Source organism: Bacillus sp. XT-4 (assembly GCF_050864245.1).
Taxonomy (GTDB): domain Bacteria; phylum Bacillota; class Bacilli; order Bacillales; family Bacillaceae; genus Bacillus; species Bacillus altitudinis.
This window is the reverse complement of record NZ_JBPAFI010000006.1, coordinates 1-57,671: the sequence shown is the minus strand read 5'-3', so window position 1 is coordinate 57,671 and position 57,671 is coordinate 1. Positions and strand designations below refer to the sequence as shown.

Annotated in this window: 46 protein-coding genes, 2 pseudogenes and 1 riboswitch (1 of these 49 running past the window's edge); of the genes and pseudogenes, 37 read left to right on the top strand and 11 right to left on the bottom strand. The window is 43.0% G+C overall.

All coding sequences use genetic code 11. From position 1 onward, the window contains the following. The 5 genes from ACRRMM_RS15550 to ACRRMM_RS15530 all read left to right on the top strand — a co-directional run. On the top strand, positions 1-481 hold the end of the coding sequence (locus ACRRMM_RS15550; RefSeq protein WP_202734012.1) for a Gfo/Idh/MocA family protein. It extends 566 nt beyond the left edge of the window; 481 of the gene's 1,047 nt are visible here — the last part of the coding sequence; the start codon falls outside the window, past its left edge; the stop codon is at positions 479-481. 57 nt (positions 482-538) lie between these two features. Further along, positions 539-1,726 (top strand): MFS transporter, encoded by a 1,188-nt coding sequence (locus ACRRMM_RS15545; RefSeq protein WP_428828756.1) that lies wholly within the window; start codon positions 539-541, stop codon positions 1,724-1,726. A gap of 125 nt (positions 1,727-1,851) precedes the next feature. After that, positions 1,852-2,481, top strand: a complete 630-nt coding sequence (locus tag ACRRMM_RS15540) for a LysE family translocator (RefSeq protein ID WP_428828757.1) — start codon at positions 1,852-1,854, stop codon at positions 2,479-2,481. 119 nt (positions 2,482-2,600) lie between these two features. Further along, complete coding sequence (locus ACRRMM_RS15535) at positions 2,601-2,987, top strand: UPF0715 family protein (protein ID WP_428828758.1); 387 nt, start codon at positions 2,601-2,603, stop codon at positions 2,985-2,987. A gap of 505 nt (positions 2,988-3,492) precedes the next feature. Continuing rightward, positions 3,493-4,251: a YqcI/YcgG family protein gene (locus ACRRMM_RS15530; protein WP_017366569.1), complete on the top strand. Its 759-nt coding sequence runs from the start codon at positions 3,493-3,495 to the stop codon at positions 4,249-4,251. Here ACRRMM_RS15530 and ACRRMM_RS15525 read toward each other — a convergent pair. Continuing rightward, a complete protein-coding gene (locus tag ACRRMM_RS15525) occupies positions 4,246-5,595 on the bottom strand; it encodes an amino acid permease (protein WP_007498290.1) in 1,350 nt (449 codons plus the stop codon). The two genes, ACRRMM_RS15530 and ACRRMM_RS15525, sit on opposite strands and share 6 nt — an antisense overlap. 82 nt (positions 5,596-5,677) lie before the next feature. Here ACRRMM_RS15525 and ACRRMM_RS15520 point away from each other — a divergent pair, with 82 nt between their 5' ends. The 9 genes from ACRRMM_RS15520 (at position 5,678) to ACRRMM_RS15480 (ending at position 15,534) form a co-directional block, all read left to right on the top strand. After that, on the top strand, positions 5,678-6,274 hold the full coding sequence (locus tag ACRRMM_RS15520; RefSeq protein WP_138825020.1) for a DUF1989 domain-containing protein: 597 nt from the start codon (positions 5,678-5,680) through the stop codon (positions 6,272-6,274). Between the two features lie 195 nt (positions 6,275-6,469). Then, a complete protein-coding gene (gene nadE, locus ACRRMM_RS15515; protein ID WP_007498287.1) occupies positions 6,470-7,291 on the top strand; it encodes an ammonia-dependent NAD(+) synthetase in 822 nt (273 codons plus the stop codon). A 324-nt stretch (positions 7,292-7,615) separates the two neighbouring features. After that, positions 7,616-8,473 (top strand): citryl-CoA lyase, encoded by an 858-nt coding sequence (locus ACRRMM_RS15510; RefSeq protein WP_080995733.1) that lies wholly within the window; start codon positions 7,616-7,618, stop codon positions 8,471-8,473. After that, positions 8,470-9,903, top strand: a complete 1,434-nt coding sequence (locus ACRRMM_RS15505; protein WP_428828759.1) for an aldehyde dehydrogenase family protein — start codon at positions 8,470-8,472, stop codon at positions 9,901-9,903. Before ACRRMM_RS15510 ends, ACRRMM_RS15505 begins: the two co-directional genes overlap by 4 nt. Positions 9,904-9,912: 9 nt before the next feature. Then, positions 9,913-10,686: a type I 3-dehydroquinate dehydratase gene (aroD, locus tag ACRRMM_RS15500; RefSeq protein ID WP_428828760.1), complete on the top strand. Its 774-nt coding sequence runs from the start codon at positions 9,913-9,915 to the stop codon at positions 10,684-10,686. A gap of 38 nt (positions 10,687-10,724) precedes the next feature. After that, the gene (locus ACRRMM_RS15495) at positions 10,725-12,485 is read left to right on the top strand and encodes a thiamine pyrophosphate-binding protein (RefSeq protein WP_017366574.1); all 1,761 of its coding nucleotides are present in this window, start codon (positions 10,725-10,727) and stop codon (positions 12,483-12,485) included. 23 nt (positions 12,486-12,508) lie between these two features. Continuing rightward, the gene (locus ACRRMM_RS15490) at positions 12,509-12,889 is read left to right on the top strand and encodes a cupin domain-containing protein (RefSeq protein WP_008342095.1); all 381 of its coding nucleotides are present in this window, start codon (positions 12,509-12,511) and stop codon (positions 12,887-12,889) included. 86 nt (positions 12,890-12,975) lie between these two features. Then, entirely contained in the window at positions 12,976-14,178 is a 1,203-nt protein-coding gene (locus ACRRMM_RS15485) for a CaiB/BaiF CoA transferase family protein (RefSeq protein ID WP_039963209.1), read from the top strand. Positions 14,179-14,223: 45 nt separating this feature from the next. Then, positions 14,224-15,534 (top strand): MFS transporter, encoded by a 1,311-nt coding sequence (locus ACRRMM_RS15480; RefSeq protein WP_025206713.1) that lies wholly within the window; start codon positions 14,224-14,226, stop codon positions 15,532-15,534. A gap of 242 nt (positions 15,535-15,776) precedes the next feature. Here the strand turns inward: ACRRMM_RS15480 and ACRRMM_RS15475 are convergent, their stop codons facing one another. Further along, positions 15,777-17,138 carry a hypothetical protein gene (locus ACRRMM_RS15475; protein ID WP_255836189.1) on the bottom strand — a complete coding sequence of 454 codons (1,362 nt, stop codon included), beginning with the start codon at positions 17,136-17,138 and terminating at the stop codon, positions 15,777-15,779. Between the two features lie 143 nt (positions 17,139-17,281). On the opposite strand from ACRRMM_RS15475, the gene ACRRMM_RS15470 reads away from it, so the two are divergent. The 5 genes from ACRRMM_RS15470 to ACRRMM_RS15450 all read left to right on the top strand — a co-directional run bounded on the left by ACRRMM_RS15470 (position 17,282) and on the right by ACRRMM_RS15450 (position 22,638). Beyond that, positions 17,282-18,055: an IclR family transcriptional regulator gene (locus tag ACRRMM_RS15470; protein ID WP_113747516.1), complete on the top strand. Its 774-nt coding sequence runs from the start codon at positions 17,282-17,284 to the stop codon at positions 18,053-18,055. Between the two features lie 85 nt (positions 18,056-18,140). Continuing rightward, positions 18,141-18,698 carry a shikimate kinase gene (locus ACRRMM_RS15465; RefSeq protein ID WP_007498270.1) on the top strand — a complete coding sequence of 186 codons (558 nt, stop codon included), beginning with the start codon at positions 18,141-18,143 and terminating at the stop codon, positions 18,696-18,698. 410 nt (positions 18,699-19,108) lie between these two features. Then, complete coding sequence (locus ACRRMM_RS15460) at positions 19,109-20,056, top strand: dihydrodipicolinate synthase family protein (RefSeq protein ID WP_060832059.1); 948 nt, start codon at positions 19,109-19,111, stop codon at positions 20,054-20,056. A gap of 77 nt (positions 20,057-20,133) precedes the next feature. Continuing rightward, positions 20,134-21,141, top strand: a complete 1,008-nt coding sequence (locus ACRRMM_RS15455) for a LacI family DNA-binding transcriptional regulator (protein WP_017358562.1) — start codon at positions 20,134-20,136, stop codon at positions 21,139-21,141. Between the two features lie 120 nt (positions 21,142-21,261). Beyond that, positions 21,262-22,638, top strand: coding sequence for an MFS transporter (locus ACRRMM_RS15450; protein WP_024718969.1), 1,377 nt, complete (start codon positions 21,262-21,264; stop codon positions 22,636-22,638). 229 nt (positions 22,639-22,867) lie between these two features. Here ACRRMM_RS15450 and ACRRMM_RS15445 read toward each other — a convergent pair whose 3' ends face one another. After that, positions 22,868-23,641 carry a class I SAM-dependent methyltransferase gene (locus tag ACRRMM_RS15445; RefSeq protein ID WP_017366580.1) on the bottom strand — a complete coding sequence of 258 codons (774 nt, stop codon included), beginning with the start codon at positions 23,639-23,641 and terminating at the stop codon, positions 22,868-22,870. Positions 23,642-23,758: 117 nt separating this feature from the next. Here ACRRMM_RS15445 and ACRRMM_RS15440 point away from each other — a divergent pair, with 117 nt between their 5' ends. Next, positions 23,759-24,664 carry a LysR family transcriptional regulator gene (locus ACRRMM_RS15440; RefSeq protein WP_129548440.1) on the top strand — a complete coding sequence of 302 codons (906 nt, stop codon included), beginning with the start codon at positions 23,759-23,761 and terminating at the stop codon, positions 24,662-24,664. A 198-nt stretch (positions 24,665-24,862) separates the two neighbouring features. On the opposite strand, the gene ACRRMM_RS15435 is transcribed toward ACRRMM_RS15440, so the two are convergent. Beyond that, complete coding sequence (locus ACRRMM_RS15435) at positions 24,863-25,648, bottom strand: carbon-nitrogen family hydrolase (protein WP_428828761.1); 786 nt, start codon at positions 25,646-25,648, stop codon at positions 24,863-24,865. 210 nt (positions 25,649-25,858) lie between these two features. Between ACRRMM_RS15435 and ACRRMM_RS15430 the strand changes: the two genes are divergently transcribed. After that, entirely contained in the window at positions 25,859-26,821 is a 963-nt protein-coding gene (locus ACRRMM_RS15430; RefSeq protein ID WP_017366583.1) for an acetylxylan esterase, read from the top strand. A gap of 70 nt (positions 26,822-26,891) precedes the next feature. Here the strand turns inward: ACRRMM_RS15430 and ACRRMM_RS15425 are convergent, their stop codons facing one another. Next, on the bottom strand, positions 26,892-27,206 hold the full coding sequence (locus tag ACRRMM_RS15425) for a hypothetical protein (RefSeq protein ID WP_008342068.1): 315 nt from the start codon (positions 27,204-27,206) through the stop codon (positions 26,892-26,894). 60 nt (positions 27,207-27,266) lie between these two features. Here ACRRMM_RS15425 and ACRRMM_RS15420 point away from each other — a divergent pair, with 60 nt between their 5' ends. The 5 genes from ACRRMM_RS15420 (at position 27,267) to ACRRMM_RS15400 (ending at position 33,506) form a co-directional block, all read left to right on the top strand. Further along, the gene (locus ACRRMM_RS15420) at positions 27,267-28,070 is read left to right on the top strand and encodes a nucleotidyltransferase domain-containing protein (protein WP_083693041.1); all 804 of its coding nucleotides are present in this window, start codon (positions 27,267-27,269) and stop codon (positions 28,068-28,070) included. Positions 28,071-28,231: 161 nt separating this feature from the next. Then, a complete protein-coding gene (locus ACRRMM_RS15415; RefSeq protein ID WP_007498256.1) occupies positions 28,232-29,149 on the top strand; it encodes a proline dehydrogenase family protein in 918 nt (305 codons plus the stop codon). A gap of 23 nt (positions 29,150-29,172) precedes the next feature. Continuing rightward, positions 29,173-30,720 (top strand): L-glutamate gamma-semialdehyde dehydrogenase, encoded by a 1,548-nt coding sequence (gene pruA / locus ACRRMM_RS15410; RefSeq protein ID WP_007498254.1) that lies wholly within the window; start codon positions 29,173-29,175, stop codon positions 30,718-30,720. A 125-nt stretch (positions 30,721-30,845) separates the two neighbouring features. Then, positions 30,846-32,078, top strand: a complete 1,233-nt coding sequence (locus ACRRMM_RS15405) for a PucR family transcriptional regulator (RefSeq protein WP_017358555.1) — start codon at positions 30,846-30,848, stop codon at positions 32,076-32,078. A 129-nt stretch (positions 32,079-32,207) separates the two neighbouring features. Continuing rightward, positions 32,208-33,506 (top strand): arsenic transporter, encoded by a 1,299-nt coding sequence (locus ACRRMM_RS15400; protein WP_008342056.1) that lies wholly within the window; start codon positions 32,208-32,210, stop codon positions 33,504-33,506. A gap of 31 nt (positions 33,507-33,537) precedes the next feature. On the opposite strand, the gene ACRRMM_RS15395 is transcribed toward ACRRMM_RS15400, so the two are convergent. Together ACRRMM_RS15395 and ACRRMM_RS15390 are read right to left on the bottom strand one after the other, a co-directional pair. Continuing rightward, entirely contained in the window at positions 33,538-34,215 is a 678-nt protein-coding gene (locus ACRRMM_RS15395) for an amino acid ABC transporter permease (RefSeq protein WP_008347854.1), read from the bottom strand. Positions 34,216-34,227: 12 nt separating this feature from the next. Further along, positions 34,228-35,043, bottom strand: a complete 816-nt coding sequence (locus ACRRMM_RS15390; protein ID WP_395947871.1) for a transporter substrate-binding domain-containing protein — start codon at positions 35,041-35,043, stop codon at positions 34,228-34,230. Between the two features lie 238 nt (positions 35,044-35,281). Here ACRRMM_RS15390 and ACRRMM_RS15385 point away from each other — a divergent pair, with 238 nt between their 5' ends. Continuing rightward, positions 35,282-35,611, top strand: a complete 330-nt coding sequence (locus tag ACRRMM_RS15385) for a YckD family protein (protein WP_007498247.1) — start codon at positions 35,282-35,284, stop codon at positions 35,609-35,611. A gap of 46 nt (positions 35,612-35,657) precedes the next feature. Here ACRRMM_RS15385 and ACRRMM_RS15380 read toward each other — a convergent pair whose 3' ends face one another. After that, the gene (locus tag ACRRMM_RS15380) at positions 35,658-36,422 is read right to left on the bottom strand and encodes an MBL fold metallo-hydrolase (RefSeq protein WP_039963201.1); all 765 of its coding nucleotides are present in this window, start codon (positions 36,420-36,422) and stop codon (positions 35,658-35,660) included. A gap of 115 nt (positions 36,423-36,537) precedes the next feature. Here ACRRMM_RS15380 and ACRRMM_RS15375 point away from each other — a divergent pair, with 115 nt between their 5' ends. Together ACRRMM_RS15375 and ACRRMM_RS15370 are read left to right on the top strand one after the other, a co-directional pair. Next, on the top strand, positions 36,538-36,957 hold the full coding sequence (locus ACRRMM_RS15375) for an Lrp/AsnC family transcriptional regulator (protein ID WP_039963300.1): 420 nt from the start codon (positions 36,538-36,540) through the stop codon (positions 36,955-36,957). 24 nt (positions 36,958-36,981) lie between these two features. Next, positions 36,982-37,788 carry an aminoglycoside N(3)-acetyltransferase gene (locus tag ACRRMM_RS15370; protein WP_072367501.1) on the top strand — a complete coding sequence of 269 codons (807 nt, stop codon included), beginning with the start codon at positions 36,982-36,984 and terminating at the stop codon, positions 37,786-37,788. Position 37,789: 1 nt separating this feature from the next. Here the strand turns inward: ACRRMM_RS15370 and comJ are convergent, their stop codons facing one another. The 3 genes from comJ to ACRRMM_RS15355 all read right to left on the bottom strand — a co-directional run bounded on the left by comJ (position 37,790) and on the right by ACRRMM_RS15355 (position 40,566). After that, positions 37,790-38,176 carry a competence protein ComJ gene (comJ, locus tag ACRRMM_RS15365; RefSeq protein WP_428828762.1) on the bottom strand — a complete coding sequence of 129 codons (387 nt, stop codon included), beginning with the start codon at positions 38,174-38,176 and terminating at the stop codon, positions 37,790-37,792. A 137-nt stretch (positions 38,177-38,313) separates the two neighbouring features. Continuing rightward, positions 38,314-40,011: a methyl-accepting chemotaxis protein gene (locus tag ACRRMM_RS15360; protein ID WP_428828763.1), complete on the bottom strand. Its 1,698-nt coding sequence runs from the start codon at positions 40,009-40,011 to the stop codon at positions 38,314-38,316. A gap of 126 nt (positions 40,012-40,137) precedes the next feature. Beyond that, complete coding sequence (locus ACRRMM_RS15355) at positions 40,138-40,566, bottom strand: NucA/NucB deoxyribonuclease domain-containing protein (protein WP_007498233.1); 429 nt, start codon at positions 40,564-40,566, stop codon at positions 40,138-40,140. A gap of 366 nt (positions 40,567-40,932) precedes the next feature. Between ACRRMM_RS15355 and ACRRMM_RS15350 the strand changes: the two genes are divergently transcribed. The 8 genes and pseudogenes from ACRRMM_RS15350 to ACRRMM_RS15315 all read left to right on the top strand — a co-directional run. After that, a complete protein-coding gene (locus ACRRMM_RS15350) occupies positions 40,933-43,002 on the top strand; it encodes a hydantoinase/oxoprolinase family protein (protein WP_428828764.1) in 2,070 nt (689 codons plus the stop codon). Then, positions 42,992-44,977, top strand: coding sequence for a hydantoinase B/oxoprolinase family protein (locus ACRRMM_RS15345; protein ID WP_035703172.1), 1,986 nt, complete (start codon positions 42,992-42,994; stop codon positions 44,975-44,977). The genes ACRRMM_RS15350 and ACRRMM_RS15345 overlap by 11 nt, the downstream gene beginning before the upstream one ends. After that, on the top strand, positions 44,974-46,059 hold the full coding sequence (locus tag ACRRMM_RS15340; protein WP_428828765.1) for an ABC transporter substrate-binding protein: 1,086 nt from the start codon (positions 44,974-44,976) through the stop codon (positions 46,057-46,059). The genes ACRRMM_RS15345 and ACRRMM_RS15340 overlap by 4 nt, the downstream gene beginning before the upstream one ends. Positions 46,060-46,067: 8 nt before the next feature. Beyond that, positions 46,068-47,159, top strand: coding sequence for an ABC transporter ATP-binding protein (locus ACRRMM_RS15335; RefSeq protein WP_025206726.1), 1,092 nt, complete (start codon positions 46,068-46,070; stop codon positions 47,157-47,159). Beyond that, positions 47,159-48,028 (top strand): ABC transporter permease, encoded by an 870-nt coding sequence (locus ACRRMM_RS15330; protein ID WP_282834077.1) that lies wholly within the window; start codon positions 47,159-47,161, stop codon positions 48,026-48,028. The genes ACRRMM_RS15335 and ACRRMM_RS15330 overlap by 1 nt, the downstream gene beginning before the upstream one ends. Next, positions 48,021-48,824 (top strand): ABC transporter permease, encoded by an 804-nt coding sequence (locus tag ACRRMM_RS15325; RefSeq protein ID WP_282834079.1) that lies wholly within the window; start codon positions 48,021-48,023, stop codon positions 48,822-48,824. The genes ACRRMM_RS15330 and ACRRMM_RS15325 overlap by 8 nt, the downstream gene beginning before the upstream one ends. 367 nt (positions 48,825-49,191) lie before the next feature. Next, positions 49,192-49,284: riboswitch (cyclic di-GMP riboswitch) on the top strand. 141 nt (positions 49,285-49,425) lie between these two features. Continuing rightward, positions 49,426-53,829 (top strand): annotated as a pseudogene (locus tag ACRRMM_RS15320) (amino acid adenylation domain-containing protein); the annotation flags it as partial. A 153-nt stretch (positions 53,830-53,982) separates the two neighbouring features. Next, positions 53,983-57,671 (top strand): annotated as a pseudogene (locus tag ACRRMM_RS15315) (amino acid adenylation domain-containing protein); the annotation flags it as partial.

The window sequence follows — 57,671 nt, the reverse complement described above, 5'->3', positions numbered from 1 at the left end:
TGGCAGTGAAATGAAAAAAGAATCCCTTAATACGAAGATGCTGACACATGTAAAGGAAAAGGAAGAGAAAAAGGTACAGGTCGATGACCATACCGAAATTTTTGGGCAAATGGAGAATCAAGTGTTCTTTCATTTGGTGACGTCCAAAAGTACGCAGCCCGAGGAATGTGGATTTAGTGTAGAAGTAGTGGGGCATGACAAGGTTTTTAAATACCATACAAACATGAAAAACGAATATGAGATCAGTGATGGCTTGTGTGTAGAGCGTCATCAAATGCCGCAAACATTGCTGACAGATCCGCCGAATGAATTTTATGGATGGTCTGATACATTCCGTGATCAGCTGATGCATTGGGTGAATACAGATCCTTATCCATCTCATATGAAGGTGGCCGATTTTGCAGATGGTTATCGCGCGCAGGCTGCGCTGAATACGTGCTTCGAGAGGGAAGAGGCTGCCGTCTCTGCCCGCGCATATTAATGAAGAGGTGGAGCGGAGGATATCATGACTCCGCTCCTTTTTAGAGGAAGTGAAAAGATGAAAAAGGTGTTTTATTTTGGCTGTATCTTTTATTTTTTTATTGGGACCATTCATGTGTTTTTTGGCAGTTTAACGCCTTATTTGCTGTCTAGTTATGATAAGGGTCCTGGGGAATTATCTTCTTTAATCTTCTTTCAGTTTATTGGTTTTTTGACAGGCGTTCTTTTGTCGCCAATTCTTGTGAGGAAAAAAGGTTATGGGGCTGTCCTGACAATGGGGTTGCTGCTGATGATCGGAGCGCTTCTTCTTGGCCTTTTAGTGCCGGGCTGGACGATTCTTGTGGTGGCAGGTTTTTTCCTTGGGAGCGGTGCAGGCAGTCTTGAGACGACGGCCGGGGCGTATGTGATTTCAATGGCAAACAGTGCAAAGCGAATCAGCATCATGGAGGTCTTTTTTGGATTAGGTGCGCTATTGTTTCCTCTATTGATTCTGTTGACTGTGACAGAGGAAACGTGGCATTATGTGTTTTTATTTCAAGTCGGTGCACTGACTTTTTTCCTTATGCTGTGGCTTACTTTTATGAATAAACTCCCTCAAGGACAGATGGCAGCTCCTTCTCAAGACATGAAGAAACCATCTTTGCTGTTTGATCGAGGGAATCGAATGATTGTCGTGCTGATGATCTGTTTTGCGTTTTTCTACGCAGGAATTGAAACGAACTTTGCGAACTTTTTACCGTCGATCATGCTGGAAAAAGGGGGAGACAACTGGGGTCTTTTTGCGGTCTCTACTTTTTGGACAGCGATCGTCATTGGCAGAACTGTCATTGCGAGAAAAGCCGATCAGCTGCATCCGCTGCGTTTTTTAAAACTAAGTGCAGCACTTATGATTGTGCTGCTCGCCGTATTTGCTCTAGCCACCCACATCGCTGCGCAGCTGATTCTTATCTTTTTCATTGGTCTGTGCGCAGCTGGCATGTTCCCCATTGCCTTGACGGCTTCTGCATTAATGATTGAAAATGCCATCGACGAGGCAACTAGTTATTTTATTGCCGCCGCTAGTTTAGGTGGAGCCTGTTTGTCCTTTTTGATTGGGTTTAGCCTTGAGTGGGCAGGTGCGGCAAGCGCCGTCTTTGTTTTCGCCTTTTTAGCTGTTCTCCTTTTTGCGGCTGCCATTCAAATGAATCGATCTCGGAAAAAAGAGACCGTACCCTCACAGCCACCGGCGATGAAAGCCGATCGATAAGCAGCTGATCTGGTGGCTCCTCCTTTTGTATAGCTTATCTTCAGAAAAGGTGACGAAGGACTTGTACTAAAACAACGAGAGTGTGAATAACATGTACAAGTCAGCATCAAAAGGAGGACGTCTATGTGGCGGTGTTTTTTGGTTATATCTTTTTAGGGTTGTCACTTTCAGCGCCTGTTGGGCCAGTCAATGCAGCCCAAATCGACAGAGGGATTAAAAGTGGATTTTGGCACGCTTGGATTTTTGGTGTGGGGGCTATGGCTGCGGATATTGTCTATATGATCCTCATCTATTTTGGTGTCGCCCAGCTTTTGACTGCACCTCTTGTGAAAACCTTTTTGTGGCTGTTCGGCTTTTTCGTTCTGACCTATACCGGTATTGAAAGCCTTCGTAAAATCAATTTGCATCAAAGCCCAAAGAAGGACGGAGGAAACACGTCGATCGGGCATTCGTTCATGACGGGATTTTTCATTTCCCTTTCCAATCCGCTTAGTATATTATTTTGGCTTGGGATCTATGGCAGTATTTTAGCCAATACGATTGAAAAGTACGGGGCATCTCAAATGCTGATGTACAGCATTGCTATTTTCATCGGCATGCTCTTATGGGATTTCTGTATGGCGCTGCTCGCCAGTACGTTTAGACGATATTTAAATGAACGGATTTTGCACGGCTTATCCGTTCTGGCAGGTCTCTCTTTACTCGGCTTCGGTGCTTACTTTGGATATCAAGGGATCATGGCGCTCATTGGATAGAATGGTTGATAAGAAAAAGGGCTAAAATCTAAATCATTTTAGCCCTTTTTCATATTTGACAATAATAGGACACTCTTCAATAATGATGGAAGATACATAAAATTGAAGGAGTTTTTGCCATGCGTATGTTCCTGCCAGCATTCAACTATGTGTGTATGCTGATTTTGTCTGTGATCACAGCGACATTCGTTTATACCATGTTGTTTGCCCTACCTGAATCCAGATTCAGTTATGTGGAGGTCACCAGTCTTTTTATTTTGATCGCTTATGTCCTATTTGCTGCACCTATCCAAATGGTTTTACACCGTCATCCTGAGAAGTTTCGGCGCCGTGATTTATTGGTTTATTTTATCGGGGCGTGGGTGGTTTGTTCGGCGCTTGCTTTATGGATTGATTATGGTGTTGTCGTCTTTATTAGCTACAAAGTTTATCTATTTAGCTTTTGCGCGGCCTTTATTTATTGGCTGCTTGATTCAGTCTTTTTAAAGAAGAAGAATCAATCATAAAGGTTTTTCCCGTTTTTTCTCCTGAAAATGAACGTGTATGACCTTCGAGAATCCGCTTGATACAAAAGCAAGAGCCGTCATCAGAAGGACCCAGTATAGATTGCTAAGGTCAAATCCAGTATAAACGAAGATGAAAATCATCGAGATCACGGACGTTAATATGAGGACAGGCCATATCCGTTTAAATAGCAGATAACCAACAAATCCCCAAAGGAAAGCCATCACTGGTAGTGTAAATAAGATCAGATACATCGGATGGAGAAAAAGAAGACGCATGTCATTCACCCATTTCTTTTATGATGACCGACTCTATTAGATAGAGGCGGCTAAATGATGATATGCAGAAGCATACTCATACATGATTAGATAAATGGAAGTGAATTCCTGCTTCATCCGGCAAATCAACCACCTTGTGAATGTCCAGTGAAAGTCGTTGAAGGACAGTCACCACAGCTTTTTCCTCCTCATAGGCTATGGAGAAGACGCTAAAACGAGGTGGAAAAAAATGGCCCAGCTGTATGCAAAAAGTTGCCTTGATCAAAATCTACGATCACTAGATGAATGGAAGCAGGATGCTTTCACACAGTTTGGAGAAATGGTCGGTGATGAGGCAGATACATTTCCGTGTGTACCAGGCAGACAAGGATTTTTTCTCGATCATTTGCGTTATGGGTTTGTCGGTGATCCGCGGGGAGAAGAGGCCGTGAATGAATTAGCAGAGCTTTTAAGGGAATACCAAAGCTGCTCTAGGGAAACCGGTCAATATGCTTCGTTCATTTGCTTTTTTGAAACACCGCAGGATATGAAGGAGTATTCGCTCGAAGAGTATGAGGAGCAGTTTTGGTCGATGGTTCAGCAATTACATCAAAAGGATGAAATGAAATGGCCAGAGGAAATTCCATCAGATCCTGAAAATCATGAATGGGAATTTTGTTTTCATGGGGAGCCTTATTTTATTTTATGCGCGACACCAGCGCATAAGCTAAGAAAAAGCCGTCATTTTCCTTATGTGATGTGGGCCTTTCAACCAAGGTGGGTGTTTGAAAAGATGAACGGTTCCACCACATTTGGTCAAAAAATGAGTAAACTCGTTCGGAAGAGGCTGAAGGCGTATGATCAAGTAGATGTACACCCAGCATTAAAATGGTATGGGGATCAGAAAAATTTAGAATGGAAACAATACTTTCTTTCAGATGATGAGGCGGAGAAACCAGCCTCCGCCAAATGTCCATTTACTGCTTTAAAAAACATGATGAAATTATGATGCGGCCTGATCCTGTTTCCACTTTTTTCTCATAAAGAGTACCATGATGCCAATGACAGCAATGATTCCAAGGCTTATAAAAAAGCCAGGTCGTCCGCTTGCCTCTGTCAGAGTACCTGAAACAGCTGCACCAATTAAGATCAGGGCAAGAACCATTTCGCACGTTTGGCGAGTGGATGGCTTTGACAGTTTTTTGCTTGAAAGCAGAATAAACACCCATGTGTACAAAAGAGTTAAACCGGCTGCCGTTGTGAGATGCTCGTAAATGTGTTTGGACAAAAAGAGTGCCAGCAAAATCGAGACAATCAACCCTGCAGCAGTTAAAAGAATTGAAGACCATCTGACATGAGATGGTTCTTTTTGTTTAAAACAAGCAGGTGCATCCTGATGCTCCGACATCGTGCCGAGCAGTGTTGTGACCGCATAGAGGGAGGCAACCAATGTGGAAAACCCCGCAATAATGAAAATGCCATTAAAAATATGAAGGAAAATCGATAAATGAAATGGCTCCAGTGATGTAATAAATGGACTGCTATTCTCGTTAAAGGCTGTCACTGGCACAAGCAAAAGCGCAAGTCCGATGGAGACGATATAAATGACAGCAAGAATGATCAGCATCACACGTCCAGATTTTGCGGCGTCCTTCGGGTCTTTTAAATGAACCGCCATCAGCCCCATGACTTCAATCCCCCCGAAAGCATAAAACGCATAAATTAGCCCATTCCATAGACCGAGCGGACCGAGCGGCATCCATTCGTGGTCTTTATTTGGAAGGTGAAGGGTGGGCCTATGCTCTGTGAGAATGCCGCATAAAACAAGAACGGCAAGGACGACAAACAATAGGATCGCCCCGGTCTTCAGCACGGCAAGGACATTTTCCGTCTTTTGAAAAGAAGAAAGCCCAATGATAATCACAAGCAGGGCAAGAGCGGAATAAATCGCTGAAAATACCCAAAGTGGAATGGATGGAAACCAGTGACGAGTAAAAAGAGAAATCGCCGTCAGCTGACTCCCTGTGATGAGCATTTCTGAAAACCAATACACCCAGCCATTACTAAATCCCGCCCAGCGCCCATAGGCTTTTCGGGCATAGGAACAAAATGATCCTTTATCTGGGTTTTCGGCTGTCATCGCAGCCAGGTGTTTAAAGACGAGATATGTGCCGACTGCCGCAAGCAAAAATGAAATGCAGACGGAGTAACCGGACTTTGTAATGGCGATGCTGGAACCAAGGAAGAAACCAGTGCCGATTGTACAGCCGACTCCGATAAGAGAAAGCTGCCACCAAGATAAAGATTGTTCTTCTTTCAATGCATGTGCAACACCTTTCTGATTCAATAGCATTAGCTTGTAACCGCCTCTTTTTTTTATACATGATCAAGAGGACGTTTTGGGCATACTGTCAACATGGAAAGGAGTGCATGTGATGAACGGAGAATACGTAATTTTACCAAAGGATGGGCTTGGTTTTCGGTTAGGAAAAGGACAATGTATGCGAGTGGTTGATGTCGAAGGGCAGCAAGTAGCAGACGTGATGGCCTATCATGAAAAGGATTTTTATGAAAAATTTGATCAAGGCGCTACAATGGACAGCCTGTTCTCTTCCAAGGTGAAAAAGGGAGATCAGCTTTATTCTAATTTATATAAACCAATGTTTACGGTCATTGAAGATACAGTTGAATGTCATGATTTATATATGCCTGCGTGCCGGCAAGAAATGTATCAGCTCTTATATGGGCGTACGCACCTAGAGGTCATGCATACATGCTACGATAATCTCAGGACGGCCTTTGAGCCATTCGGGATTCCAAAGGAGGATATGTATTATCCTTTTAATGCGTTTATGAATACAGTCATTGATGACAAAGGAAAACTGTCTGTCGAGCTACCAAAATCGCTCCCCGGTGATTACATCCGCCTGCGTGCAGAAATGGACCTCATTGTCGCGGTGTCTGCATGTCCTGCCGACATTGGAAAATGCAATGGCTCAAGCTGTACATCCATCCGAGTGGAGATCGATTGAAAAGGAAAGACCAGTCAAAGCGGCTTGGTCTATTTCGTTTGTGAATGTTTGATCATTTATGAAAAAGGGGAACGTCTAAAAAATATCCTTTATCAAAACATGATATAATAAAGTGGCTAAAATCGTTGGTAAACCAATTGAATTGGAAGTAAAACCTGTTCTCTTCATGTAGAGGATGCTTAGGAGGAAAAGTGTATGAGTTTGCAGAAAAAAATCAGCCAAGAGTTGCATGTGCAGCCCTCAATTGACCCAAAGCAGGAGATCGAAAAACGGGTTGGATTTCTAAAGGCTTACTTGAAAAAGACCGGTGCAAAAGGATTCGTTCTCGGTATTAGCGGCGGACAGGACTCAACGCTTGCCGGCCGTCTCGCTCAGCTCGCTGTAAGTGAGCTTCGTCAAGAAGGAAAAGAGGATGCTGTCTTTATTGCAGTCCGTCTACCGCATGGCACGCAGCAAGATGAAGACGATGCGCAGCTGGCTCTATCATTTATTCAGCCGGACAAGTCTTGGAAATATGATATCGCGCCTGCCGTGACGGCATTCAGTGAACAATACCAAAAGGAAACAGGCGGTGCGCTGTCTGATTTTAATAAAGGGAACGTCAAAGCACGCATGAGAATGATCGCACAGTATGCCGTCGGTGGACAGGAAGGCTTACTTGTCATTGGAACGGATCATGCAGCTGAAGCTGTGACGGGCTTTTTCACGAAGTATGGGGATGGCGGTGCAGATGTCCTTCCGCTCACAGGTTTAACGAAACGCCAAGGACGGTTGTTGCTTGAGACCCTTCAGGCACCGGAGCGATTATACTTAAAGAAACCGACAGCCGATCTGCTGGATGATAAGCCTCAGCAAACGGATGAAACAGAACTTGGTATTACGTACAATGAAATTGATGATTACTTAGAAGGAAAACCAGTTTCAGATCAAGCAGCAGAAGCGATTGAAAAACGCTATGTTCAATCAGAACATAAACGTCAAGTACCAGCTTCTATGTTTGATGACTGGTGGAAATAAAATAAGTGACCTCTCCAGAAGATGGAGGGGTCTTTTTATGTCAAATTTCAGCTGAATTTGACAGAATGAATCGAAAATGGTTCATTAATTAGTAGAACGATCTACGTAAGTCTGTTTGACTAAATAAAGGATGAATTGAAGAATAAGTGGTGAAATAATTAGTTCGATTCACTTAATTTCTCTTCAAAAGACAGTATTTTCAGAAAAAATGATTGACGATAAAAACGAATGCGCTTACAATGAAAACACATTCCAAAAAGTGAAATTGAATTCCACTAGACGGAATAAAAGGAGTCGTTCATCTCCAAATAAGAGGCTAAAGGAATGATTCACACAATGAAAAATCGAAGTGCACTGGAAATATACAAAGAAGGAGGCGCTTGGTGGGAGACTGAGATTAGTCATATTCAAAAAAATTCAATTGAACTTCGGGGCTATCCAATTGAAGAGCTTATTGGTCAATTATCGTATCCACAAATGCTTTATTTACTGCTTGTTGGTGAATTACTAGATGATTCTAAGGCAGCTCTTTTTGAAAGTGTTCTGGTCGCAGGTGCGGATCATGGGCCAAGAGCACCGTCTATTGCAGCGGCAAGAATGGCGGTTACGTGCGGCATTTCGTTTAATTCTTCTGTTGCAACAGGGGTGAATCTATTAGGTGATATTCATGGCGGAGCTGGTGAAAAGGCGATGCGTATGTTATACGAAGCCAAAGCAGCCTACGATGAACACAAGGATATCAAGTCTGCTGCAAAGCAAGTATGTCAGACGTGGTTAGCTCGCAAGGAAAAAATTCCGGGAATCGGTCATCAGCTGCATGATGATGATCCTAGAGTGAGACGGCTGTATGAGCTGAGTCAAACATATGTGCAGCAAGGTGATATCAGCGGAACGTACTTACGGTTAGCTGAGGCGATTAGACATGAGCTTGAACAATTAAAAGGGAAAAAAATCACGATGAACATAGATGGTGTATCTGCTGCGATCCAATGTGAATTAAGTATTCCAGCTGAAGCGGCAAAAGGCATCTTTTCCTTATCGAGAGGAATGGGCATCGTGGCGCATGCATATGAAGAGCTGACAAAAGGTGCCCTAGTGAAAGGACCTTGTCCGAATGAAGAAAGACTTGTTCGTTATGCGGGGGTCGGGACGCGTCACTTGAAGGAGGGTGAGAGAATTTGAGTGAATTGAAAGCGTTGTCATATATAAACGGCGAATGGCTGGATGCAAACCATGTCAAAGAAGACATTATCAATCCATACTCTGGGGAAATGATCGGTACATCCTATCTTGCCTCCTCAGAAGATATAGAACAGGCGCTTTCTATTGCGCAGCAAGCTAAAAAACAAATAGCGGCAATATCAGCATTAGAACGCTCAACGCTTCTAACAAAGGCAGCCGCCTTATTGGAAGAACAAAAAGAGCATTTTGCAAAACTCATTTCTTTAGAATTAGGCAAACCACTTAAAAATACAAGAGATGAAGTCTCACGATCAATTGAAACGCTGGCGCAGTCAGCCGAAGAAGCCAATCGACTAATCGGTGAGACCATTCCTGGCAATGTATCTTCCCGTGGACAGAGAGCAATGGCGATGACATTTAAAGTGCCGGTTGGGGTTGTGCTGGCGATTACGCCTTTTAATGCGCCTCTCAACTTAATTTGTCACAAAATCGGTCCAGCTTTTGCGGCAGGGAATGCCATTATTTTAAAACCAGCACCGCAAACATCAGCTGTTGCCACAGCGTTTGTTAAGCTCCTGCTTGAAGCAGGGTTTCCAGAAAAGAGCGTGCAGCTTGTGATTGGAGGAGTAGACGCCGGCAAGCAGTTAGTCACTGATGAAAGAACCAATCTTGTTTCTTTTACTGGCGGTGCGGTGGGCGGAGAACATATTTCAAACTCTGCTGGATTAAAAAAGGTACTGCTGGAACTCGGAGGAAATGGAGCGACGATTGTTCATCATGATGCAGATATCGAGCAAGCCGCCTCTCTTTGTGCCAAAACGGGCTTTAGCAACTCTGGTCAAAGCTGTATTTCTGTTCAAAGAATTTATGTTCACAAGCAAATTTTGTCGACATTTACTGAGACACTTAAACAAAAAGTAGAACAGCTCGTCGTTGGAGATCCGCTGTCTAGTGAAAGTGATATCGGCTGTATGGTTGATGTACAGGCAGCAAAACGTGTGGAGGCATGGATACATGAGGCAGAGAAAATGGGTGCCGAGCTTCTATCTGGAGGACAACGAAATGGCGCAAGCATCACACCGGCTATTTTGCTAAACCCGCCAAAACAAGCCAAGGTCGTCTGTGAAGAAGTGTTCGGTCCAGTTGTCAGCATTCTCCCATATGAGGAGCTGGATGAGGCAATCAAAGAAGCAAACGATAGTCGATATGGTTTGCAGGCAGGTGTCTTTACGAATCAGCTGGATGTTGCGTTACACGCAGCAAAAGAGCTTGAAACTGGTGGCGTAGTCATCAATGGGACATCGAATTTCAGACTAGATCACTGGCCATATGGCGGGATTAAACGAAGCGGTATTGGAAGGGAAGGCCCGCGTTTCGCCATCGAAGAGATGACCGAAACCAAAATGGTTGTGCTGCCAAATGGTCTATAAAGGGGGCAGATGGATGTGAATGTCTTTCAGCAAAAGGTGAAAAGTGCGCAGACAGGCGGTCAGCCGATGATTTGTACGCCGCTCATTGGACAAACAAAGGAAGAATTGTTTCTTGAAGTTGAGGTGTTAGCTGAGAAGAAGCCTGATGTGATAGAGTGGCGAGCGGATTTTTTCAATCACCTCAATGACAAGGAACAAGTCATCGACACCCTAAAAGGGATGATCGAAAAGGCAGATAACATCCCATTTTTATTCACCATTCGTTCTGAAAAAGAGGGCGGCGAACGCATCTCACTCTCAGAGGATGAAAAAGTTTCCCTGCTTGTCGAGCTTTGTGCCACTCAGCTTGTGGCTGCCGTTGATTTTGAATTAATGCATGATGTCTCGCATATCCAGCAAGTCAGTCAGGCGGCTAAGAGAAACGGGGTCATCTTGATTGTGTCGTACCACGATTTCCAGCGTACCCCGGAGGCGGATCGGCTCGTAGAGCTATTCATCAATGCAGAATCGGTTGGTGCCGACATTGCAAAGATCGCCGTCATGCCGCATTCCTATGAGGATGCATTGACACTGCTCTCTGCGACTGGCAAGGCGAACAAGCACCTGTCCATCCCCGTTATTTCGATGGCGATGGGGGAATATGGCGCCTTCACAAGAATGGTAGGTGGACTCTTTGGGTCTGTCATGACCTTTGCTGTAGGGAAAGAAAGCTCGGCACCTGGACAAGTTGCGATACAGGATTTGAATACCGTTCTATCGATTGTGTTTTCAAAGAATCAGTGAGTAGCAGATTCATAGCTGCACCGTGAGAGGAGAGAAACATGAAGAAGAATATATCTACACAGGTCATTCAGTATTTAGAAAATCGAGGAGTTGAGCATATCTTCGGTCTGTGCGGTCATACGAATATTGCTTTTTTATCAGCGCTAGAAAAAAGCCGTATTCAATTTGTGAATGTCAGACATGAACAGATAGCGGCGCATGCAGCAGACGGTTATGCACGAGCGAAGAAACAGACGGCTGTTGTGCTCAGTCATTTAGGTCCTGGACTCACCAATGCGGCAACAGGCGTAGCGAATGCCGCACTCGATTCCATTCCAATGGTTGTCATTGCAGGAGATGTTCCAAGTCATTACTACGGAAAGCACCCACACCAAGAAATCAATCTTCATTCCGATGCTTCTCAATACGAAATTTATCGCCCGTTTGTGAAAAGAGCATGGCGAGTCGACATTCCAGAATTATTTCCAGAAATATTATCAAAAGCGTTTCAGTTAGCTGAAAGTGGCCGCCCTGGGCCAGTCCTGATTTCAGTTCCGATGGATGTGTTCTCAAAAGACTTAGATGTGTCGTTATTTGAACAAATCGCTCATCATACACACACCGTTGAAAAACCATCTATTGATGATCAAACAGCGAATCGGATAATAGATCGATTGCTGCAGGCAGACAAACCGCTCTTATATGTAGGGGGAGGCATTTTACTAGCCGATGCAGCAGAAGAGTTAAAGGCATTTTCTGACCATTTGAGTATCCCTGTTGCCCATTCTTTGATGGGGAAAGGGGCGATGCCGGATGATCATCCAATGACCCTTGGCATGACAGGGTTTTGGGGGACGAAATTTATCAATGATCAGTGTAAAGCAGCGGACTATATATTGGCTTTAGGCACCCGTTTTGCTGAAGCAGATGCGAGTTCGTGGGAATCGGAGTATACGTTCAATTTCCAATCAACCAAGCTCATTCATATTGACATTGATCCGAATGAAATTGGCCGGAACTATCCTGTTGAAATTGGAGCGGTAGCAGATCTCAAGCAGGCGTTGACTGTACTCAATCGTGTGGCGAAAGAAAGGCTGCCAGAAGGTCTGGATCGCCCTCAATTGAAAAAAGACATTGCGGCATATCGTGAGGAATTTCAGAAGAGTAATTTGACGAATATTCAAGACGAGTCTTTCCCAATGAAACCACAGCGTATTTTGCAGGAAGTGCGAGAAGTATTGCCGCCGGATGCTTTCATTACAACCGATGTTGGCTGGAATAAAAATGGGGTCGGACAGCAATTTCCTGTATACACGCCAGGCACTATTTTAACCCCAGGTGGTTTTGCGACGATGGGATTTGGCGCTCCCGCTGCACTTGGAGCAAAGATTGCCCAGCCTGACCGTGTCGTTGTATCACTTGTTGGGGACGGCGGATTCGGTCAAAATCCATCTGTTCTCGCAACAGCCATGGAAGAAAACATTCCTGTCGTGTGGATTGTGATGAACAATAGTGCGTTTGGGACGATCGCCGGCTTGCAAATGGCACACTATGAAACGACTTACGGCACTGTGTTTAGAAAAGATGGAGAAAGCTATTCGCCTGATTTTGCAGCCATTGCAAGAGGTTATGGGATGAAGGGGATCAAAATTACGGCGGCTTCTGAATTCAAAGAAGCTTTGGCTGAAGCAATCGCTTCTCAGGAGCCATGTGTCATTGATGTAGCGATGAAAAATGATCCAGTGCCTACTGATGGACATTGGAACATTAATGATATTTATTCACCAAATACAAAACGTTCACATGTCAGTGTGAACTAAACATGACTAGGGAGGAATCAACAATGAAAATTAAAGTATTAAATCCATTTCAAGACGGTCATCCATTATGGTTAGGTTTAGATCATCCAGAAGAGAAAATGATTCGGAAAGTGTTTCAAACGATCACACCAGATACCGTAGGGTCAGAGCATATGATGGCAGGTCTCACTATTTTTGAGCCGGGCGAAGCAAGCTCGGTACACAATCACCCGGGTTCAGAGGAATTTGATTATGTGATTAAAGGGTCTGGCGAAGTCATTTGCGATGGAGAAAGACAATCATTTAAACAAAATGACTTTATGTTTATTCCAGATGGTGTCTCACATCAGCATGTGAACACAGGGGACGAACCTTTATGGCTGATTTGGCTCTATACACCGCAAGGGCAGCTTCCGAAGGACTAAAAAACCTTGCACGAGAGAAAGAAGAAAAGGGGCTAAAATAGAAAGCATTTTAGCCCTTTATCAATTGAACGAAAGGGAGTCAAGCAATGAATAAGAATACACCGCTTGAAGGAATCAAAATATTAGATGTTTCTACAATGATTGCTGCACCATACGGCGCGGTGCTTCTAGGGGATTTCGGTGCAGAGGTCATTAAAGTCGAGATTCCCGGAAAAGGGGATACACTGCGGCATGTTGGCCCTTTTGCAGATGGTGAACCTTTGAGATGGTCAGGGCTTTCAAGGAATAAGAAATCTCTTACACTCGATTTGCACAAAGAAGAAGCAAAAGACATTTTTAAAAAGCTTGCAGCGCAGGTTGATGTGATCATTGAAAATTTTCGTCCGGGAACACTTGAAAAATGGGACGTTGGGTACGATGTATTAAAAGAAATCAACCCTCGTTTAATTATGATTCGTGTTTCGGGTTATGGGCAAACCGGTCCGTTTAAGGACAAGGCGGGATTTGGTACACCTGCGACGGCGTTTAGCGGCTTTACATATATTCAAGGGTTTCCAGATCGGCATCCAGTCAGCCCTTCCTTTTCCCTTACGGATTATATCGCAGGAATCTATGTGGCGTTTGCCACTGTGACAGCGATGTATTACCGTGACACACATCCAGAAGGAACTGGGCAAATGGTGGATTTGGCTCTCTATGAATCTGTGTTCCGCATGTTAGAGTTTTTGGTTGCTGAATATGACAAGCTAGGGAAGGTGCGTGAGCGTTCACCGGGGTTAAGCGGTCATTCAAGCCCTGCCGGCACCTATGAGACAAAGGACGGGCATTATTTGGTTCTTGTGACGAGTACAGATTCGACCTTTAATCGATTGGCAGAGGCGATGAATCGCTTAGATTTACTAGAGAACGAGAAATTCTCTGTGAATGCAGCCAGGCTGAAGCATAACGATGAAATGGATGCGATCGTCTCGCAGTGGATTGCGTCCAAAACAAGAGATGACGTCCTAGACATTCTAGATACACATGGTGTGCCTGTGAGTCCGATTCTAAGCATTCGGGATATCTTTGAGCATCCGCAATTTAAAGCACGAGAAAATATTGTCGAGGTGCATCACCCGCGACTTGGAAAAGTGAAGGTGCCTGGGATCATTCCGAAGTTTGAAAAAACCCCCGGTAGTATCCGCCATATTGCGCCTGATTTAGGTGAACATAATTATGAAATTTTAACGAAAATGCTTGGCTTCACAGAAGAAGAGTGTAAACAGTTAGAAGAAAAAGGGGTCATTTAAGACACTCAACCGATCCGCACGCTGCGGAAACAAAGGAGGATGGTTATGAAAGTGCATTCAGAACTGAAGGGGAACGACTTGCGGCCTGCTTATGCGAAACCAACAAAAGCTCGTTTCGGCATCTTGATTCTGTTGTTTTTTATTACCGCTATTAACTATATTGATCGAGCCAGTGTATCCATTGTTGCACCTGCGATTCAGTCTTCATTGCAATTAAACCCTGCCTTATTAGGCCTCATCTTTTCAGCATTTAGCTGGACCTATACAGCCATGCAGATCCCTGGCGGCTTTATTCTTGATAAGTTTGGATCAAAGGTAACGTATGGAATATCACTTGTGACTTGGTCTATTTTCACCGGTTTACAGGCGTTTGCGAACAGCTTTGCCTTCTTATTTGGCTGCCGTTTGTTTATCGGAATTACAGAATCTCCCGCATTTCCTGCGAATAACCGCATTGTGACCACATGGTTTCCAAGGCGGGAACGCGCATTTGCAACAGGGGTTTATACCGCTGGAGAGTATGTGGGGCTTGCATTTGCGACACCTCTTCTTTTTTGGATCATGACAACTTTCGATTGGAGAACCGTCTTTATCACTGCTGGTGCGCTCGGTATTATATTTGCTTTCTTTTGGTACAAGTATTATCACGAACCGAAAGAGCATCCGAAGATCAATGAAGATGAGTTAGAATTGATCCGTCAAGGCGAAGGGTTGACAGTGGCATCACAGGAGAAACTGAAATGGGCAGACTTTGCCGCACTTTTAAAATATCGTAAATTGATTGGACTCTATATTGGTCAATTTTCTGTTGCGTCTACCCTCTTTTTCTTTTTAACATGGTTTCCGACCTATTTAGCAGAGGCGAAAAATATGGCCTTTCTCAAAGTGGGTTTTGCGGCATCCCTGCCATACATCGCTGCATTCTTTGGAGTGCTGTTTGGAGGCTATGTGTCTGACTGGCTGCTTAAAAAGGGTGTATCGGTCAATGTAGCGAGAAAGCTGCCGGTTGTGGTCGGTCTGCTTCTGACAAGTACCATTGTTTTAGCGAATTTTACAACGAATATCCCGCTTGTGCTGACCATTTTATCCATCGCTTCCTTTGCACAAGGACTGTCTAATATCTCCTGGACCATGCTGTCTGAGGTGGCACCACGAGAAATGGTCGGTCTGGCTGGCGGAGTATTTAACTTTTTTGCTAACTTATCCGGCATCATCACCCCGCTGATTATCGGATTCATCGTATCGGCGACAGGCTCTTACAACGGCGGTATTTTATTCGTCAGCTTAGTGGCATTAGGCGGAGCGTTGTCGTATATCTTTATTGTAGGTAAGATTGAACGGATTCAATTAAAATAATAGAGAGTAAGAAAAAGAGAACTCATTGGGTTCTCTTTCAGCGTGTAGACAAACCCTCGCATTCAGTGTCAGTCCTGTGTGCCGGTGCTCACGAATGTCAAAATCGCTCCGCGTCGGTACTCGTCCTTCCTAGGGCTGAAAAGGTTTTCTATCACACTGAAAAAAAGACAAAGGGCTAAAATCAAGTTCATTTTAGCCCTTTGTCAACAATCTTGAAAGAGAACTCATTGGGTTCTCTTTTTCTATGAATAAAAGATGACGGTGATGATCGTTGCACATGCGATCCCCATGCTGATATAAAAACCAGCAAACCAGATATTCCATCGAGTGATTCGGTAAGGATTGACCTTCATCAAATCTGCTAATAGGGAGACAGATACATTATATGGGCTAAACATGACCGTTGAGGTTCCAGCGATAATGAACATGATGGCGATGGGAAGGGCAGGCAGTTCATGAATGACAGGTGCCATCAAGCTCACTAAGAGAGCAAGCGAAACGAGCGGGTGAAAACCGCAAAGAGCGGTGATGAGAAAATACAGCCCGATGACCCCATAAACCCAAATGGCATGATCTGATATACTGACGATAAATGCTTGAATCGGCTGCAGGCTGTTTGTGACAAGCAGCATATCGACAAAGAAGCCCGCGCTTAAAAATAGACACATATAATTGGAGAGCTGACGGGTTCGTTCTTTCCAATGGGGAATAGAGACAGCTACATATTGTTTTCGTTTTTTGATGATAGACGAGAATAATAGAGCGAAAGGAATAATCGTCAGCACAACAGCGAACAGATAACCTTTTCCAATCCAGGCGTCAACAAGCGAAACGACTGTCATAAAATTGAGCAGCATGAAAGCAAGCTGAAGGGTTTTTCTCTTGATGCGATGAGGGTTGGAGTGAACTTCTGCCGGCTGGATGATATGCGGCAATCGTTTGCTTTGACGAGAAAACAGCAACCAATCCGTCAACAGCACAAGCACCATTAAACAAAACGTAACGGGTGCAATCTGATAATATTTCAATTTGGTTGCATCAATGGTGACACTCACCAGTACTTCGACAGGACTCCAGCTAAGACATAGCGCATATGACCTTAAAAGATTGCGCGTATAAAGGTGCTGTTTGACTTGTTCCTGAAGGGCGTTCAGCGATGGTTTCAAGGATGTATATAATAAGGGAATCGTTGCGATATTTAAAAACATACCAAGAACATGAGTGACAAATGAACTCTTGCGATAAAGCTGATTTGTGCTCGTTGTATGTAAGGTAAGCAGTTTATTTAATTGAGTATCGAAATGTCCAACGTGTATGAGAGAATGAATAAATGGCAGCATGAAAAATAAAGAAAGCAAGCCTAACATGGAATGAAAATGAAGAAAAAGCGTATGCAAAGGCTGTTCTGACCAGAAAAATAACACCAATCCAATCAAGAGAAACATAGCACCCGTTTTCAAATAAAGCCCACTTGCCTTCTTAAAGGAAATGGTGAGCGAAGCAGTCGCCAGCAGACCAACCAAATAGGAGAGAATGGGAGCAGGGAATAGTTGATGAACGATGTATAAGCTAATAAGAAGTGTGAAAAGTAGCAGGTAGATCATGATATCTCCTCCATCAAAACATCTATTGGTTTTATTCCGTACAGTGGAATTTGTTTTCTTTTAATGGAACATTTAAAATGGATTATAGCAAAATTGGTCAATCATGTCGATAAGAAATCAAAGGGGAAAAGGAGAAAGTGAACATGGCTGATAAGAAGTCAAAAGAAGAATCAGGATTGCGTACCGTTCAGCGCGCTTTGGATATTCTTTCTTGCTTTAGCGAAGAACGTCAAGAGTTGACGCTAACGGACATTTCAAAAGAGATGAACTTAGCAATGTCTACCACAACGAGACTGCTCAAGGCACTTGAAATGAATCATTTTGTGGAAAAGAACCAAGAGACAATGAAGTACCGGCTCGGTCAAAGACTTTATCTTCTCGGTTATATTGCTGGGAAGTCCATCAAATTGAGGGAACTGGCAAAACCGCTCATGTACACACTTCGTGATGAAACAAAGGAAACCGTCAACCTGTATGTGCTCGATCACAAAAGCAGGGTATGTATTGAACAAGCCGAAGGGCTGCAATCGATTCGGCATCTTGTGAAAATCGGTGAGAAGTTGCCGTTATACGCTGGTGCTGGTGGAAAGGTGCTGCTTGCTTTCCAAACCGAAGAGTTTCAACAGCAAGTTTTCGCATCTGAGGCTGATCACATGACGATGGAGGAATGGCAAAAAGAATGTCGTCATATTCTTGAAACGCATACCGCTTGCAGTATTGATGAACGGGAAGTCGGATCGGCGGCAGTGGCGGCACCGATCTTTAACATTCATGGGGAAGTGCAGGCATGTTTATCCATATCTGGACCGACCCAACGATTTACTGAAGATGTCATCCCTCAGCTGCAGCAAAAAGTGAAAGAGCATGCCGAGAAGCTCTCCGAACAGCTCGGTTACGTCGTCAAACACAATTTTTAAGAATGCCTATCTTTTCTCAGTCCATTTATCATATAATAGAAACATTATGTAGCATTCCTTGTCGTAAGGAGGACGTGTCACGAACATGAAAAACAATAGAGAGATTCCTGTGAGACAGCGAAATATTGTCCTCATTGGCTTTATGGGCGTTGGGAAAACAACCATTGGGCAGCTGGTTGCCAAAAAGTTATATAGAGATTTTATTGATGTTGATCAGGAGATTGAGAAAAAGTACAACATGACGATTCCAGAAATGTTTCAGCAAAAAGGAGAAGCGTTCTTCAGACAGGCTGAAAAGGACTATATCGTCGATTTATGTGAACATACTCAGCTAAAGATCGTGTCTCTTGGAGGCGGTGCGTTTAAACAGGAAGAAATCAAACGATCTTGCTTAAAGCATTGTACGGTTCTTTTCCTTGACCTATCTTGGGAGAATTGGAAACAACGGCTGGATATTTTAATTGAAAACCGTCCTGTTCTTCATAACCGCACGCTTGACGAGATGAAAGAGCTGTTTGAAGAGCGCCGGGAAATTTATTCCCTTCATAACTCAAGAGTGGAAACAGATCATCTAGAAGCTGAAGAAGTCGCCAATTATATTGTCGACACACTCAAGCTCGGCTGGGATCTATATTCGAAATAAAAAAGTCTATCCTAAGGGGTAGACTTTTTCTATTAGATCTAGAGTAGTCAAAGAAATGACAGTATAAGTTGGATGATGGATGAAAAAAAGAAGAAAAGATGTTTTTTTCTTCGTCATTATATCAAAATGCATGCATCCTTTATGTGGTGTGTCTAGCCATTTGAAAAAAGTGGTGATTAGACTACAACTAAGTCAAGATGATGAGGTTTTTGATTGATGCGGGAAACGACATATATCTCTCATTTTCTTTTTTTGAAAAAATAAAATAGTATCTAAATTCCAATAATAGTTTTTTGAATTATTATAATTTTTAAAAATCTGGTTGACACCTTCGGTTATATCATTCTATGATTATTAACGTAAACGCTTACCGTAAACGTTTACTATAACGGATGGGGAGGAATTTGTTGATGAAAAATAAAGAAAAATGGAGCGGTGTATTCCCGGCAGTCTTAATTCCTTTTAAAGATGACTATTCAATTGATGAACCTGCTTTTCGTAAGCTTGTTCGCTGGGTGGCGGGGCACGAAGGGATTAATGGGATCGTTGTCAATGGACATACTGGCGAGATTATGACTTTGCTGCCACATGAACGAGCTGAAGCTGTGCGTATTGCAGCCGACGAATTAAAGGGAGAAATTCCTGTCATTTCTGGGGTTTCTGCTGAAGGGACAATTGAAGCGATCCAGCATGCAAAAGCAGTGGAGGAAGCTGGTGGAGAAGGTATTCTTCTTATGCCGCCACATTCATGGCTGAGATTCGGTATGCAGCCTGAGTCACCTGTCCAATTCTTTAAAGATGTTGCAGAAGCAATTGACATTTCAATCATCGTTCATCAGTATCCAACATGGACAAAAACCTCTTATACAACCAGTCAATTATTAGAAATGTCGGAGATTCCAAACGTTGTCTCATTTAAAATCGGTCAAAGAGACATGGCGCAATATGAAGTCGATGTGCGCGCACTGAAAAAGCATGCACCAGATGTATCGTTGCTCACATGTCACGATGAATATTTATTGCCAACATTAGTTCAAGGAATTGATGGGGCGCTTGTAGGTTTCGGCTGTTTTGTACCAGATTTGATTGCTGAGCTTGTGAAATGTGTGGAAGAACAAGACCTTGTAGCGGCTAATAAAGTGTACGATAGAATCTTTGAATTAAAGCATGCTGTGTATAAAATGGATGAACCTTCCTCTACCTCTCATCTGCGAATGAAGGAAGCGATGTTCCAGCGAGGTTTGATCAGCAGTTCGCTTGCGAGGAAACCAGTATTACCTTTAACTCAAAAGGAAAAAGAAGAGATTCGTCAGGGCCTTCAAAGTGTTGGTTTACTTAAGGAAAACGTTAGTAAATAATAGACCATTGATTTCATGATGAAGGTGAGTCAGGTTATAATAGAGTATAAAACAACAGACTCCCGGAGGTATGAAATGTGTCAGTAAGTATTAAAGATGTCGCATTGAAAGCTGGAGTATCTATCGCCTCTGTTTCCCGAGTATTAAGTGGCAAACCAGGAGTAGGTGCTCAAACGGCTGAAAGAATCAAACAAGTGATTGATGAATTAGGCTATCGTCCTAATTTAGGAGCTAGAGGGCTCGTTAAAAGAAAGACTGGCAATATTGCTGTCGTGGTTCCTCGTGGTTCATATATTTTGAATAATCCATTTTTTTCGACGATTTTAGATGGGATAGCGAAGGAATTAGATGAGACTGAATTCAATATGTTGATGTCATTTACATCTGTACAGCAGCAGCGATTACTTGAAACGCAGGCTGTAGATGGTGCTATTTTATTTTCTCCAAGAAATGAAGAATTGAGCATGGATTGGTTAAAAAGTTTAGCTATTCCCATTATCGTTGTCGGAAGTTACTTAGAGGATTCTCCATTTCCATGTGTCAGGCCTGATGATGAAGAAGGTGTGTGCCAATCTGTCACGGCCTTATTTGATAAAGGTCATCGAACCATTGGACTGGTCAATGGTCCAATGAGTTCGATGCATAGTGTGAGGTATTACAAGGGGTATGAGCGTACACTGAAAAGTTTAGGATTAACAATGAACAAAGAGCTTGTGTTTGAGTTAGATGAATTTGATGGGGGAAAAGTAGTAGAAGTGGTTTCTCAATTTCTCCAAGGAAACCAGCACATGACTGGAGTTGTTTGCTCTTCAGATTTTTTGGCGATAGGGGTCATGAAAGCGGCAGATATCGCAAATGTGTCAATACCTCATGATTTGTCTGTCGTTGGTGCTGATGATGTGCCCATTGCAAGTTTTCTAACCCCTTCTTTATCTTCTGTTCATGTTGATTTAGTTGGAATGGGAAGAAAAGCGGTTTCTTTACTAACGCAGTTAGTAGAAGGAGAACAGTTAGAGAAGATGGAACATATCTTCCCGATGTACTATGTAGATCGTGGCACCACGGGAACGCCAAAAAAGAAATGATAGATGCTGAAAACTCATATGATCGCTTTAGAATGTCTCTTCATTTAAAATGTAAGCGATTTCTTTTGTGCTCATCAGCATGTACTTTTGCATCATTTCCTCTATTAAGGAGGAGATATCATGACGTTAGAACTCAGCGGAAATTCAAATTCTCATGATGAGCAAGTTGTTGATAGAGCTTCACAACTATTGACTAGGATGGAAAGTGTACCTTTTTCGAGATGGCATTTAAAACCTCGTATCATTATGGGATCTGCTACCTTTTTTGATGCTTTTGATGCACTATCTTTAGCGTTTGTTCTCCCAGTTCTCATCGGCATGTGGAATTTATCACCTGCTCAAATTGGTCTTCTTATTGGGTCTGGTTATATCGGACAAGCGATTGGTGCTATTTTCTTTGGATGGTTAGCAGAAAGACGTGGCCGTGTATTTAGTGCAAAGTGGACTGTATTTCTCATGTCTATTATGAGTATCGCATGTGTATTTTCAGGTAACTTTATGGCCCTTTTTATTTTTCGTTTTATACAGGGGATTGGAGTAGGAGGAGAAGTGCCAGTAGCGGCCTCATATATCAATGAGTTGTCCCGGGCCCAAGGCAGAGGGAGATTTTTTATGCTCTATGAGATGATTTTTCCATTAGGATTAATGATCTCAGCTCAAATTGGTGCATTTGTTGTACCTAGCTTTGGGTGGAAATGGATGTTCTTGATTGGTGGAATTGGCGGTTTAATCGTCTTTGTCTTCTTTTTCATGTTGCGTGAATCTCCAAGATGGCTTATTTCAAAAGGCAGGTTAGATGAAGCCGAAAGAATCATTGAAGAGATTGAAGCTAGTACGGACAAACGAATGCCTGTTGCAAAGCAAGTGTCCAGCAGCACTGAAAAAGGCGACTGGAAAGAGCTCTTTTCTACTTTTTATCGTAAAAGAACATTGATCGTATGGGGACTATGGTTTTCTGCCTACTTTGTATCGAATGGATTAAATAACTGGTTACCGAGTCTTTATAATACGGTTTACAATTTGCCAGTTGGAGATTCATTAAGGGCAGCCTCTCTCACAAATATTTTACAGACCATAGGGGTATTCGCTTGTGCATTTTTGATCGATAAAGTAGGACGGAAGCGCTGGGCAACCATTGCATTTATCGTAACAGGTGCTTTATTAACGGCTTTATGGATCAGCGGAGCAAATTCTCCAGAAAGCGTTATTTATTTAGGGTCCGCTGCCTACGGAATGATGGGGACCATTACAGTTCTTCTCTATTTATATACACCTGAAATCTATCCAACCCGTATGAGGGTAATTGGTACGGCATTTGCTACAGCGTGGCTTAGGCTGGCCTCAGCCATCGCTCCTATTATGATAGGTTTTATTTTAGAGGTGAGCGGTGTTTCAACTATTTTTATTCTTTTTGCAAGTGTGACTGTAGTGGGAGCAATTCTTGCTTTTAAAATGATCGAAACGAGAGAGAAAGTATTAGAGGATATTGCACCGTAAGTGATGCATGCAGTGAAGAACTTATTCTAAAGAGGGTAGGTTCTTTTTTTATTCAGAGGATTTACGTACACTTTTGAAAAAGCCTAACCTACCTCAATTCAATTATCTTATAATAGAAACATTATCAACACTCCTTGTCACGAACATGAAAAGTAATATCTATCAGATAGTGGAAATGTATATTCATAATATAAAAGTCTACCGGCTAGGGTAGACTTTTTCGATCAGTTTAATGTTTGATCCCTTGAAGTAGTGCGGCTTTTAGGCAAAAGGATATTGGCTGACGATGTTCGTCGAATTGCAGTTGAAACAGCTGTTTCGTTTCATCGTCTGCAGCATGAAGGTGGGCAACGATTTCCTTTTGAACATTTTCTGGTGTACGTCCTCGTATAATCCAGTCCTGATAATCAATATGCAGATCCCAGTAACGGATATCTTCTTTCGTCAGATGGTTGTCAGCGAAAAGCTCTTTCCATTCTGATAACGAGCTTTCTCGCACATGGGAGGGATCTCTCAGTCTATTTAAATGATTAATAAAGTCATCCTGTGCTTGGTTTTCAGGTGCATAATGATCGACAAGTAGAAATTTGCCGCCTTTCTTTAAGACTCGGCTGATTTCAGACATGGCTGCCGGGAGATGTGGGAAGTGATGAGCAGCAAATCGGCATGTGACGAGATCAAATGATGCATCAGAAAAGGGCAATGCGTCTGCGGATGCCTGCTCAAACGTAATGTGGTTCAGCTGGCGCTCTTTTGCAAGTGCTGTAGCAACCTCGATCATTTTGTGTGTGACATCAATCCCGATTCCTTTAGAGATGACGTCTGAAAAGGAAAAAATGGTATGACCTGCCGCGCAGCCGATATCAAGTAGATGCTCATCGCCCTTTGGCTTCGCCGCCGTTTTCATCCATTCAAGCTCTTTTCCAGCTGCAAAGATGGGTGAATCTCGGTAGTTCTCTGCATTTTGTGAGAATTGTTTCTCGGCTTTCGAATATGGATTCATTTCTTTACCCCCTTTTGTTGTTTCTTTATCGTAGGGTTCTTCCCGTGATTTGTCTAAGACATAAAAGATATGATATGAATAGTTAAAACCTATGAGGTGAGAGAAGTGGATATACGAATGATGGAATATGTCATGGAAGTGTACCGGCAGCAAAGCTTTACAAAAGCAGCGGAAAAACTTCACATTGCACAGCCCTCATTAAGTCAGCAAATTAAAAAACTTGAGGAAGAATTAGATACTCCCCTGTTTATTCGGAAGTATGGACAAGTCACTCCTACACCTCAGGGAAACCGATTGATCAAAAGAGCAGAAACCATTTTGAAGGAACGAGATGATTTATTGCGTGAGATGGGGGAAGCTGCTTATGAGGTGGGGAAAGAACTGATGATCGGTGCGCCAGCTGTTACAGGGGGATATGTCCTGCCAAGTTTATTAAAAACCTATTGTCAAACGTATCCGCATGTTCACGTTCATTTGATAGAAGAATCGCCTCGTGAGCTAGAAAGACGTTTACTCACTGGGAAACTGGATCTGGCGATTCTTTCTTTGCCTGTCGAGCATGAATCATTGAAAACAAAACAAATGCTGACCGAGCCGCTTCTTCTCGCCATTCCGCAAACGGCTCAACCGTGGTTGACAGATGAACTGAATGAAATCATCAATCAAGCGGATCAAGAAGGGTCTGTCCCGTTTCGTCTTCTGGAAGATGCCCCATTTATTATGCTGAAAGAGGGATATGGCTTTCGGCAAGTGGTCACGGAACTGTGCCGTCATCATGGTTTTCGGCCGAGGATTGCATTTGAAACGAGTCATATTCAAACAGCTCAGGCATTGGTTGAAAATGAGCTAGGGGTGACAGTGGTGCCGAAAATGGTGGCACAAGAGGAAAGCAAAGCAGTCACTTATTTACACATTGATTCATGCCCAACCCGCACACTTGTGTTTGCATATGTGGAAGAAAGATATTTAACGAAAGCCGCTCAAGCCTTCATGGACCTTCAACAGAATCAAGGAAAAGCTTAAACAAACGTTTAATCAAACGTAAAAAGCAGGGGAGTCCCCTGCTTTTACCTTTTTTCAGCGTGATAGAAAACTTTTGCAGTTTAGGAAGGACGAGTACCGACGCGGAGCGAATTTGACATTCGTGAGCACCGGCACGCAGGACTGACACCGAATGCGAGGGTTTGTCTACACGCTGAAAGCAGGGGAGCCCCCTGCTTTCTAATATAAATCCAGCCGCTGATCTGTCATGACGGGGATTTGTTGTCTCACTTCATCTACGAGCTGAAGATCAATGTCTGCATAATAAATGTCTTCTTCATCATTTGTCTCAAGCAGAATGCGTCCGAGCGGGTCAATCACCATGGAGTGACCAGGGAACTCAGTGTCTCTGCTTGTGCCCGTCCGGTTCACCGCAATCACAAATGACTGATTCTCAATGGCTCTTGCGATGAGCAGACTTCGCCAATGGTCCACTCTTGCTGACGGCCATTGAGCGGTATTAACAAGCACCTTCGCCCCTTTGTTCACGAGCGTCCTAGAAAGCTGAGGGAAGCGGAGGTCATAGCAGATCATGGTGCCAATCTTGACATCTTCATCATAGTTAAATAAACCAAGCTGATGACCGGCGGTTAAATAGTTGTGTTCATCCATTAAGCGGAATAAATGAATTTTATCATAATCTAACAAAAGCTCACCTTGACGGTCAAACACATACATCGTGTTGGTGATATCTTCATTTGTTGTCCGTTTATTCAAGACACTTCCAGCGATGAGATACACTTGGTGCTGACGAGCAAAGGAAGAGAAGAGTTTTTTTGTCCGCTCACCATCTGCATCGGCAAGCTCATCCGCTTGTTCCAGCGCATAGCCGGTATTCCACATTTCAGGTAGAATAATCAAATCAGGCTGTTGGCGGATGGCTTCTTCTAAACATGCTTCTGCTTTCTGAAAGTTTACATCAGGTTCTCCTATTTGTACGTCCATTTGAATCAGGGCGATGTTCATGTCTGTCTTCCTCCTTTATTCGTTTCATGCAATGAATGGTTCGGGTGATATTGCCTGAAACATCTAGTCTTCAAGCCAGTTTCTTTATCATAAAGCTTTCCGCCATCTTTGCCAATAGAAATGTCAGAAGGTTTTGTTAAATGACTTTCTCAATCAAGAAATGAGTGGTATGATACTCATAACTAATAAAACAAAGGGGAATAGTATGATATGCAATTGTTCGATTTATCACTAGAAGAGCTAAAAAAATATAAACCAAAGAAAACAGCACGTCCTGATTTCTCAGACTTTTGGAAGAAATCGCTCGAAGAACTGCACCAAGTGGAGGCAGAGCCAACACTTGAATCTTATGACTATCCAGTGAAAGGCGTCAAGGTGTACCGCCTGACGTATCAAAGCTTTGGACATTCTAAAATTGAAGGCTTTTATGCTGTGCCTGATCAAACTGGTCCGCATCCAGCGCTCGTTCGTTTTCATGGCTATAATGCCAGCTATGACGGCGGCATTCACGACATCGTCAACTGGGCGCTGCATGGCTATGCGACGTTTGGAATGCTTGTCCGTGGTCAAGGTGGCAGTGAAGACACATCAGTGACGCCAGGCGGGCATGCATTAGGGTGGATGACAAAAGGCATTTTATCGAAGGATACGTACTATTATCGAGGTGTTTATCTAGATGCTGTTCGTGCACTCGAAGTCATTCAGTCTTTCCCCGAAGTAGATGAACACCGTATCGGCGTGATCGGTGGAAGTCAGGGGGGTGCGTTAGCGATTGCGGCCGCAGCCCTTTCAGATATTCCAAAAGTCGTTGTGGCAGACTATCCTTACTTATCAAATTTTGAGCGTGCAGTTGATGTTGCCTTGGAGCAGCCTTATTTAGAAATCAATTCATACTTTCGCAGAAACAGTGATCCTGAAGCTGAAGAAAAGGTATTTGAGACATTAAGTTACTTTGATTTAATCAATTTAGCCGGCTGGGTGAAACAGCCAACATTGATGGCGATCGGTCTGATTGATCAAGTGACACCGCCATCCACCGTGTTTGCGGCATACAATCATTTAGAAACAGATAAAGAGCTGAAAGTGTACCGATATTTTGGGCACGAGTTTATTCCTGCTTTTCAAACAGAGAAGCTGTCCTTTTTACAAAAGCATTTACTTCTATCAACATAAGAGCATGACAAAGAGCTAAAATGACATTCATTTTAGCTCTTTGTCTTTTTCAGCTATTGGAGCGTTCAGCTTAATAACTGGTGTTCTGTCTTGTTTTTTCATCAGGTACTAATGCTGTAACGATCAGGGCAAGGGCTGTGATGATGTGAAGGATGAATCCGAGAATCGGAATCCAGGCAAGGCAGGATGTCACAATGCCGATAATACTTCCAATCATTGGTCCTTGGTCTCGCTTCGATAAGACGAGTGTGATAATATGCAGAATAAGCATGACCATGAGCGGTGAATAGCCATTGCTGATAACGAATAGACCTCCGATCACAGGGATAGCAAGGCAAGCTTCAAAAATCCCAGTGATCCATTTCATAATGCGAGATATAGACATCAGATCCAACTCCTTTTTCATATATGTCTTATTCGTATTTTCCCAAAAGGTGAAGAAGTCATGCAGAATTCTATAGAAAGAGTTGATGGACACTTGAGAGAAAGAATTAAGGAAGAGCTGAAAATCATCGAAGAAACGTATGACGTCAAGATTTGCCTCGCCGTTGAATCGGGCAGCAGGGCATGGGGATTTCCTTCAACTGACAGTGATTATGATGTTCGCTTTTTATACGTTCCCCGGAAAGAATGGTATTGGGCGATGGAAGAGCATCGTGATGTCATTGAACGACCAATTGATGACATGCTTGATATAAGCGGCTGGGAGCTGCGAAAGGCGTTGCGTTTATTCAATAAATCGAATCCATCCATTATGGAATGGCTGTCTTCTGACATCATTTATGCTGAATCCTTCTCTCTAGCCAAGCAGCTAAGAGAATTAAAGGATCGAGCGTTTTACCCTGCGGCTTTGATGTATCATTACCTCAATATGGCGAAGCGGAATGAGAGCCGGCATTTACGAGGAGAGCAGGTGCGAATCAAGAAGTATTTCTATGTGCTTCGTCCGCTGCTTGCCTGTCAGTGGATTGAACGTTATCGAACAGTTCCACCAATGGACTTTCATGAATTACTCAAGGAGCTAGTGGAGGAAGGCCCGCTGTTAACAGAAATTCACGAACTGCTCAAACGTAAAATGGACGGAGAAGAAATGGATTTAGAGGACCGCCTTGTACATGTCCATCCATTTATCGACAAAGAGCTGGCTCGTTTTGATGAATTGGTGAAAAGCTACAATCAGCCGAAGGACAATCTGATGCAAGAATTAAATGAGCTTTTGCAGTCTACCCTTGATGAGGTGTGGGCGTAGGAGGGGAGAGTCAGCCGGATAGCGGCAGACTCTTTTTTTATCACCTATTGTGATAAAACCACAAAAAAAGTCAGAATTTTTGTCATCTTCAAATATTGTAGCGGACAGCTCATGAGCCTTACAATAAAGACATAGCTTACAAAGAGTGGGAGGTGCCCTTTATGGAGTCGGTCACAAGAAATTTCTTCTTGTTTTTGTCAAAGAGCAGTCTCTTGAACCATATTGCTCGTAATTGGGGAAGTGCTGTTGCATCAAAGAAAATCATCGGTGGGAAGGATTTTGAGAGCGCTATCCCTGTCATCAAACGATTAAACGATCAAGGTATGGCCGTAACGGTTGATCACCTTGGTGAGTTTGTCACAAAGGCAGAGATTGCAAATGAGCGGACGAATGAGTGTATTCAAACCATTCAGCGAATTGCAGAGGCGGGACTCAATTCCCACGTCTCACTTAAAATGACATCGCTTGGCTTAGATATTGACGATGACCTTGTGTATCGCAATATGAAAAGCATTTTAGATACGGCCGAGAAACACCGTATTATGGTGACAATTGATATGGAGGATGAACAGCGCTGTCAAAAAACGCTGGACATTTTTAAAGAAATGAAATCTCAATATGAGTATGTCAGTACGGTTTTGCAGGCGTATTTGTACAGAACAGAACAAGATCTTGATGACCTAAATGAGTTGCAGCCATTTTTAAGACTTGTAAAGGGTGCCTATAAGGAATCTGCCGAAGTGGCGTATCCAAACAAAAAAGACGTCGATCAGAATTACAAGAAGCTGATCGAAAAGCAGTTACTCTCAGGGAATTATACAGCCATTGCGACACATGACGATCAAATGATCGAATTTACGAAACATATTGTGAAAAAACACAATATACAGACAGATCAGTTCGAATTTCAAATGCTGTATGGCATGAGATCAGAAACGCAGCAAGCACTCGTGAAGGAAGGCTATCAAATGAGGGTCTACACCCCGTATGGACGAGAGTGGTATGGCTACTACATGAGACGCCTTGCAGAACGACCGGCAAACATTGCATTTGCTTTAAAAGGGATGACGAGAAAATAATTTGAAACGGGAGCGTGACAAAGATGACAACACCTTACAAGCATGAACCATTCACGGATTTTAGCCAGGAAGAAAATCGCCAAGCGTTTGAACAAGCATTAGCCAAAGTAACAGAATCGCTTGGGCAAACCTACCCGCTTGTGATTAATGGAGAAAGAATCGAAACAACAGACAAGATTGTCTCGATCAATCCAGCGAAGAAGGAAGAAGTCGTGGGTACCGTATCAAAAGCTGGGAAAGAAGAGGCAGAGCAAGCGATTCAAGCTGCAGCAAAAGCGTTTGAAACATGGCGCTACACGTCTCCAGAAGAAAGAGCCGGCGTCTTATTCCGCGCTGCGGCAAGCATTCGCCGTAAAAAGCATGAGTATTCAGCCCTTCTCGTAAAAGAAGCAGGGAAGCCTTGGAATGAAGCGGATGCAGATACAGCAGAAGCCATTGACTTCCTAGAGTATTATGCCCGTCAAATGCTAGAGCTTGCGAAAGGCAAACCGGTGAACAGCCGCGAAGGGGAACGCAATCAATATGTGTACACACCAACTGGCGTGACGCTTGTCATTCCACCATGGAACTTCTTGTTTGCGATCATGGCAGGAACAACAGTAGCGCCAATCGTCACTGGGAATACAGTTGTTTTAAAACCAGCAAGTGCGACGCCTGTCATTGCTGCCCGCTTTGTAGAAGAACTGGAGCAAGCAGGTCTTCCGAAAGGTGTTGTCAACTTCGTGCCAGGTAGCGGAGCAGAAGTTGGAGATTACTTAGTAGATCATCCGAAAACAAGCCTTATTACATTCACTGGATCAAGAGAAGTGGGCACACGTATTTTTGAACGTGCGGCAAAAGTACAGCCAGGACAACAGCATTTAAAGCGTGTCATTGCTGAAATGGGCGGTAAAGATACCGTGGTTGTAGATGAGGATGCAGATGTCGAATTAGCCGCTAACGCCATTTTCACATCAGCCTTCGGATTCTCAGGTCAAAAATGTTCAGCTGGATCTCGGGCAGTCGTCCACGAGAAACTGTATGACCAAGTCGTTGAGCGAGTGAAGGAAATCACAGAAACGAAAACAACAGCGAATCCGTTATCAGCTGATGTTTACATGGGACCTGTCATTGATCAAGCTTCCTTTGACAAGATCACAGAATATATCGAGATTGGCAAGCAAGAAGGCCGTCTAGTCACTGGCGGAACAAGTGATGATTCAGAAGGGTACTTCATTCATCCAACCGTGTTTGCAGATCTAGAGCCAACATCTCGTTTAATGCAAGAAGAAATCTTTGGACCTGTCCTAGCTTTCTCAAAAGTCTCAAGCTTTGATGAGGCGCTTGAAGTAGCCAACAACACAGAATATGGGCTAACCGGTGCGGTCATTACAAATAATCGTGATCACATCAACCGTGCGAAGCAGGAGTTCCATGTCGGGAACCTTTACTTTAACCGTAACTGTACGGGAGCGATTGTGGGATACCACCCATTTGGCGGCTTTAAAATGTCAGGAACTGATTCAAAAGCAGGCGGACCAGATTATCTTGCTCTGCACATGCAGGCCAAAACGATCAGCGAAATGTTTTAATATGGAAAAGCATGAACTCGTGCAGGCGAGTTCATGCTTTTTTTACCTGTCTACGACTTGTTTCTATACAAATATGACTGGAAAGAAGTATGATAAATGTATCACTTATTCAGGGAGCAATCGGGATGGAAGAGATATTAGAAAAGCTTCATACATTTTTTGATGTCGATAAATTAATTGCATTTATTAGTGGTTATTTAAAGAAACCAGTCATTTTAGAAAGTACTGAATGTCAGCTGCTTGCTTATAATTCTTACAGCATCCAGCAGTTCGACCCAGTCAATCAGCAAACCATTTTCTCAAAGGAATGTCCGGGTGCTGTGGTGGATTGGTTAAAAAAAACAGGGGTCATTGAGCAGCTATATACAGATTCAAATCCTTTTTATGTGAATGGTCATGAGGAGCTCGGGTTTAATCGACGAGTAGCTGTGAGCGCCAAGCACAAGCAAGAGGTTGTCGGCTTTATTTGGGTGCAGGACATTGAAGATTCTCTCTCTCAAGAGGAGCTGCAATTCTTACATGAGGCATCGTTTCAGGTTGGAAAAGTTATTTATAAAAATAAGAAACAGTTGGAGAAAAAGGAAGGCAAGATTGAAGAGTTCTTCAAAAAGGTCATGGATGATCATTTTTATACAGAAGAAGAGCTAAAATGGGAAGCTGAGAATTTAAGCATTCCACTGCCAGCTGTCTTTACTGTGATGGTTGTTCATGCCGCCGATAACAAAAGTGAGACGGCAGAAGATGTGAAGGATGTGATTAGAACCTATTTACAGCTAGAAGACAAGGTCAATCATGTCTACTCTGTGCAAGCAGACATCGTCGTGATATTAGGCAGTTTGTCAGATCGCCACTCACCAAAAGCGACCGCTGCGGATGTCGTCGCCCATCTTCAATCGAAAACGCATACACACCCATCTCCTTTATATATTGGGATGGGAAGAGAATATCGAGATGTCATGAAAATGAGCACAAGTCGATTTGAAGCGATAGAAGTCGTGAAAGCAGTGAAGATTGTCGGCGGACAGGAATTGATTCCATACGATTACGAGCATTTGGGGGTCTTCCGGTTCTTAGACTCGATTTACAGTCACCAAAAAAAGAAAAACGACTTTAATCCAGATTTGTTGCGCCTAAAGGAAAAAGACCGTGACAGCCAAACATCATTTTTAAAAACCTTAGAGGTCTACTTATTGAATAATTGCAAGCTAAAACCAGCTGCAGAGCAGTTGTTTATTCATCAAAATACACTAAACTATCGAATGAAACAAATTTTTGAAATGACGTCTATTGATTTAAGTCATTTTAGCCAGCGATGTGAGTTATTTATTGAATTGATGCTGATGAAAAAAGATCAATAGGCGTGGACTCCGCAGGTGCAAAGGATGACCTGCGGATTTTTATGCGAGATCATAAAATGGCATACAATTGCCTTATTTCGTTGTATGATAGATAAAGATTTTATGAGGAAAGTGAAAGGAGGGCCACCTTTGGGATCAGTCACCTTGGCCATTTTGATTTTCATCATGACCCTCGTCCTTGTCATTTGGCAGCCAGGACGTTTAACCATTGGATGGTCAGCGTGCGGGGGAGCGATTCTTGCTCTTGCTTTTGGGGTCGTTCATTTGGGCGATGTATGGGAAGTTACCCAAATTGTCTGGAACGCCACCTTTGCATTTATTGGAATTATCATCATTTCATTGATTTTAGATGAGATTGGTTTTTTTGAATGGGCGGCACTTCATATGGCAAAAGCCGCAAGAGGGAACGGGGTCCGCATGTTTATTTATTTAACATTGCTCGGCGCTGTGGTAGCAGCTTTTTTTGCCAACGATGGAGCGGCACTTATCTTAACCCCGATCGTTTTATCTGTGGTCAGAGCGCTGAAGCTGGATGAGCGTATGATCCTGCCATTTGTCATGGCAAGCGGCTTTATTGCAGATACGACGTCTTTGCCATTTGTCATTAGTAACTTGGTCAATATCGTTTCAGCTGATTATTTTCATATTGGCTTTCTTGAATATACAGCAAACATGTTCGTCCCAAACCTTGTATCGCTTGGCGCTAGTATGCTTGTGTTGTATGTGTTTTATCGGAAACTCATACCGAAAACGTACGATGTTTCGCAGGCGAAGGAACCAGCTTCGGCCATTCGTGATCTGCGCATGTTCCGGTTATCTTGGTATGTGTTAGGATGCTTGCTTGTTGGATATTTTGCTGGGGAATTGGCAGGCATTCCGGTGTCAATCATTGTAGGAGGCATTGCCATTGCTTTCTTATGGCTGGCGAAACGGAGTCCACAAGTGGCGACAAAACGAGTCGTCAAAGAAGCACCGTGGTCGATTGTGTTTTTCTCTATCGGCATGTATGTCGTGGTGTATGGGCTGAAAAATGTCGGCCTGACAGAAATTTTAGCGGCATGGATTGAACAGGGGGCGTCACACGGTTTACTTGCGGGAACGATGTTTATGGGGGTTCTGGCAGCCGTGTTATCCTCTGTCATGAACAACCTCCCAACCGTTTTAATTGATGCGATTGCCATCGGTCACACAGATACAGCAGGTGTGATGAGAGATGCACTGATTTATGCCAACGTCATCGGCTCAAACCTTGGTCCGAAAATGACCCCAATCGGTTCATTGGCGACATTGCTGTGGCTTCATGTCTTGAAGAAAAAAGGTGTGCATATTTCTTGGGGGGCATACATGAAAGCTGGAATCATTCTAACCATACCGACGCTGATCATCACGTTATTGGGGTTGTATGTGTGGTTATGGTTGATACATTAAAAAGCAGATCCACCGGATCTGCTTTTTGTTGTTATAGATATTTTGCATAGCGTTTTTCCAAAAAGTCTTGGAGCAATGAGACCACACTGCATATGCCCCAGTAAATCAAGGCAACCAATATATACATGGTCATATAATCGAATTCTCTTCCGCCCACAATTTTTGCTTGCTGGAAGAGTTCGGGCACAGTAATCATTGCTGCTAGTGAGGAAGCTTTGATTAAATCAAGCATGACGTTGGTCAGGGGCGGCAGTGCAATGCGCACGGATTGAGGCAAAATGACTCCGCGCATCGTTTGCCAATAGCTGAGACCAAGTGATTTGGCGGCTTCCACTTGACCACTAGGAACAGAGGAGAGAGCCGCCCGGTTAATTTCGGCAATGTATGCAGCACTATTGAAGCTGAATCCAATAATAGCAGCAGTGACAGCTGTAAATTCAATGCCGATGTAAGGGAATCCGAAATAAAGGATAAACAAAATGACCAGAATGGGAACCCCACGCATGAATGAAATATACAGCCGTGCAGGCAGCCGAAGGAACCATGTATTTGCCATTCGAGCAAGGGCAATAAAAAAGCCTAGAATCGTACCAAAAAACATGCTCACAAAAGAAATGAGCAGCGTCAGCCAGATGCCTTTCATGACAAATGGAAATGACGCTTTTGCCAGTGCAGGATTAAAGATATATTCTAAATGAATATCTCCCACGGCTGCGGCTCCTTATTTAGAAATGTCGACATCTTCGACATCAACATCAATTTTCTTTGAGACGTCAGCATGATTAAAGAATTTCTCTGAAATCTTTTTCATGGTTCCATCTTTTTTCATCTCTTTTAATACACGATTTAATTCTTTTTGAAGCTCTGTATTGTCTTTTTTCATCACAAACCCTTGTTCATTCGGCATGTATTTTAAGTCTGGATGGATCGTAATATTTAGCTTAGGGAATGCAGCAAGCGCCAGTGTTTGCAAGTAGTAGTCATTTAAAATGACATCTGTACGGCCGTTTGCAACATCCTTTAAATATTGCTCGTTTGTGGCATTATCATAGATGACTTCTTTTGCACCATACTTACGGGCAACATCCATATAAATAGTCGTTGCAGCACCTGCTGCTTTCTTTCCTTTTAAATCCTTTAGCGTTTTAATACCTGACAGATCATCTTTTCTGACGATAGCGGTTCCATATGAGTATTTATAAGGTGTTGAAAAGGCGAACTTATCTTTCCTGTCATCTGTGATGTCGATATCGTTTGCAGCGGCATCCACCTGACCTGAATTAATGGCACTGAGCATACCGTCATAACCCATTTCTTTAAATTCTACTTTTACGTCAAGGCGCTTAAATGCTTCTTTGACGACTTCCACTTCATAGCCAGTCAATTGATCCTTGCCGTTCGATGTATCATGGTAAGACGTAGGATACAAAGTGCCTGAAGTAGCGACCACGATTTTCCCTTTCTTTTGAATCTGATCCCACTTTGATTCTCCAGACTGAGGTGAGCCTGATTGATTGCAAGCAGACATGACAAGCATGAGAGCAGACACAACAAGCAGCACCCATATAGGTTTTCTATGATAAAAACGACTCATTTAAGAATCCTCCTCTATTTTTTATACAAAACAAAACATAGCACGCTTTTTCAGTTAGGACAACGTTTTCAGATGAAAAGCGAAAAAGTAAGAATATTATGTGCAATTTGACGGTGTGAATAATGTATAAAAAAGGAAAGGATGCGCAAATTAAAATCGTATAAAGGAGGGAACGACAGAGATGAAAAAAACAAGTGGTTTGATCATACTAACGATGGTGATATTATTTGGTTTTCAAGTGAATACGGCTCATGGAGAAACACCCCAAATGGAAAAGCGCCCCGTCACGCATCAAGTAAAATTAACGACAGAGCAACAAAAACAAATTGAAGTACTTGAACAGCAAATTTTGTCTAAACGAAAAGAAGTGATTGAAAAATACGTTCAGTATGGTGTGTTAACGAAGGAACAAGGCACGCACATCACAAAACGAATGGATGAACATTACAATCATTTAAAAAATAACGGGTTTGTTCCATTACTAAAAAAACCACAGCACCATCGACCATAAGTTCAAGAAAACCGGCAGCAAGGTGCCGGTTTTTATTGTTTATGTGTTAAAAGGTCAGCGTCTCACCATCTTGAGGGACAAAAATGGCCTGATCTGCATGATTCTCTTGAATGTAAGATGTTAATGCCGCTCTTGTTAATAAACAATGATTCACGGCTTCAAGGTGACAGGCGATGATTTGAGCTTGTGGTTGAGTATGGTGAATGTCTACAATCTCTTCCTTTGTCATCGTAATGGGATCTCCCTCTAAAAATTGGGCAGCCCCACTATTGACCACAATAATATCTGGCTGGCATGTATTCACAACCTCTTTCGGCTCATCACACCAAATGGTATCTCCTGCAATATAAAGAGTAGGCTCATCAGGATGAGAGAAAACAAAACCGCTCACTTGTCCCATCCGTTTAGCGGTTTCTCCTGTCCCGTGCTGCCCGCCAGTTCGTTTGATATGAACACCGCAAACATCCATTTCATCTTCAATGCATGTAACATGCTGAAATCCAGCTTCTTTTACTTCCGTGCGATCTTTCTCTGATTGAGTATAGATCGGCAAAGTCTGAGCTAATCTCTTTTTTGCCTCGTCGTCAAAGTGATCTACATGTAAATGAGTAAGCAGGACAGCATCCGGCTGTAATATCTTGTCCAAATCAATGTTTGCAGGCAGCTCAACAATTGGATTGTTTACATGTTGATTGGCAGTATGCGGGAACGGTGGATAGGTTCCTTTTGCTGCTAAAAAGGGATCGATTAAAAATGTTGACGAACCATATTGAAGGTATAAAGTAGCATTACGAATGAGTGTTATTTTCATTAGAAGGCCTCCTTTTTTTCTCATTAAGTTTACAGTATATTAAAAGAGCCTCATGTGACAGAGGATCATGAAAGTCTTTCAGCGGAAAGACTTGATTTTTGAAAGAGGTGAGCCAATGCTAGACAAAACAGATATGGATATATTAAAAGAACTCTCAAAGAATAGCCGATTGACGATGAAAGCACTTGGTGAAAAAGTCCATTTAACCGGTCAAGCTGCTAAAAATAGAGTTATAAAGCTTGAAGAAGAGGGGATTATTGAAGCCTATACCATTTCAATTAACTGGCGGACACAGCAGAACATCCAAACATTTTTGCAGCTCTTTACCCGAAGTTATGATCATGAACCGCTTTTATCGTTTCTCCATCAAAAGGAAGAAATCAAAAACCTGTTTAAAATAAGTGGAGAGGGCTGTTATATGGCTGAAGGACATTTCTCCAGTCATGATGAGCTTGATCAATTTTTAACGGAGCTAACAAAGCATGCAAATTATAAATTGTCTATCGCTGTGAAACGTCTCACTCATCAAGAATAGATGAGGCGCAGGAGGAAATAACCGATGAAAAGATTAATTGAACATCAGGCTGAACCGATCACAAAGGAAAGAATCAAAGCGGATTTGGTTCAACTTGGTGTAAGGAAGGGCATGATCTTATGTGTCCACTCATCCTTGTCATCTATTGGCTGGGTGAATGGAGGAGCTATAGCCGTTATCCAAGCTATGATGGATATTTTAACAGATGAAGGAACACTGATTATGCCGGCACAAACATTAGAGCTGTCTGATCCTGCTGATTGGATCAATCCGCCTGTTCCTTATTCTTGGTGGAAACCGATCAAAGACACGATGCCTGCATTTGATCCGGCTTACACAGCTCCAACAGCAATGGGAAAGGTAGCGGAGACCTTTTGGAAATACCCAGGCGTAGAAAGAAGCAATCATCCTCATTTCTCATTCACCGCCTGGGGGAAAAGGAAAGATGAAGTGTTGAAACACCATGCGCTTCCTTATGGTTTAGGAGAAAATTCACCTCTTGGACGTATGTACGATCTTGATGCAAAAGTGCTGCTAATTGGCACGTCATTCGAGAGTGTGACAGCTTTTCACTTAGCTGAATATCGAATCTCACAGCAAGACCTCATGACACGAGGGGCCCCCATTTTAGAGAATGGTTGGAGGGTGTGGAAAGAGTATCAAGATATCATCACAAGAGAAGAACTATTTGAACAGATTGGTCGTGACTTTTTACAATCAGGATGTCGTTATAACCACAGTCAAATCGGGCTAGCCAATTCGTATTTATTGCCGATGAGAGAATCAGTCGATTTTGCAGAAAAATGGCTTGAGCAGTACGACCAGGCGTGATCTAAGCAGTCTGAAAATCAACATAATAGAGATCTTGATCAGGGTGCTCAGAAATATAGCAGGTGAGTTGATAGTCTCCTTTTGGAATGGAGAAAGACAGTACCTGTGCCATGACGCTTGTCAGATAAACCTGATCACTTGAATGAGTAAATGGCACTGTGATGATTCTATCAACGAATGATGGAGGCTCATGGCTGTTTAATGTCACGATAATAGAAGCCTTTCCGTTATTGATGCCTTCAAAAGAAATACCTCGATCCCCAGTTGCGAATCCTTGAAGAATATCGTCATCTGTCCAATCAATCACAGGTGGCGTCGTGCTTCCAGTGTATACGGTGATTTGGTGATAGGAGATAGATAAGGGATACGTTTGATTTAAATCATTCATATAGATTAGCTCCTTTATTCATAAAATTTGTCCAGCTGGCGATCATGTTGAAAAGTGAATGTTTGAAAGTATGATAATTGAAGAGAATGTTAGGCAGCAAGACGATTGTCGCCGTCTTGCGCTACTGTTTGAGGGATCTAGATGTGAAATTGCGAAACCATTTCTTTTAGGTCTCCTGCTAAATGGGCAAGAGCCTCTGATGAAGCTGTTACTTCTTCCATTGCTGCAAATTGTTCTTCTGTTAAACCTGCTACTTGTTGTGAATGTTCACTCGTCAGTTTAACGCCTTCTGTGATAGAGGCAAAGGTCTGCTTCGCATCATTTGTATAAGCTGCGATTTTTTGGGATGCATCTGATAAATGTTTAATGCCATCTGCCATTTCCTTCATTGACTGCTGAATGTCAATAAATGATTCCTCTGTATGAGATATAAGAACAGCCCCTTGAGCGGCTTCCTCTCGTACTCGTTTAATGGCACTCGTCGAATGATTCATCTCTTTTTGTATTTCAGAAATGAGATGTGAAATCATGTTGGATGATGTTTGCGATTCTTCTGCGAGTTTCCTCACTTCGTCTGCCACAACGGCAAAACCTTTTCCGTGTTCACCTGCGCGTGCTGCCTCAATGGCCGCATTAAGAGCAAGTAGATTAGTTTGGTTAGCGATATCTGTAATCACTTTGGAAATTTGATCAATCTCGGCTGAACGTGTTTCTAGCGCTTGAATTGCTGTACCGTTCTCTTCAATTGATTTTGCAATAGATGTCATTTGTGAATTGACTTCACCGATATTTTGTACACCTTTTTGGGCCATTTCTTGTGCGGATTGGCTTCTTGTTGCCATTTGTCCCGCATTTTCAGTGATGTTTACTAGCTCGTTAGATACTTGTCTCATCGTGTGCTCACTAGCTGTCATTTGGGCTGATTGCTGTTCAGACGATTGAGCGACTTCTTGAATGGTATGGGTAATTTTTTCTGATGCTGCACTCGTTTCTTCTGCGCTAGCTGACAGCTCCTCAGAAGAGGTGGCTACTAATTCAGATGTTTTGATCACATTTAAAATGGTTTGATTTAATTTCTCACGCATCTTATTAAAGTGACCTGCCAGCTCAGAAAGTTCATCGCCTGTGTGATCTGTCACGTTGATGGTTAAATTTCCTTCGCCTGCACTCTTAATAGCAGATGCCATATGTTTGAGACGTGTCTGAATCCGCTTTGTGAAAATAGAAATAATGATAACAGAAACAATTAAACTTAACAGTAGAACCGTGACAAATTGAATAAAGAAAGACTGAAGCATTTGTGAAATCATGCTTTGATTTGCACCGGTATAGAAAATACCAATCGTTTCCCCTGTATCATTTTTGATGGGCATATAAGCCGTTTGGTAGTCTTTCCCGGCAACATTGGCTGTTCCGTAATAATTCTCGTCTTTATCCAAAACAGCGGCCTTTACTTCAGGTGAGACTTCGGTTCCTACAGCTCGTTTCCCGTTTAACATGACATTTGTGGCAACACGGGTATTTCCTTGGAAAATCGTGATTGTATCACCAGTATATTCGGCTAATTGATCAACCAATGTGTCATGGTTATTGATTTGAGTATTTCCTTTGTAAAGCTTGCCATCTTTTATCTGCCACGAGCCAGCAACCTTTTCAGTTAGGTAAGCGTATCCTAGCTTTAGATCGCCTTTTGCTTTTTCGGTGGCCATTTGCTTAATGTTCTCTGTCATTTCGCGGTTCACTACATAACCAACCACTGCTGAAAATACGATGAGGACACTTAAAAAGATCAGCATTATTTTGGCGCCAAGCCTCAGTTTTCCTTTTTTCTTCATGCTTTTTACTCCTTTAGGTATAAGGTAGGGTATCCCTCCTTAAAGATTATCGGCATGAAAAAAATGTTTGATATACGTGAATGCACTTACACAGAAATTTTTGTTATGAAAAAAGGAAAGATCGTGCTACTCGATAATAAATTGGATTCTTGTGCCATCAGGATCATCTGATAATTGATGACTTACCCAAGAGCCTGCCCCCCTATTATCCGAAGGACGTACATATTTGACAGAAGCCCCTGCTCCACCTTCTTTACACATCGCCATTGGCCATTCATCACGATCATAACCACGCTTTGTTGGAATGCCATGAAGTGATTTGTCTCTTTGCTCATCACTATTTTTTCGATCAATGGTGCAAATGGAAGAATGACCTTCGTCAATAGCTTCTTCTATGTGCTTCGCGGTTTCTGGATATCGATCTGATGGAAAGTGAATGGTTTTGTCATAAGAAGAGTTTGTCGTCTCTTGTTTATGTTGCCCTAGTTGGACATAGCCTGTCGCTATACCAATGACAATCAATAAAAGCAAGAGAATGGTTTTAAGAAGTTTCATAGATGCTAGCTCTCTTTCTCTTTAGCGTATTTTGTAAACAGAAGTATAGCAGAATTACTTACCAATTTCTCCTCGTTTTGAAAAAACGTCTTTTAAAGTTCGAAAAACGTTTTTTACCTGTTTATGCTCTTTTCCTCGTTGTACAAACTCATAAAAATTTAATTTTGCTGCTCAAAAAACATATATGCTGATGCAAAATGGCTTTATGATTGGTTTTTAGGCTAATTTCAAGATTTTAACACACAGAAATTTCAAAAAAATAAAATTGACTAGACCGATATGCTTTAATAATATGGAGTCAAATATCAAAAAATGTCGTAATTTATCAAAATATGATTCCAATTACATTGCAGGAGGGAAGTACAAATGGCGGATGTCTCTTATCGGCTCGGAATAGACATAGGTGGAACATTTACTGATTTATCGCTGATGAATGAAGCGACAGGGGAGCTGACTGAACTCAAGACACCTACAGTGACAGATGACCCAGCTCAAGGAATTATCAATGGGCTGAAACTTCTAAAAGAAAGAGGTGTCGATTTATCCAAAATACAATATCTCGTACACGGGATGACAATCGGTCTTAATACATTATTGCAGAGAAAGGGAGCAGATTTAGCCCTTTTTGTAACGGAAGGTTTTCAAGACATTTTGTCATTACAGCGTTTACGTCTACCCATTCCTTATGACTTCAATTCTCAATTGCCAGAACCATTGATACCACGAAAACATGTATATCCAATCTCTGAAAGGCTCATACACGATGGTTCGATCAAAAAACCTCTCCAACTGCAGCAATTAGATGATGCTGTCCAGCAGGTCATGTCTAAAAAACTAGCAGGCATTGTCATTTCTTTTTTACATAGTTATCAGAATCCAGTTCATGAATTACAAGCTAAAGCCTATATTCATCACCATTACCCACAATTAGAAGTCCTGACGTCTTCTGAATTATGGCCCCAAATGAGGGAATATGAGCGGACAGTGATGTCTGTTGTCAATTTGTACATTCAACCAAAGGTCAAACAATATTTACAAACATTGAAAAGCCGCTTGAAAGAAGAAGGTGTACCAATTTCTCCATACATTACCCAATCAAATGGTGGTTTAATGGATGCAGAAAGTGCAGCTACTTCACCCGTTAAAACACTTTTTTCTGGCCCGGCAGCTGGTGTAATTGGTGCAGCAAGAATTGCAACTTCTGCAAATGAACCCAATTTAATTACGTTTGATGTTGGTGGCACAAGTGCAGATATCTCGATCATTCAAAATGGGCAGCCTACAATGGCTCAATCGAATCAGCTTTCAGGATTTCCGATCATTCTTCCATCTGTTGCAATGTATTCGATAGGGGCTGGCGGAGGTTCTGTTGCATGGCTTGATCAAGGCGGGCTTCTTAAAGCAGGACCGGAATCAGTTGGCTCGCAGCCTGGACCTGCTTCGTATGGAAGGGGAAAAAAAGCTGCTTTAACCGATGCATTTCTCATATGCGGTTACCTCAATCAAGAACGGTTTGCCGGAGGACATTTACAATTGCAGCGGTCTGCAGCGGAAATAGCCTTTCAGCCAATTGCTGATCAGCTTCATAAAACGGTCGAACAGGCGGCTGACCAGTTGATTCAAGTGGCTGTTGCCAATATGTACACAGAACTAAGCAATGTCATGGAGCAGCAAGGGTTTGATCCTAGAGATTTTAGTTTGTTGGCATTTGGCGGGGCAGGACCTGTTGTCGCGAATTTCCTTGCGAGAGAAATTCATGCGAAAAATGTGGTCGTCCCTCCAAGTCCAGGAACATTATGTGCGCTAGGTGCACTTACAGCCGATTTTATCCATGATGCTGTGTTGTCTAAGAAAATCTGCTTACAAGACTATACGATGGACGAATTAAAACAAGATTATGAAATGCTTTCACGCAAAGCAACGGATTGGTTCAGCCAGCAAAACATTCAACATATCAAACAAACGTCCATTTTGTTATTAGCAGATGCCCGCTATCAAGGGCAGGCATTTGAGATTGAATTGCCATTATCGGTGGATTGGCTAAAGCAGGAACAAGACGTCTATCACCTGATTGAAGCTTTCCACAACCTGCATGAGCGTCAATATGGCCATAGAGATGATCAGGCGAACATTGAATTTACTCATTTGCGAGTTCGGGTTATAGGGGAAACGCCTCCACTGCCTTTCTCTCTTGGTGATGAAAGCAGTGGACAGCCTTTAATACCACAATCATACAGACGAATCTTTATAGAAGAAAAAGAGTACGAAGCATCTGTTTACAATCGGAGTAATTTGTCATTAGGTGCTGTTGTGAAAGGACCTGCCATCATTGAGCAAGATGATACGACAACATTGATTTTGCCAAACTGGGCAGGCAGCATAGACCATTCAGGAAACTTGGTGATTTCAAGGGAGGCGGCTTTACATGGGAACTGATCCAGCAAAGCTTGAGATGATGAGGAGTTATTTTAATGCGATTGCATCAGGTATGGGACATGTCATTGAGCGGACATCTTTTACAACATTCGTAAAAGAATCAGCGGATTTTGCCACAGCATTAGCCACACCTTCTGGAGATTTCTTTGTTTACCCAAAAACAGTCGGTGTCACGATCTTTTTAGGGCTGAGTCTCAAAAAAGCGATTGAAGAAAGCGGACCAATGCAGCCGGGTGACATTATCATCACAAATGATCCTTATACGACAGACGGTTTAGCGACTCATTTGCCAGATGTTCATATCATCAAACCTATTTTTATAGAAGATGAAATTGTCAGTTATGCCTGGTCTTTTGTTCATGTAAGTGATGTGGGAGGTCTTGTCCCTTCAAGCATTTCTCCAACTGCAACAGATGTTCATCAGGAAGGATTAAGAATTCCACCAGTGAAAATCTATGAAGGTGGAAAAGAGAATCAGGTTGTTCGTACCTTTTTAAGAGCTAATAGCCGGGCGAGTCATTTAAATGATGGCGATATTAATGCGATGATTGCCGCTGTTAATACAGCAGAAATCAGACTAAAAGAAATGATCGAGAAATTTGGAAAAAACGAAGTGAAGCAAGGAATGATTGATCTGCTGAAGCAAGCAGAGGATCGCGCAGGAAAAGTCATTGAAGCCATCCCTGATGGAACGAGTGAATTCGCTGATTACTTGGATGATGATATGATTTCGGACGTGCCGATCCGATTAAAGATCAAGCTGACGGTCAAAGGGAAACAGCTGACACTGGACTTCTCTGAGTGTGACCCGCAAGTTAAGACAGCTTTTAATCTTGTCACCAATGGTCAAAAGCACTCCTTCTTGTATCAAGGGTTGATCAATTACATCATTAGTAAAGATCCTTTTATTCCGATTAATGGTGGGATTACGTATCCGATAGACGTGATTTCACCTAAAGGAACGCTTGTCCATCCAGAATATCCGGCTTCTGTCGGTATTCGGCATTCCATTACAATGAGACTGTATAATGTCGTGCTAGGTGCTATTGGTAAGCTGTTGCCTGAAGCAGTGCCGGCGGCAGGTGCAGGTCAATCCGCTATCGTCGTTCTCTCTGTTCCTGATGATCAAACAGGAGGCAGAAAAATGTCTGTGGTCGAACCGTTAGGCGGAGGCGGCGGTGCTCAAAAAGGGACTGATGGAGTAGATGGAATTGATCATTCGTCAGGATTTTTAAAAAATACACCCATTGAGAGCTTGGAACAGCATATTGATATTCATGTACACCGATATGAACTGCTGCCAAACACAGGTGGAGCAGGGGAACATAGAGGGGGACATGCAATTGGTTTAGAATTTGAAATGATCAAGCCAGAATCGATGGTGACGGCACGAGGAATGGAACGAATGAAGTTTCAACCTTGGGGGTTAATGGGCGGACGTGCAGGAGCAATTGGTGAGGTGAAATTGACCAAACCAAATGGGGAGACACAAAACCAGCCGAAAATTGATGTCATGCGTCTTGAAAAAGGCGATATTGTTCAATTGGTTTCACCAAGTGGAGGAGGATGGGGGAATCCATTTTCTAGAACGAAAGAAAAAGTCCTTCATGAAGTGGAAGCAGGGCTATTAAGTGAAGAAAGAGCACTTCAGCAATATGGCGTCAAAGTCTATCGAGATCATAATGAATGGAAAATTGATGACGAACAGACGAGCAGGCTTCGTGAAAAGATGAATGATGCTGATGCTGTCGCTTGGGATTTTGGAAAACAAAGAGCAGCTTATGAGAAAGTGTGGACGGACGAAGCCAGCAGTGAGCTTGCTGTGCAGCTTCGTTCATACCCAGCAAATGAGCGTACGCACTATAAACATGCGGTTCATTCTCATTTTAGTCATAGACAAGAACCGTTAACAAAGATGGATATTATTCAAGCACTTCATCAGTTGAATCAACAAAAAGGGGGAAACGAATTATGAAAAGAAGATTAATGATCATATTTGCAGGTGTCCTATCCATCATGATACTGCTGTCTGCATGCGGTGGAAATGGGCAGGACCAAAGTAAACAGCAGCAGACTGTGATCGTTGGTGTCTACGGAGGGGATTGGGAAAAGAATATTAAGCCAATCCTCGAAAAGTTTGAAAAGGATACAGGCATTAAAGTACAAACGGTCTCTGGGGCAGATTCTGAATGGTTTACAAAATTAAAAGCATCTAATGGTAAAAATCCACCGTATGATTTGCTTATTTTACAGCCTGATACGATTCAAAGAGGTATTGCGGCAAACGTTCTTGCGCCAATTGATGAAGATCAAGCACCGAATGTGAAAAAGCTTTATCGTTCTGTTCAAAAGAAACTCACTGTTGATGGAAAACAATATGCAGCAGGCTTTAGTATGGGACAGCTTGGAATTGCTTATAGAAAAGATCTTGTCAAACAGGAGCCAAACAGCTGGACAGATTTATGGAGCGATCAGCTGAAAGGGAAAGTGGCGATTTCTTCCCCAACTTATTCAGCGGGCTTACAATTTTTCTCTGCACTTGTCCATGCTCAAGGAGGGACAGAATCAAATCCTAAGGATATTGATAAAGCATTTAAAAGCCTCGCACAATTAAAAGGGCGTGTAGCTGCTTTTCCTGATAACCCAGGGTCTATTCAAACGCTGTTAGAACGTGGTGACGTGACGGCAGTTCCATATTGGGATGGCCGAGCATTTGCACTTGAAGAAGAAGGGATGGATATTGGATTCTCATATCCGAAAGAAGGCGCTGTGGCAGCAGTTGCGAGCTGGGCGTTAGCAAAGGGAAGTCAGCATGAGGAAGCGGCTTATAAGCTATTAAACTACCTTAGCGGGAAAGAAGCTCAAGAAGCCTTCTCAGAAAAATCTTACTATGGCATGTCGAATTCTGATGTGAAATACGGAGACAAAATTAAGGGGAAAGTGAAGGTTGGCGAAAATTATTATAGCAAGCTGACTTGGGTAGATTACGAAACAGCGACTTCGGAGCTCGGTCAATGGACAAATCGATGGAATGAAGTATTAGGCGGAGGAAAATAGGTGATCGCATGAGTGGAATCAATTTAGAACATATCAGCCAGCATTTTGGCGAGCAGATTGCTCTTGATGATGTCAGTCTTACGGTAAAAGAGGGAGAGTTTTTCTCCCTTCTTGGCCCTAGTGGCTGCGGAAAATCAACTTTACTCAATATCATTGGTGGTTTTTTAGAACCGACAAAAGGAGTCGTCTATATTGGTGATCAGGATGTGACGACTTTACCTCCTTATCAAAGAAAAACGGGGATGGTCTTTCAAAGCTATGCACTTTTCCCACATCTCACCGTATTTGATAATGTTGCATATGGGTTGAAGGTTCAAAAGAAAAAGAAGGCGGAAATCAAGCAAAAGGTGATGGAGAGTTTGTCTCTTGTTCAATTAGAGTCATTTGCCAAACGTATGCCGCACCAATTAAGTGGAGGTCAGCAGCAACGGGTCGCCATTGCACGGGCACTTGCCATCCAGCCTGCCGTTCTTCTTCTGGATGAACCACTCAGTAACTTAGATGCAAAACTAAGAAAAAATATGCAGACGGAGCTGCGAAATATTCAACGGAATGTCGGGATTACGACTATTCTTGTGACGCATGATCAGGAGGAAGCCTTAAGTCTTTCCGACCGAATTGGGATATTAGGTGAGGGGAAAATTCAGCAGATTGGGACACCTTTAGAAGTATATCGTCAGCCAAATAATCGTTTTGTTGCTGAATTTATCGGACAGGTCAATCTATTTGAAGCGGAATATGATGAAGTTACTTCCACATACACTGTTCCACATTTCATTCAATCAAACGGGAAGCAAGTTCAGCTAAAAGTTGCCGCATTTAAAGAGAAGAGCGAGAAGCATTTACTCATGCTGCGTCCTGAGAGAATCAAGTTATCTTCTGTCGGGGAGGAAGTTCAGCCAAATCATGTCACAGGCGTGTTGGCAGATGTCAGTTATATTGGGCACTCTTTACGTTTGGTCGTTGGGCTTAATCAAGGTGAAATCATTGTCCATGCATCAGACGCAGCATTTCCCGAGCTGCCTCAAGTTGGAGAAACTGTGCATATTCATTGGCAGCCTGAAGATATTGTGTTCTTAGATTCGAAGGTGCATGCGTGATGCGAATCAAAAAAAAGAATCAGCGCTTTCATTGGTTTATGCTGCTGCCAGCTTGTTTGTTTCTAGTTGTATTCCTTCTTGCTCCGCTTGTGATGATGTTTGTCCTCAGTTTTCGTGATGTGGATTCGATGATGAATACGTTACAATCCTATAGTTTGTCTCAATATTTACATGTATTTACGACAGATGCATATGTGAAAGCAATTGGAAGTACTGTGTGGGTGGCCTTACAGACAACGGTGATTTGTTTATTGATGGCATATCCAGCAGCTTATGTGCTAGTGAAAGCACCTCACCCAAGATTGCGGGCTTTTTTCTATATCTTACTTGTATCGCCGCTTTTGACGAGTGTCGTCATTCGGACATTTGCATGGATCGTTCTTCTTTCGAAAAATGGCTTGATCAATGGCATGCTGATCGATTTACATCTGATTGAGAAACCGCTATCGATGCTGTGGAATATGAATGCGGTCATTATTGCTTATGTTCAAGTGATGTTGCCTTTTGCAGTGCTGCCTATTGCAACGAGCTTAACTGATATGGACCTTCACTTAAGACCGGCTTCTATGAGTCTTGGTGCTGGTCGTATTCGGACATTTTTTCATGTGACCTTGCCGCTTACGATTCCAGGCATGATCACCGGAGCAATTATTGTCTTCTCACTTGCAGCAGGAAGCTATATTACTCCTCTGCTAGTCGGCGGACGGATGCAACCGCTCTTGCCACTGTCCATTTATCAGCAGGTCATGCAGGTGTATAATTTGCCTCTTGCCGCTGCGATGTCCTTTACTTTATTGATTTGTGTGCTAGCGGTCGTCAGTCTATTAAGCTATTTATTGAAGCGTTGGGAGGCGAGGATGCATGCGTAAAAAATCAATAGGTGACCGTTTGCTTTCGGTTCTGATATGGAGCGCAGGCTCACTCGTTTATCTCTTTTTAACCGTACCTGTTCTTGTCATTGTTCTTTCTGCTTTTAGTCCGAATGCTTTTCCTGAATTCCCGCCGACTTCGTTTTCCGTTCGCTGGTTTCATGAGGTCGTGTCGAATCCAGAATGGATGGAATCTTTGCGTATCAGCGTGATTCTGTTATTGATTGTGACGCCGCTTACTGTTCTTTTAGGAACGATGGCTTCTTATGCTTTAGCAAGGCTTTCCTTTAAGGGAAAGGAAGCTGTTCAAGCCTTTATTTTGTCACCTCTTATGATTCCTCAGGTAGTATTAGGGATTGCGATGCTGTATTTGTTTACGGCTATGGGCTTTACAGGGTCTTTGTGGGCATTAGTCATTGGGCATGTCATCATTGGTTTTCCTTATGTGGTACGAACCGTGGGTGTCAGTGTTTCAAATCTTGATCCACGTCTTGAGCTAGCTTCCATGAATCTTGGTGCAGGGCCCATACGTACTTTCTTTCGTGTGACACTGCCCTTGATCAAGCCTGGTATTATCGCAGGTGGGGTGTTTTCTGCTGTGACATCATTTGGTGAAATCTCGATTAGTTTGTTCGTTTCTTCCCCTCAAACCATTACGATTCCCGTGAGGACGTTTAATTACATTGAGCAAACTTTTGATCCGAGTGTCAATGCGATATCTGTCATATTTATTATCATTTCTATCATTGCGTTGCTCATTATTGAGAAAACGATTGGTCTGTCTAAGGTGATGTAAATATAATGAAGAAACAAGGAGCTGTCATTTGAAATGACAGCTCTTTTTGTATTGTTTTTATGGTAAAAATATTCAAAGTTTTAGGGAATATAGTTCTTAAGATTTAAGAAAATGCGAGGCGTGATAGGAGACCTCTCTCCTACATTTTCGGTCATATTTGAAAAATTTAAGGAAAAACATGAAATTTTTGCGGTAATTGGTCATTTATTTTCGGTGGAACGCAACTATTATTAGTTATTTTCGGTAAATATCGTAAATTATGATGTGATCCCTTCGGCATAACGCATGAATCTTTACACCCATTTTTCGGTGAAAAAAACAATAATTTCATATAAAGTGGACGTAAATAGAAAATATCTAAAAGAAAAGAAGAAAAAGGCAAATCTATGGAAACATAGAGACGCAAAGCCATGTCCTAAGGTAAAAGTTGCTTTTTTACTATGGTCGGCAGGTTACCGAATCAAAATGGGAGTCCCTCCGTTTTATTCGGGGTGGGCTCCTTTTCTGTTATTCCGTCTATTTTAATGAAATAGACTTGGTTCTTTTGATATAGAGGGTGCAGGGTATCACAGTTGGTGGAGAAAACATAGAAGAGCGGAGGATGAGAATGAGTACAGTTTATTACCCCTTAACACATGCGCAAAAGCGAGTATTCTACACGGAAAGATTTTATCCAGGCACAAGTATTTCTAATTTGGGTGGGTTTGCCAAGTTAAGATCGGTATCAGGTCTAAATCCTTCTTTGATCGTGGATGTGCTTCAAGCGTACATTCGTGAAACTGATTCTCTTCGTTTAAGGCTGGTGTATCGACATGAGCAGGAGGAGCCCGTTCAATATATCAAGCCATATGAAAAACAGCCGATTCGTTTGGTGAAAGGCTGGAGTGAAAAGGAAGTCAGAGCGTGGGCGAACGAGGAGATTCGTGAGCCGATGGAACTGATTGACCGTTCCTTAATTGAATTTACGGTCTTTCAAATCAGTGATCAAGAGTGCTGGCTGTTCTGTAAAGCACATCATATTGTGGCTGATGGTATTTCAATTATCTTGATGGGAAACCGAATCATTGATCTATACCATGACATGCTGCAGGGGACAGACATCTCCCCAATTGAAGACATTTCCTTCGTTGATCACATCATGAGTGAGCAAACGTATGAATCTTCTAAACGTTTTCAGAAAGACCAAGCTTTTTGGAACGAGCAATTTGCCAATATTCCAGATTTCGCTTCTTTAACACCGCATAAAGGTTACGAGATGAGCTTACATGCGGAGAGATTTTCAAGGGATATTCCTGATTCTTTAAAGGAGAAGCTTCGAGTCTTTTGTGAAGAAGAGAAAGTCAGTATGCTTTCTATGTTTATGTCCGCTGTCTATATTTACTTGCACCGATTTAGCGGCATGGAGGATGTGGTCCTTGGCACTTTTATGGGCAATCGGACAAATGCAAAGGAAAAAAAGATGATTGGGATGTTTGTGTCGACCATTCCGATGCGCGCATCTGTGCAAGGATCCCTCACGTTTCTTGATTTCGTGAAGCAAGTCATGGCGGATCAGATGAAGATCTTGCGTCATCAAAAATATCCTTACAATGTGCTCATGAATGATTTAAGGGAAAGAGATGGATTTACAGGACGCCTGTTTGATATTTCTTTAGAGTATCAGGTCATGCAGTGGCAGAAAAAAGAGAATCTTTCGTTCATTACGGAGCCGATTTTTAGTGGAAGCGGAATGAATGATATATCGATTCATGTGAAAGACCGCTGGGATACAGATACATTGACCATTGATTTGGATTACCGTACAGATCTATTTAGTGAAGCCGATATGAGTAAGCTGTTTGATCGATTGATCATTTTGCTGGAGGCGGCAGTCTCTCAGCCAGATCAGCTGATTGGGGCTCTCTCTTTACTGCCAGCAGATGAACAAAAGCAGCTGCTTCAATTATCTAAGGGAGAAGCATTTGATTTACCAGGAGCGAAACCAGTTCACCACTTATTTGATGAGGTAGCTAAAACGTATTCAGAACGGGCAGCTGTGGTAGCGGAAAATGGAACGTTCACTTATGGAGAGCTGTATCAAAAAGCGGACAAACTGGCACGATTTTTACAGATGAAAGGTGTCTCGCGTGATGTACCAGTTGCCGTTTTAATGGAACGGACGGCAGATGCGATGGCTGCCATTTTTGGGATATTAAAAGCTGGCGGTGCATATGTACCGATCGATCCGGCATTACCTGAGGAACGCATTCAATTTATTGTAGAAGATTCTGGTGCTTCTATCGTTTTAACAGAAGAATCGTTTGTTCAGCGATATTCATCCATTGCGGAAAAAATGATTGTCCAGCAGCATATGGAATTAGAAGATCGTCCGCTGCCTGAGCTGATCGATCAGACGACATCACAGGATTTGGCTTATCTCATTTATACATCGGGTACGACTGGAAAGCCGAAGGGAGTGATGATCGAGCATCTTCAGCTGCATCATTTGGTTCATGCCCTGCATCACGAAGTGTATGAGGGGGCAAATCAGCTTCAAGTGGCACTTCTTGCACCATTCCATTTCGATGCATCTGTTAAACAAATCTTTGCTGCTCTTTTATTTGGACATACGCTTCATATTGTGCCAAGAGAAACGACACGAAACGGTGTACAGCTAGCGACTTATTACAAAGAACATCAAATTAAGGCAACAGATGGAACGCCAGCACATGTGCAACTTTTACTTGCAGCTGATTTGGATGGGCTTGCACTGACTCATATGCTGACTGGGGGAGAAGCACTCCCTGCGAAAGCAGCACAGGCGCTGATTGAAGCTGTGCGTGTCAGCCAGCCGGATTTTGCCTTGTGGAATGTGTATGGTCCGACAGAAACGTGTGTGGATGCGGCGGTTCACCGTCTAGATCTCAGTGAGATGCAGAAGTCACCAGAACAGCGCTATGTGTCAATTGGAAAGCCACTGGGCCATCACCGGATTTATATTTTAAATGAACATGAACAACTACAGGTGCAGGGAGCTGTGGGAGAACTATGCATTGCGGGAATCGGAGTTGGACGGGGCTATGTGAATCAGCCTGAATTGACGGAGAAGGCATTCAGACCAGATCCATTTTTTCCTGAAGACCGGATGTATCGCACAGGTGATGTAGTGAGATGGCTTCCAGACGGCACAATTGATTACCTTGGAAGAATAGATGACCAAGTAAAAATAAGAGGTTACCGCATCGAAACAGGTGAAATTGAGGCAGTCATGGAGCAGGTAGACGGAGTCCATCAGGCTGTCGTGCTTGTCGTGGATGAACCGGACGGTGGAAAGGCTTTAAGTGCTTACTATCAAGCACGACAAGAATTTCTTTCCGTGGACACCCTGCAAGCCGCTATCAAACATCAGCTGCCAGCTTATATGATGCCGCTTTATTTCAAGCAGCTTGAGGCATTTCCACTGACAGTTAGCGGGAAAGTCGACCGGCGTGCGCTTGCTGCATTAAAAGGAGATAAGGCTGTCAGTGCTGTTTATGTAGCGCCTAGAAACGATGTAGAAACGAAGCTTGTTCGTTTGTGGGAAGACGTTCTTCATCAAGAGAACATAGGTGTGTACGACTCATTCTTTGACATAGGCGGGCATTCACTCAAAGCGATGAAAGTTCTTACACTCGTTCAGCGGGCTTTTCAAGTGGAGGTCCCTTTATCTGTTTTATTTGAACAGCAAACGATTGCAGCACTTGCTGTTTATATTGAACAAGCGGAAAAGTCTTCACAAGTGGTCATACCGAAAGCACCGACTGCCGCCGATTATCCACTGTCACCAGCGCAGCAGCGTGTTTATATGGTGACTCAGCTGGAGCAGAGCATCGCCTATCATATGCCTGCCGTTGTGAAATTAAGAGGAACGCTGCAACGAGAGAAGTTGGAGGGAGCTTTTGAAAAACTGATCGCACGTCATGATGTGCTGCGCACTTCTTTTCATACAGTCAAAGGAGTCCCTCGTCAGCGGGTAGCTTCATCCGTCCCATTTCAAATAGAACAGGTGACAGGCAGTACGATGGAAGAAAACATGCGTCAATTCGTCCGACCTTTTTATCTTGAGCAGGCTCCGCTTTTGCGTGTTGGTCTACAGTCTTTACATGACCGGGAGCATCTTCTCTATTTCGATATGCATCATCTGATTTCAGATGGTCTTTCAATTGATTTGATGCTGCGTGAGCTGTCTGACGCATATGAGGGATTAGTGAAAGCGCCATTGAAGCTTCAATATCAAGATTATGCTGTTTGGCAAGAACAACAGGCAGAGCAAGGCGGTCAAATAGATGAAGCATTCTGGCTGAAAGAATTTTCAGGAGATATCCCTGCTTTGCAGCTGTTAACTGATTATCAGCGTCCGGCTGTCCAGTCTTTCGCTGGAGATCGCGTTCTCAGGAACATCGATGAGACGTTAACAGGCCGTTTGCAGGAGCTTGCAGCGAATCATCATACGACGCTGTATACCGTGTTGCTTTCTGCTTACTATACATTGCTTGCGAAATACACAGGTCAAAAGGAGTTTGTGGTGGGGACGCCAACAGCAGGCCGGGTGCATGCAGATTTGAATGACATGATCGGCATGTTTGTCCAAACACTTGCTTTACGTTCAGAGGTAGATCCGAACGGTTCAATGACGCAGTTGATTGAGCAAGTAAAGGAAAAGACGATGAGGGCGTTTGAGCATCAGCAATATCCATTCGAGCGGCTGCTTGAAAAGCTAAATGTGCAAAGAGATTTTAGCCGTCATCCATTATTTGATACGGTCTTTTCTCTAACGCCAGATCATTCAACAGCCCAGCATATTGGAGAGATGAAAGTCGAAGTTGAGGAAACCAATTTCCATATTGCGAAGTTTGATCTCACACTTCAAGCGACAGAGTCAAGTCATGGTCTTTCCTTTGTTCTCGATTACAGTACGGCGTTATTTAAACGAAGTACTGCCGAGCAGATGCTCAAGCATTATGTTTATCTTCTGGAGCAGATGGTCGAAGTGCCGGAGCAAGCGATTCAATCATACCGCTTACTGTCTGAACAAGAGGCAGCGGCTCAATTGAAGATGTGGAACCCGTTACCTACGCCTTATCCTGTGGAAGAAACCATTGTGACGCAATTTGAATCGCAAGTAGAGCAGCACGGTCATCAGCCTGCTTTGCAATATAAGGATGAGGTTCTTTCTTATCAAGAGCTGAATCGCAGAGTGAACCAGCTGGCTCATTATTTACACGAACATGGTTTTGAAAAAGGGATGACAGCGGCTTTATTCTTTGAACGTTCTAATGAGATGGTGCTGTCCGTTTTAGCTGTGCTAAAGGCTGGCGGTGTCTATGTGCCAATTGATCCTGACTTCCCTGATGAACGTATCAAGCACTTTTTGACAGACAGTGGTGCACAGTTTGTCCTGACCCATCAGGTGCTGCGTCATCGTTCTGTGCTTACTGCGTTTGAAGGGAAAATCATAGAAATAGAAGATCAAGCCGTTGATCAGCAGTCAGAGAGCAATCCAATTGTATGTGTTTCGCCTTTGGACTTGGCGAATTTAACCTATACATCTGGTACGACAGGCAAACCTAAAGGGAACATGGTGACGCACCGGAACATTTTGAGAACAGTGAAGCAGTCGAATTATCTCACCATTCATCATGAAGACACGGTGATGAGCATTTCAAACTATGTATTTGATGCATTTATGTTTGATGTGTTTGGTGCTTTATTAAACGGAGCGAAACTCATTGTTTTGCCAAAGGATCACATTTTAAATATGAATGAGCTTTCTGGCGCGATTGAGAAGGAAAAAGTCAGTATTTTAATGATCACGACCGCTCTATTTCACTTATTGATTGATATGAAAAAAGGCAGCCTGAAAAACGTCAGAAAAGTGCTGTTTGGCGGGGAACGTGCTTCTGTGCCGCATGTTGTGGCAGCCCTTGAAACGGTTGGAGAAGACAAACTTATTCATATGTATGGACCTTCTGAAAGCACAATTTTCACAACGTATTATCCGGTGAATCACATTGAAGAACAAGCACTGTCGATTCCGATCGGAAAGCCGGTGAGTCAAACGGCTGTTTATATTGTCGATGAGTTTGGACATGTGCAGCCGCCGGGAGTAGCTGGAGAGCTTTGTGTCGCAGGTGACGGACTGGTCAAGGGGTATTATCACCAGCCAGAACTAACGAGCGAAAAGTTTGTTGAAAATCCTTTCCGATCTGGTGAAGTCATGTACAAAACGGGCGATCTCGCACGATGGCTGTCAAATGGAGATATTGAATTCATTGGGCGAATCGATCATCAAGTCAAGATTCGAGGTCAGCGTATCGAGCTTGGCGAAATTGAACACCAGCTATTGCAGCATCCGCAAGTGAAGGAAGCCGTTGTCATTGCGTTATCAAATGATACATTGTGTGCATATTTCACAGCAGAAGGTGCTGTTCCGCTGTCGGATTTACGTGAGCAAGCAGGACGAGAACTCCCTGTTTATATGATGCCAGCTTTCTTCATGCAATTAGACGAGCTGCCACTAACGGGGAATGGCAAGGTAGATAGACGAGCATTACCGGTACCTGATGTAAGTGAGCAGGCTTCAAATGAATACGTCCCTCTTCAATCAGATACAGAGCGTATATTGGCACACATTTGGGAGGAAGTTCTTGAAGTTCCGAAAATCGGCAGACGTGATCATTTCTTTGAATGCGGTGGTCATTCACTGCGCGGCATGAAAATGTTGAACAGGCTCTATGAAGAGATGCATGTGGAATGTACGTTGAAAACATTATTTGAATCACCCACATTAGAGGCGTTTGCCCTTGCGGTGGATCAAACAGATCGAACTGAAATCAGACGAGTGGAGAAAGCGGAAGAAGCGGCTTTTTATCCAGTGACATCTGCTCAGAAAAGATTGTTTGTTCTGCAAAAAATGACAGATGCCGAGCAGAGCTATCATATGCCAGCTGCTTTAAAGCTTGAAGGTGTATTTGATGAAAAACGATTTAAAAAAGCCATTGACCAGCTTGTTCATCGTCATGAAGCATTCCGTACGAGCTTTGACTTCGTTCAGGGTGAACCTGTTCAGCGAATTGAAACGAATGTTTCTGTGAACATTGAAAACATCGAAGGGGAAGGCCGAGACATTCAGCAATTAATGAATGATTTTATCCGTCCATTTGATGTAGAAAAAGCGCCGCTGCTTAGAGTGGGACTTGTGTCTGAATCGGAGAGTGTTCATTATCTGTTGATTGATATGCACCACATCATTTCAGATGGTGCGTCTGTCGGTATTTTAATTGATGAGCTATCGATCTTGTATCGAGGAGACGAACTTGATGAATTGCCTATTCAATATAAGGACTATGCGGTTTGGTCAAACAGTGAAGAATTTCTTGCGAAAAAAGAGGCTGAAGCGGCGTTTTGGTTGGAACAATTACAAGGAGAACTGCCTGTTTTGGCGTTGCCTGAGGATCTTCCGAGACCAAAGGTTCAGACGTTTGAAGGGGGCCGCGTCGAATTTTCTATAGACGGTGCGCTTAAAGCGCAATTGGATGAGCTGGTTAGATCACTCAACGGTACAACGTATACAGTGCTGCTTGCTTGCTACAGTACACTTTTAAGCAAGCTTTCGAGACAAGAAGACATCATGATCGGTTCTCCAGTGGTGGGCAGAACTCATCCTGATATTCAATCAGTCATCGGCATGTTTGTGAATACGCTGGCACTCAGAACAAAACCGGAAGGACACCAGACATTTTCTCAATTTGCGTCAACAGTTCATGAGCTTGTGTTAGCGGCAAATGAACATCAACTTTACCCATTTGAAGAATTGGTGGACCAAGTGCAAACGGTTCGCGACACAAGCCGCCATCCAATCTTTGATGTGGTGTTCTCGATGGAAAATGCAGATATTCGTGACCTGTCGATGGATGGACTTGATATCATTCCCCAGTCGTTCAATGAGAACATAGCGAAATTTGACTTAACCTTAACTGGAAACGAATCTGACGATCAAATCGAGCTTGTGTTTGATTTTAATTCTTCTATCTTTGAACGGTCGTCGATTGAGAAGTGGAAGGAGTATTTCCTTTACTTGATCGAACAAATGGTGTCAGCACCAGATCAATTATTAGATCAGATGCAATTATTATCACCAGTGCAGCAGCAAAAACTGCTTGATGAATGGTCAGGCCCTATCCTAAATGTCCCGACAGATCAAACGGTTCATGCATTGATTGAGGCAAAGTCGCAGGAAGTATCTCATCAAAAAGCCGCTGCCTTCTGCGGCACAAGCTGGACGTATGAAGAGCTGAACAACCGGGCGAATACAGTCGCCGCAAGACTCATTTCCAGCGGCACAAAACCGGGAGACCGCATCGGCATTCTCACGCGTCCATCGCTCGAGATGACAGCCGCTGTTCTCGGTGTGCTCAAGGCAGGTGCGGCATTCGTGCCGATTGATGCCGATTATCCAGCGCAGCGCATGGCCTACATGTTGGAAGATTGCGGGGCAGAGGTCCTTCTGATTCAGAAAGAGCTCACTGCACCACCTTCTTTCACAGGTCATACTCTCTTCATAGAAGAGGCGGTAGAAGGAGAAGCGCACGAGATTCAGGTTCCTATCAAACCAACGGATCTCGCCTATATGATTTACACATCTGGAACGACTGGACAGCCGAAGGGTGTCATGGTCGAGCACCAGTCTCTTGTCAATCTCGCCTACTGGCACAATGATGCCTTCCAGGTGACGAAACAAGATCGAACCGCTAAATATGCCGGCTTTGGCTTTGATGCCTCCATTTGGGAGATGTTCCCGACGTGGATCGCCGGCGCAGAGCTCCATAT

Coding starts and splice junctions, on each gene's coding strand:
- ACRRMM_RS15545 (WP_428828756.1), top strand. CDS start 539: ATGAAAAAGGTGTTTTATTTTGGCTGTATCTTTTATTTTTTTATTGGG.
- ACRRMM_RS15535 (WP_428828758.1), top strand. CDS start 2,601: ATGCGTATGTTCCTGCCAGCATTCAACTATGTGTGTATGCTGATTTTG.
- ACRRMM_RS15530 (WP_017366569.1), top strand. CDS start 3,493: ATGGCCCAGCTGTATGCAAAAAGTTGCCTTGATCAAAATCTACGATCA.
- ACRRMM_RS15525 (WP_007498290.1), bottom strand. CDS start 5,595: ATGCTATTGAATCAGAAAGGTGTTGCACATGCATTGAAAGAAGAACAA.
- ACRRMM_RS15520 (WP_138825020.1), top strand. CDS start 5,678: ATGAACGGAGAATACGTAATTTTACCAAAGGATGGGCTTGGTTTTCGG.
- nadE (WP_007498287.1), top strand. CDS start 6,470: ATGAGTTTGCAGAAAAAAATCAGCCAAGAGTTGCATGTGCAGCCCTCA.
- ACRRMM_RS15510 (WP_080995733.1), top strand. CDS start 7,616: ATGATTCACACAATGAAAAATCGAAGTGCACTGGAAATATACAAAGAA.
- aroD (WP_428828760.1), top strand. CDS start 9,913: ATGGATGTGAATGTCTTTCAGCAAAAGGTGAAAAGTGCGCAGACAGGC.
- ACRRMM_RS15495 (WP_017366574.1), top strand. CDS start 10,725: ATGAAGAAGAATATATCTACACAGGTCATTCAGTATTTAGAAAATCGA.
- ACRRMM_RS15490 (WP_008342095.1), top strand. CDS start 12,509: ATGAAAATTAAAGTATTAAATCCATTTCAAGACGGTCATCCATTATGG.
- ACRRMM_RS15485 (WP_039963209.1), top strand. CDS start 12,976: ATGAATAAGAATACACCGCTTGAAGGAATCAAAATATTAGATGTTTCT.
- ACRRMM_RS15480 (WP_025206713.1), top strand. CDS start 14,224: ATGAAAGTGCATTCAGAACTGAAGGGGAACGACTTGCGGCCTGCTTAT.
- ACRRMM_RS15475 (WP_255836189.1), bottom strand. CDS start 17,138: ATGATCTACCTGCTACTTTTCACACTTCTTATTAGCTTATACATCGTT.
- ACRRMM_RS15470 (WP_113747516.1), top strand. CDS start 17,282: ATGGCTGATAAGAAGTCAAAAGAAGAATCAGGATTGCGTACCGTTCAG.
- ACRRMM_RS15465 (WP_007498270.1), top strand. CDS start 18,141: ATGAAAAACAATAGAGAGATTCCTGTGAGACAGCGAAATATTGTCCTC.
- ACRRMM_RS15460 (WP_060832059.1), top strand. CDS start 19,109: ATGAAAAATAAAGAAAAATGGAGCGGTGTATTCCCGGCAGTCTTAATT.
- ACRRMM_RS15450 (WP_024718969.1), top strand. CDS start 21,262: ATGACGTTAGAACTCAGCGGAAATTCAAATTCTCATGATGAGCAAGTT.
- ACRRMM_RS15445 (WP_017366580.1), bottom strand. CDS start 23,641: ATGAATCCATATTCGAAAGCCGAGAAACAATTCTCACAAAATGCAGAG.
- ACRRMM_RS15440 (WP_129548440.1), top strand. CDS start 23,759: ATGATGGAATATGTCATGGAAGTGTACCGGCAGCAAAGCTTTACAAAA.
- ACRRMM_RS15435 (WP_428828761.1), bottom strand. CDS start 25,648: ATGAACATCGCCCTGATTCAAATGGACGTACAAATAGGAGAACCTGAT.
- ACRRMM_RS15430 (WP_017366583.1), top strand. CDS start 25,859: ATGCAATTGTTCGATTTATCACTAGAAGAGCTAAAAAAATATAAACCA.
- ACRRMM_RS15425 (WP_008342068.1), bottom strand. CDS start 27,206: ATGTCTATATCTCGCATTATGAAATGGATCACTGGGATTTTTGAAGCT.
- ACRRMM_RS15420 (WP_083693041.1), top strand. CDS start 27,267: ATGCAGAATTCTATAGAAAGAGTTGATGGACACTTGAGAGAAAGAATT.
- ACRRMM_RS15415 (WP_007498256.1), top strand. CDS start 28,232: ATGGAGTCGGTCACAAGAAATTTCTTCTTGTTTTTGTCAAAGAGCAGT.
- pruA (WP_007498254.1), top strand. CDS start 29,173: ATGACAACACCTTACAAGCATGAACCATTCACGGATTTTAGCCAGGAA.
- ACRRMM_RS15405 (WP_017358555.1), top strand. CDS start 30,846: ATGGAAGAGATATTAGAAAAGCTTCATACATTTTTTGATGTCGATAAA.
- ACRRMM_RS15390 (WP_395947871.1), bottom strand. CDS start 35,043: ATGCTTGTCATGTCTGCTTGCAATCAATCAGGCTCACCTCAGTCTGGA.
- ACRRMM_RS15385 (WP_007498247.1), top strand. CDS start 35,282: ATGAAAAAAACAAGTGGTTTGATCATACTAACGATGGTGATATTATTT.
- ACRRMM_RS15380 (WP_039963201.1), bottom strand. CDS start 36,422: ATGAAAATAACACTCATTCGTAATGCTACTTTATACCTTCAATATGGT.
- ACRRMM_RS15375 (WP_039963300.1), top strand. CDS start 36,538: ATGCTAGACAAAACAGATATGGATATATTAAAAGAACTCTCAAAGAAT.
- ACRRMM_RS15370 (WP_072367501.1), top strand. CDS start 36,982: ATGAAAAGATTAATTGAACATCAGGCTGAACCGATCACAAAGGAAAGA.
- comJ (WP_428828762.1), bottom strand. CDS start 38,176: ATGAATGATTTAAATCAAACGTATCCCTTATCTATCTCCTATCACCAA.
- ACRRMM_RS15360 (WP_428828763.1), bottom strand. CDS start 40,011: ATGAAGAAAAAAGGAAAACTGAGGCTTGGCGCCAAAATAATGCTGATC.
- ACRRMM_RS15355 (WP_007498233.1), bottom strand. CDS start 40,566: ATGAAACTTCTTAAAACCATTCTCTTGCTTTTATTGATTGTCATTGGT.
- ACRRMM_RS15350 (WP_428828764.1), top strand. CDS start 40,933: ATGGCGGATGTCTCTTATCGGCTCGGAATAGACATAGGTGGAACATTT.
- ACRRMM_RS15345 (WP_035703172.1), top strand. CDS start 42,992: ATGGGAACTGATCCAGCAAAGCTTGAGATGATGAGGAGTTATTTTAAT.
- ACRRMM_RS15340 (WP_428828765.1), top strand. CDS start 44,974: ATGAAAAGAAGATTAATGATCATATTTGCAGGTGTCCTATCCATCATG.
- ACRRMM_RS15335 (WP_025206726.1), top strand. CDS start 46,068: ATGAGTGGAATCAATTTAGAACATATCAGCCAGCATTTTGGCGAGCAG.
- ACRRMM_RS15330 (WP_282834077.1), top strand. CDS start 47,159: ATGCGAATCAAAAAAAAGAATCAGCGCTTTCATTGGTTTATGCTGCTG.
- ACRRMM_RS15325 (WP_282834079.1), top strand. CDS start 48,021: ATGCGTAAAAAATCAATAGGTGACCGTTTGCTTTCGGTTCTGATATGG.